This is a genomic window from Prosthecochloris sp. (assembly GCA_015482705.2).
Classification (GTDB): Bacteria; Bacteroidota; Chlorobiia; order Chlorobiales; family Chlorobiaceae; genus Prosthecochloris.
In genome coordinates, this window is sequence record JADMLA020000027.1 from 1 (window position 1) to 47,712 (window position 47,712).

A 47,712-nucleotide genomic window follows, 5' to 3' on the forward strand; every position below is an offset into this window, starting at 1 on the left:
TTGTCTCTTCTCCTGTAGAAACGTCAACGAATCTTAGCCGGAGAGTCATCATGAAACGCACTTTTATCACTTCCCTAATCGCCACTGCCTCTATCGCAGTCTCCTTGTTCACCGCTGCTCCTGTTTTCGCCGATTCCAGCTTTTCGCCTGCTTCTTCTCTTGCCGATGCCGAGGCTTCCGCGAAACAGTCGTTCAACTTCATCGCTTACAAGGGCTACGGACGCTTCGGTAAGAAGGTTTCTCCCGAGTTGCGCCTCGAGAAACTCAACAGGATCAACCGCGAATTGCTTCGCGTCGAATCCGCTTTCGGTATCGAGTTGCCGAGGGTCAATGTTGTCTACGTTACCGATACCAACAGGGGGTTCTACAATGACAGAAGGGATGAGATCGTTTTTTCTTCCAAAAAACTCGAGCACACGCTTCGCCACGAGTTCGGTCACGTTATCGACAACAGGCTCGATGTCACCGGCAGGGAATGGAGGGATCTGGTCAACAGAATGAAGGATCTGCACGGCTTCAGCCCCAGCAACTATGCCAACACCAACCTCATCGAGTACTGGGCCGAGGCTTTCGCTTACTTCACCGCTCCTGACTATGGCTTGAACTCGGATAGGTTCCCCGCTGAACTGGAATCGTTCATCTCCAAGGTTATCGATCAGCTGCAGAGCCCTCGTCTGGCTTCCAAATAAACTCGCTCTTCTTCTCTTCGGCTTTCGTTTCTTTTCGCAGGGGTCCTGGCATGTTCCGGGGCCTTTGCGCTTTACAACCGAACGCGAAGCTCACGATATTCCACTGAAATATTTCATGAACTGTACCCGCTCATAGGCTGCAGGGTTTTCTGCCCTCCCGAAGCTCATTTTACCGATAACCTCGTCAAGAGACGAAAAAGCGTGCCGTTCCATGTAGTCATGCAACTCTTCGAGTATCGTGCCGATCGCTGTATACCCTTTCCGGTACAGCACCGAGGCGATCTGGCCGGTTTTTGCCCCGGCAAGCAGCTGTTTTATCAAGGCTTCTCCGTTATGAATTCCTGTCGAAGCCGATATATCACAGGGTGTTCTGGAAGAAAGCATCGCCACCCAGCGCAGTGAAATCGCAAGTTCTTCGGGTGTGCTGAAAACATGTGAGCTTTTCACTTCGAAAGTCTCGATGTCGATATCGGGAGAAAAGAACCTGTTGAACATCACGAGTCCTTTCGTACCGGTAGCTGCCATTTTTCCTACCATGTTGGCAAGCCCCGAAAAATAATAGCTTATTTTAGCTGCAACCGGAATACTGACCTGCCTCGTTACTTTTTCGAGCACATCGAGGTACACCTGCTCGTTCTGTCCACTCTCCTTACGTGGATCCGAAGGAAGCAGAAAAATATTGAGCTCGAGCCCGTCAGCCCCTGCCCTCTGAATCTGGGAAGCGAACTCCGTCCATTCCGATGCGGAAATACAGTTGATGCTTGCGATGACGGGAACATCTACGGCAGCCTTGCACCCGTTTACGAGATCGAGATAGTTTTTGAGATCGTTTCCACGGGTATAACTGTGAATGTATTCTTCCGCCTGAGCATAGTAATACAGCTGCTCATTGGTTTGGATGGTATATCCCGATTCATGATGAATCTGCTCTTCGAAAAGCGATTTCAAAACAACCGCGCCGGCGCCGGATTCGGCAGCCTTACAGACACTTTCGATTGATTCCGTCATACCTGAGCTCCCTACAATCAAAGGGTTTTTCAGGTTCAATCCCATATATGTCGTCGATACATCAGCCATATATCCTCCAATGATCCTTTATGTTAACACCTGAACCGATCACGGTCAGTATGCCCGGCAATAACCCGGCTTTGACAGTGACAAAATGTATACCCCTCAGCCGAACTCAGCAGTATTCATGAAGATAGCGACTATTTTACTGTGAAATAAGCTTTCGGCATTTTTCCTGCCAGTCAACAAAAACAACGGTATCCTGACGTACAGAGAACCCCGCCAGCGGAGCCTCAAGGAATCAATCCGGCAACGTTGATAATCCTCTTTGCAATATCCGTGTTGTCATAAATCCCGCAAAACTCCCGGGCACCCTGGCCTATAGCGAACACCGGTACAGGCAGAGCAGTATGTTTGCCGGTTGTCCACCCTATACCGGCTTTATGGTTCAGCAGCTTCGTCAGCGATACGGTCAAAGGGTCTCCCTTATATGTCTGTCCACCGCTATGACCACTCATACTTGCAGTATAGGCCTGCTTCAACGCCATTTTCTCTTCGGTGGTCAATACCAGTGCCGGATCAAGCTGCTCGTTACCAAGCCCGAAATACACTTTTGCGCTGTCGAGAGCCATTGGAAAACTGACATTTTCCCTTTCTACCCATTGCGCAACCTTGCCGGCAAACACCTGTGCAGAAAGTTTTTGATTGAGCAGAAGACCGATATCGCTCTCATATGCCTTGTCAGCATATCCAAGAGCAAGCCCGCCGCATTCATGATCCGCGGTAACCACGATCAGCGTCTCGGAGGGATGCTCATGATAAAATTCGAGAGCCTCCGCTATCGCCAGGTCAAAATCAACTACTTCATGGGCCACGGTGGCGGCATCGTTGGCATGGCTCGCCCAATCGATCTTCCCCCCCTCGACCATCAGAAAAAAGCCCTTTTCATTGTCAAGAAGCCTGATCCCATTTCTTGTAAAGTCTGCAAGTGTGAGCCCGTCGGGGGCCCTGTCGATGGCATATTCGAGAGCACCCTTTCCATCAAATTTCTCGAATGCCCAATATTTTTGTCCGGGGATCGCCTTACCGAGAGCCTCCCACCCTTGAATAACGGTATAACCGCTGTCCTGCATGATTGTGATCAGCTTGCCGAGAGGCTTTCCGTTTTCCATGTCTGCACGGGCGTACCCTCCCCCGAAATAATCAAAACCGCTCGATGCCATCTGAACGGCAATGTCGGAATACATGCTCCTGTTGTCCGTATGTGCATAAAAACAGGCAGGTGTTGCATGATCTATGCTGACGCTTGAAACAATTCCAACCCGCATACCGTTATCTTTCGACATTTCAGCAATGGTTTTCAGACTCGTCGAATGGTTTCCGCTTTTCGCTATCGTGCCGATAGTGGTATTGTGCCCTGTCGCAAGTGCTGTTCCTGCAGCGGCCGAACCGGTGATGTAGCGATTTTCCGCATGTGTCGAGGCCATTCCCGAAACAGGCAACGTAGTCATCAAAAGCACCTGATCATCTTCAAGAACAGCTTCGGCTATCTTGACATGCGCCATGCCCATACCGTCACCGATGAAATAAAAAATATATTTGGGAATACCGTCGGCTTCTTTCACGCTCTCCGGCTGCACCCTGCCTGTCGTGCTACAGGAAACCGTAAAGAACATGGTGAGGAGAACCAGTATACCAGTCAACCGAATTCCTGACATTTTCGACAGGCAGCGAAATCGTTTCATCATGCTTGATAATTACAATAGGTTAGCATCGAGTCACAAGTTCCGCCTTATCGTCAATGATACCGCTGAAACCCGTGCATTGAATTCAATACAAACTCCTTACAGGAAACATAGTTAAGAAAAGAAAGCGGATGGCACCTCGTTATCGCAAAGGAAGATTGCTCAGAGGATGAAAATACAATGTAAATGTTATAACACATCTTTTAGAAGGAGAAATACATGCGGGATACTTATCCGGTGGCTTTGCTGATCCGGGATTGCATGAACTCGATGATAGCATCGATCGCTCTCTTTTTTTCACAATCGCAGAACATCTGGTGTTCCGAATGTTCGAGCCAGACAATATCTTTATCTGACGATGCTGTCGCCACCCCTTTGAACACAATCTCCGAACTGTTCCGGGTAACAGTCTGATCATTGCGGTTATGGAGAATAAGCATAGGGCATCGAATATCGTGCAGGCGGGATTCGGTAAAGGATATCAAGTCGAAAAATGACATGATCGCATCCGTCGGGGCCCAATGGTAATGTACTGAACGGCTTTTTTCATCATTATCGCTGAGCGCGACACGAAGATCCCAGCTTTTGATAAATGTCTGCAACACAGGGGCAAGGAAGTGCAAAGGCCGCCCTGGGCCCAGCATCGAGACCAAACGAAATGCCGGAGCTGCCAAGACAACCGAATCGAGCTGCCCTCCCTGGTATTTCGTTGCCAGATTGAGAGCAATGAGAGCCCCCATGCTATGCCCAATAACAAAAATTTTATCGACTTTTTCCGATAGCTCTCGAAAGGCGGTTTCAGCATCCTGCATCCAGTCCCGCCATGTCACTCCACGGAGCTTTTCGGGTGACATTTCACCGTGCCCTTTGAGAACCGGTACACTGACATGAAGATGTAACTGTTCAAGAGGCTCAACAAGCGAGTTAACACTGTCGAGGGTCGCGGTAAAACCATGAACGATAAGCACTCCAAACGCATCCTTTTTCATGAAAACTCCTCAACTCGTTGCGTGATCAGATACCTATACAATAACACCATTCCATATCTTATATTCAAACCTTTGCGGTCGGGAGTGACTCCGCCCGCATGGAAAATGTCATTCCTTTTCGCTATTTTTTGCTTATAGGGAACCTTTCTTGTAACCGTTTCTTGGATGAGCTTGTGGCAAAATTGCAACAACGTCTGCTCCTATGGGTAGCGCTTGTATCCACGCTGAATGCATGTTCAGTTGTAAAAACCACGGCAAAAGCCGCCTATTCTGTTGGAAAATTCGCGGTTGAGACCGTAGTGTCGCCTTTCACCCATGATGAAATAGAATCGATCGACGGCCTCTCCCCGGAAGAAGCGATCAGGCAGGGCCGAGTGAAAAATGCCCCCTATGTGGTTTATGGAAAGACTTATGTACCGATGAGTGTCGAAGAATCGAGAAACTACAAGGAAAAAGGAATAGCATCGTGGTACGGTGAAGAAACCCGAAAAAAAGACGGTGGAAAAATAACCGCCAACGGAGAAAAGTTCGATCCTGATAAATTGAGCGCTGCCCATAAATACCTGCCGCTGCCTATCAATGTCCGTGTTACCAATCTCGAAACGAAACGGTCGATCATCGTAAGAGTTAATGACCGTGGACCTTTTGCTCATGAGAGGATAATCGATCTAAGCGCAGGTGCGGCTAAAAAGCTCGGTTTTTATGAAAAAGGCACTGCCATGGTTTCGGTCGAAGTAGTTTCCTTGACTGCCGATACCGGAACCTGACAGTGCCATAACCAGTTGTCGCTGTGATCTTTCCATGACAACCAAAGCAACGTTCTATAAACAGGTTTATGACCTCGTTCGACAGATTCCGGCTGGGTATGTCTCCACTTACGGCATCATTGCAGAACAGATAAGCCTCCGTTCAGCGGCAAGAATGGTCGGCTGGGCACTCAACAAAGCCGATATTGCCACAGTTCCCGCCCACAGAGTTGTCAACCGTAACGGAGAACTTACCGGTAAAGGTCATTTTTTCACTCCGGATACCATGCGCCAGATGCTTGAAACCGAAGGTGTAACATTCAGGCCAGACGGATCGGTAGACCTTGACCGACACCTTTTCCGCTTCAGTCATTCCTAATAACGGCCGCATCTTTCATGAACCGCTCGAGACCGCTATCGGTCAGAGGATGTTTTGCAAGCTGACCGATAACGTTGAACGGTATGGTTGCGACATCAGCTCCGATCATGGCAGCCTCGACAACATGCTGTGGATGACGAACGCTTGCAACGAGCACTTCCGTGGGATACCTGTAGTTATCATAAATTCTAACTATCTGCTCGACAAGAGCCATACCCTCCGTGCTGATATCATCGAGACGTCCGACAAACGGACTGACATATGACGCCCCTGCCTTGGCCGCAAGAATTGCCTGAGTTGGCGAAAAAACAAGTGTGGCATTGATCCTGATGCCGTTTCCGGACAAATGACGCATAGCTTTGAGGCCCTCGATCGTCAGCGGACATTTGACTACCACATTGTCGTCAATCGAGGCAAGCTCCTCACCCTGAGCGATCATCTCATCGGCAGTAAGTGTTGTAACTTCTGCACTTACCGGGCCATCGACAATATCGCAGATCGTTGCGATATGGCTCTTGAAGTCCTCGTAGGTAAAATTCTCGGGATCCTTCACGATTTTAGCCACAAGGGATGGATTGGTGGTCACACCATCGAGAACCCCTAGATCGTTGGCCGCCTTGATTTCATCAAGATTGGCTGTGTCGATAAAAAATTTCATCTCTGGCTCCGTTATTTATTATTACTTCGTTTGTGTTTACATAGTTTTATTGCAAACCTTCACAAATCCAGGGTCTTACGACAAGTGTTCCTGCCCCCGACATGCGGTAATGATGCAACACAAAAAATGCCCTAAAAATTAACAATTTTTCACACCTTCCGCTTCTTCGGCAAGAAAGGCGTTGAAGTTTCTCGGCTTACGCGCCGCCCACCCTTTCTTGTGATACGCGTAGCCGGCAAGTAGCGGCAAGGCAATGGTCGCTTCTGAAAAAATCATCTGCTCGAAAACAGTATCGACCTTACCCCAGGAACTTGCCTCCTTCAGTGTCGAGCCCGACAACCCTCCGTCACGCTCATCTGCAACGGTAACCTGAATGGCATAGGTGTGCATCGACACCTCTTCATAACCCAACACTTCGGCAGCAACGACGATATCCTGCGTAAAGTTTTTCGGAACTCCACCACCAAGCATGAAGATGCCTGTTTTATCATTAGCTATCTTGATTCCGGTCAACTCACGAAAATCCTTTACGGAATCTATGGAAACCTGCGCCCCGGGGTTGTTCCACTGGTGATGAACAAGCCCGAAACCTGCCGAACAATCAGAAAACGCCGGGACAAAAACCGGTACACCTTTTTCAAAGGACTTATAGACAATCGAGTTCCGGTCAAGGTTCTTTTCTGCGATATAGCGGCCCATCTCCATGATAAACTCCCTTGAAGAGTATGCACCCGGTTTCATGGAATTGGCGATAACAGCCATGGTGTCATCACAGATTCGAAGCTCATCCTCATCGATATAGGTATCGTAAATACGATCGATATGCAGCTCCCTGAGAACAGTATCGTCCGCAAGGGGATCTCCTTTGTAGTGTTTAAATCCCAGTGCTTCGAAGAAATCCTGGTCAACGATATTTGCACCGGTCGAGACAATGACGTCTATCATGTTGTGCTCGATCATATCGATAATGACCTGTTTGAGACCCGCGCTGACAAGCGAACCTGCCAGCGTCAGAATCACCGCGCAATCCTCATCCCGCTGCATCCTGTCAAGAATCGACGCAGCCCTGGCAAGGTTCCTGGCCTGAAACGCGGTATCTCCCATTTGGTCGACAAGCGGGACAACATCAAACGACTTGATATCGATATGCCTGACCGGCTCTTTGAGCAGATCTTCTCTTTTTACATTTGTAAGCATACTTTTTCTTCTTTTTCTGTTTGTAACCCTTGTATACTGTTTTGCTTTCCTTTTCACGATAAACCGTCCCTGATTCCCGAATGAGAAAAGCCCTCCCATACAGGAAACGCCAATGACAACAGCGGATTCCAATGGAGGAAAAATAAATAAAAAGTTATTCAGGCAAAGCGATTGCGAACGATGGATCAGGATAAAAAAAAGAGAGCAAGCTTACTATATCACACATTCAAATTACCGGATGCTGCTTCCTTCCGGACCTGACATGGTTGGGCAACAGAATGTTGTATAGGACTTGCTCTCAAATTCTCGTTATGTGAAGGGCTGTAAATATAGCACGAAAAAATCATTTTGCACAAATAAAAATCAAATAAATCCCCTACGATCCCGACAAACCCCTTTTATCTTTCTGGCAACTGTTATAACTTCCAGTGCATTTGACAGAACTGACAGCCTGAGCTTACTGACTGGAGTCGTGCTTCGACGTACGCTCCGATTATGATAAAATTATGGGTCAAAAAAGAATCTTAAGCGGTATGCGCCCGACCGGAAAGCTGCATTTGGGTCATTACACCGGTGCACTTGAAAACTGGGTGGCAAGGCAAAACGAGCTCGATGCCGGCAGGAAAAGAGTGTTTGAAACCTATTTCCTGATAGCCGACTATCACAGCCTTACGACATCGCTTGAAACTGCTGATATTTTTGACTGCACCATCGACATGGTGATCGACTGGCTTGCTGCAGGCGTCGATCCTGAAAAAAGTCCGATTTTCAGGCAATCCAGAGTGAAACAGCATACCGAGCTATTCCTGATTTATGCAATGCTCATCACTGCCTCGAGGCTTGAACGAAACCCGACGCTGAAAGATCAGGTAAGAGACCTCAATATGGAAGCGATTTCCTATGGACACCTGGGCTACCCCGTTCTTCAGGCTGCAGATATTTTGCTCTACAAGGGAAATATCGTTCCGGTTGGGGAGGACCAGTTACCACACGTTGAAATAACCAGAGAGATTGCCCGGCGTTTCAACAAACAGTATCAACATCCTGAAATTGGAGATGTTTTTGAAGAACCGGAACCCAAAATCACAAAGTTCTCGCGTCTTGCCGGTCTCGATGGCAAAATGAAGATGTCAAAATCCCTTGGCAATACCATATTTCTGTCGGACTCACCTGAAGAAGTTCAGAAAAAGCTTCGTAAAGCTGTAACCGATACGCAGAAGATCAGAAAAAACGACCCCGGACGCCCGGAAGTATGCACCGTTTTCAGTTACCACTGCAAGTTTTCAGATTCGAAAAGGGTTGAGCAAATCGAAAGGGATTGCAGGTCAGGTGCTCTCGGCTGCGTTGATTGCAAAAAGCTTTGCGCTACTGCCATTTCCGAAGAATTAGCCCCGATTCTCGAAAAACGCTCAGAATATGTTGCCCGACCGGATATGGTGAAAGAAATACTTCTGACCGGTGAAAATCGTGCCCGCATGGTTGCAGAAGAAACCATGCGTCAAGTCAGGGAAGCGATGAAAATAGGTTAAAATAACAATAAACAAACGACAGGAATCAACAGCGTGCCACACAACGATACATTTGCTTTCATTTTCGATATGGATGGTGTTCTCGTCGACAACATGCACATGCATGCCCGCTCATGGGTGGAGCTTTTCCAAGATTACGGACTCGAAGGCCTCGATCCCGATCGTTATCTCCGTGAAACTGCCGGAATGAAAGGACTCGATGTTCTTCGTCATTTTCTCGACAAAGACATAACACCTGAAAAGGCCGAAAAACTCACGGAACTGAAAGATTTTCTCTACCGGTTCATGTACAGAGATGAAATCCGTCCGATTGAAGGACTCGAAGCGTTTCTCGACAAAGCTGAATCAATGATGATCAAACTTGGAGTCGGTACAGGTGCAGGAGCGAGGAACATCGAATATACACTTGGTATTCCCGGCCTGAAAAACCGGTTCAATGCTGTCGTTGGATCACATCAGGTACGGTATGGAAAACCCCATCCTGACATTTTTCTGCGCGTGGCGGAACTTCTCGAAACCGAACCGGCCAGGTGCATTGTTTTCGAGGATGCACTGCCAGGTCTCGAAGCAGCTAATGCTGCCGGTATGAAAAGCGTTGCACTCGCAACGACAAATCCAGCCGAGATCATGCGGGACCGTCCGGGCGTCATGGCTGTCATCGATGATTTTACAGCCCTTTCTCCTGATACAATCCTTGAAAAATCCTGTATCGTACAACCATAAGCAAGCTAAGGCAACAACACTCTCGACATGCGGGAATATTTTATAGAACACATACGAACAGCCCTGAAAACAGCAGGCATCACAACAGAAAAAGATATTCAGTTAGAAAAACCGGCGGACAACAAGTTCGGCGACTTTTCAACGAATATCGCCCTCGTGCTTTCTAAAGAGTGCCGAAAAAACCCTCGCCAGCTTTCACAAGAGATCGCCGAAAAGCTCTCGTTCGAACCGGGAACTGTGCGGAAAACAGAAATCGCCGGTCCGGGATTCATTAATTTCTACCTCGAGCCTGCATTCATCATGCAGTTGCTCGAACAAGCCATCACCGAAGGCGATGGATTCGGGCAGAGCCTTGTCGGGCAAGACAAAACCGCCATTGTCGAGTATGTCAGCGCAAATCCTACAGGACCGCTTACCATAGGCCGGGGAAGAGGCGGCGTTCTCGGTGATTGTATAGCAAACATCCTCGAAGCACAGGGGTATACCGTTACCCGGGAATACTATTTCAACGACGCAGGCAGGCAGATGACAATTCTTGCCGAATCGGTTCGTTTTCGTTACCTCGAGCTTTGCGGAGAGGTGATCGATTTCCCTGAAACCCATTATCAAGGCGGCTATATCAAAGTCATTGCCGAAAAGCTCTTTGAAAAACAAGGCAATGCTCTGCTCAAATCAGACGATCTCGCTCCGTTCAAGCAAACCGCTGAAACCTATATTTTCACCCATATCAAAAGTACACTTCACCGCCTGGACATAACCCATGACAGTTACTTCAACGAGCACAAGCTTTACCTTCCGGATGAGAGCGAACAATCACCGAACAGGCAGGTGATCGACCTGCTCCGAGAAAAAGGATACATCGACGAATATGACGGAGCGACCTGGTTTACAACCTCGAAACTCGGACAGGAAAAAGACAAGGTTCTCGTCAAGTCCAGCGGAGAACCCAGCTACCGTCTCCCGGACATCGCTTACCATATCACGAAATTCAAACGGGGCTTTTCCGAGATCGTCAATATTTTCGGAGCCGATCATATCGATGAATATCCCGACATCATAGAAGCCTTGAAAATCCTTGGCTACGATACAGACCGTATTCGTGTCGCCATCAATCAGTTCGTAACCACAACCGTCAATGGTGAGACGGTCAAGATGTCAACCAGAAAAGGGAACGCTGACCTGCTGGACGACCTTATCGATGATGTCGGTCCCGACGCAACAAGGCTTTTCTTTATCATGCGCAGCAAGGATTCTCACTTGAATTTCGATGTAGAGCTGGCAAAAAAACAATCGAAAGACAACCCGGTATTCTACCTCCAGTATGCACATGCCCGTATCTGCAGCCTGCTTCGCATGGCTGACCAGGAAGCCGGTTTCATCCTTCCGACCGAAGGGATGCACCTCATGAGGAAAATGACCTCCGACCACGAAATCCGGCTGGGCTTCATGTTGCTTGAATTCCCCGAAGTCATCGACGTCTGTGGGAGATTTCTCGAACCGCAGAAAATGGTCGAGTACCTGCATGGCGTAGCTGAGCTGTACCACCGCTTCTATCAGGAATGCCCTATTCTCAAAGCAGAACCGGATATCCGTACAGCAAGGATCTTCCTCTCCGTTGCAACCCGGCAGGTTCTTCGCAACGGATTCAGAATACTTGGAATATCAGCACCTGAATCAATGTGACGAAGAAAAAACAATTACAACCTTCCGGCAAGATAAAGGAAAGGCAGGGCGTTTACTCTTCAGTGGACCGGTACAAGCCTTCATCGACAATGTATCGCCAAATGGTCTCCGGGATTTGCTGAGAGCAATCTTGATCTGAGGCAATACGATCCCTTATATCAGTGGAGGATAATGGAAGATTGAAATCGATACGGTGAAATTTTTGTTCGTGAAGCTTTTCCAGGCTGGCTGCTTCAGCCCCCGCGCCATCCACCGTTTCTCTACCGAAGACAACGATGTTGCATCGCCGGATCAGCTCTTCCCACGACTTCCAGTGGCGGAAGCTCCGGTAGTTGTCCTCACCGATCAAAAGGGTGATGTTCGATGATGAGTAAATCTCTTCGAGATATGTTACGAGATCAATCGTATAGGAGGGATACGCACGGTTGACTTCCCAACTGCAAACTTCAGCTATGGCTCCTGTTCTGTTAACAGTTTCAGCCAGCAATTCGGCCATTTGCACCCGATCCCTGTCAGATGATCGAGGGCTCTCTTTCAAAGGATTGTTGGAAACCGAAATAACCAGCCGGTTTAACGCCAAGAGCTCCCTAGCATAGAGGCACAAGGCAAGATGGCCATTATGCGGGGGGTCGAATGTTCCACCAAAAACAGCAAGTTGCACGGCTCATGCACTCTATCCGTTCTCGAAATGCTCTACAATGTTGTTGCGATAATCCTCAACCTTTTCCATGTTTTCGGGAAACTGCTGATCATATGCATCGAGAGCAGCTTGCGCCTCAAACCACTTTTCTCTCTTTATAAGCACCCCGATCTTGCCGAACCACGCTTTTTCATAGTAGATCGTATCGGGGTAAAAGCGAATAACATTGTCATAATATGCTATCGACCCGCGATACTTTTTAAGTTTTTGATACTGTTCGGCAATGGAATACTCGCTCAATGCCAGTTTTTCCCTGAGCTCACCAATGCTTGATGCGCTTTCCGTCACTTTATCGAGTCGCGCATACTGAGCCTCGGCAATAGCCAGATTTCTTTTGTACAGAGCATTGTCGGGATTAAGCGCGACAAGTTCAGTGTACATTTCGATATCACTTTGCAGTTGCTGAGGATCTCTGATAGGATACAGCTCCAGATAAAGCTGAAACTCACGGATGGCTTTTCTCGTATGTTCCTGATCCCGAGAAAACGTCGGTGAAAGCTCTTTATGAGATTTTGCCAGCATGAACTGCGCACCCTCTGCATAAGGCGAACCCGGCGTCTGCTCGAGCAGCCTGTTGAAAATATCGACTGCGAGCAGAAACTGTTCAGAACTGTAGTAGGCATTTGCAAGGGCGAACAGAACGTCATCCTCGAGGGTGGTCGCCCTTGTATCGAACATCAGTGACTCCAGTTCAATGATAGCCTTGTCATAATCCTCTTCTGCTACAAGCTCCTGAGCATAGGCGTATCGTACAACAACATCCCCATCCTTCGGGGGTTTCACCGAAGAACATGCCGAAAACAGCACGCCTGTAACAAGACATAGACCGACTACCAGAGCCATTCGTTTGATCAGAAATCTCGAAACCAGCATAACACACTCCGTAAATAACATAAAAATGTATGAAGTAAGAGAATAAGACTATTCGGCTTAAAATCAAAAGCAAACACGGCAAAGAGGCTGTCACAAAAGCACTGCGTAACGTCTATCGTTCATCATACAAATGTTTCCTGCAGAAAGTCATGTAGCCCCCCGTGAAACAGTAGTTCGGATTTCACAGGGATAGCGATATCGATAATGGCATTCACTGGAAAATGGATCCCCGGGTCTAACCCGGGGATGACTACATGAAAACTAATTACAGAACAAATGAGACAGTCTCGATTTTTCCTTCTGTCGAGCCGTCAGACAGGCAAGCGTTTTTCCTGCTTGGCGGGCTTCACAGATGGATCGAGATAGCCGCCAGTAGAGCCGTAACCACCTGCAGTATTGAATCCCATTAAGGGATAGAGCGGACAGAATCCCACGATTCCTGTAATCAATGGAACGAGGCCGGTGAGCCACCACCAACCCTGAAACACCACTCCTGCGATAAGCATTACAGAACCAAGGATGATTCTCACGTTTCTGTCAAGAACGCCGATGTTTTTCTGCATGTTTTCAGGCTCCTCATATTTAAGCTGTTATTAAAAAACAAGTAGTGTTACAATGTATCCTTGAAATTACAACCTGCAGACTGTAATATCAACATCCTCACATGATTTTTAACACCTGCCCATCCGGCTATCCGAATAGGTCGAGGTTACGGAACAAGCTTCATAACAACCTTGAATAATCAGGAACCGAGCTGCGTTTAAAATGTAAAGAGTTTGATACCCTCTTCCCGTAGCCTTTGAGCAACTACCGGTGGCTTCGCAACAGAGACACCTTCGATGAGCTTATCCGGAGCAGCCCCTTTATTGGGAAGAAAAAGTGGACACACCTCGACGGTGACGCCTTTTTTAATGAGATTTTTCAGCAGCATTTGCGGTGACTTGTCAAGTGGCTTGACCAATGTCTGTTTACTGTTTTTCATGGCAAGCTCGCCACCTGGACCACACAAGAGCATACGAACGCTTTTGCCCTGTTCGACGGTCTGGGTTGAAAGCACCATCGCCATCATCTGAGTCTGAACATCTCCGGTGGTTACAACGACAAAGAGTCCTTTTGTATCGTCAGAAGCCATCGCCTGAAGCGGCATAATGCTTGCTGCAAGCAAGAGAAGTGCCGTAACGGTTTTTCCAAATACACGCATAGTAATCGTTTCTTTTGGGGTTCATAAATGAAATTATAATGGAGCATGCCTCCGACAAAGAGCCGAAAGCGACGTAATATAGGGATAGTTCTATCCCGAAAAAAACAAAAAAAGAGGCGTCGATACATTGATATCGGGAGAAAACGCACCCGACAGTGGAGCTTAGGGGAGTCGAACCCCTGACCTTCTCATTGCGAACGAGACGCTCTACCAACTGAGCTAAAGCCCCATGTAACAGTCTTTCAAAAAAAGCGGAAAGAATCGCAGATAACGCTCACCCTGCTCTTTGGGTATATCCGATGACAGAACCCGGATCGAAAAAAAGCCTGCATTGAAAAGCAGGCTTTTAAAAAATCATGATATCTCTCTTCTTCCGATCCGGTATCATGCATTTTCGGTAAGGGCACTGTTCAGCTGCTGTAGCTGGTGTTTTACGCTGTTGTCGAGAATCGTATCACCGATCTTAACGGTCACGCCACCCAAAAGTGCTTTGTCAAGAGATAATTTCGCCCTGACTTTCTTACCGGTGTACTTTGCAAGACCGTCGATCAGCATTTTCGATTGTTCGTCGTCCAACTCGACCGCACTGGCAACAGCAACGTTGACAATGCCACCCCGTTCATCCTGTAGTGCGGAGTACTCATCGATAACATCCTGCAGTATCGATGCCCGCTTTTTTCTACAGAGCAGGTTGATGAACAACAACGATTTTTCGCTCAGGCCGCTGAAAACCTCTTTTAGAATACGGGCTTTGGTGTCACCCTTGATAAGAGGGCTTTTCAACATCGTAACGAGGTCACGTGAACCCTCAAGAGTCACACGAATCACCTCGAGATCTTTGGCTACCACTTCAGCCAAACCGCTCTCTTCGGCCACCTCCAGTAACGCTTTGGCATACCGCCTGCTCGCAATTGTACTTGACATTTTCAGGACCTTTTCAGTTACGGTTTTGCGACAGATCCTGAATCATGCTGTCAACAATTTTCTTTTGCTTTTCAGCATCCAGGTTCGCCATAATAATTTTTTCGGCTCCTTTGACAGCAAGATCAGCGACTTCTGTTCTCAGTTCCATCAAAGCACGGCGCTTTTCCTGCTCGATCTCATCTTTTGCAGACGCAATCATTCTGGCAGCCTCCGTATGAGCCTTTTCTGTGATTTCCGCACGGAGCTTATCACCATACTCTTTTCCTTCCCTGACAATCTTTTCCGCTTCCGAATCAGCCTTTGCAAGAAGCGCCTTGTTTTTTCTCAGCACCTCTTCAGCCTCTTCTTTTGCCGTATACGCACGATCGATAGAATCCTGAATCCCTTTTTCTCTTTCTTCAAGAGCGTTGAGCATCGGGCCCCAGGTAAACTTTTTCAAAATAAAGAGCACGATAACGAACGTGACGGTCGTCCAGAAAATAAGCCCGGGATTAGGGTCGAGCAAGCCGCCGCTAAGCACTATAATTCCTGACGTAAGCATGGAATACTATTCTCCTTTACGATTGAATAAATCCGGAATGCGGCAAATCATTATAACAGCCGCATTCGGTTCTCATGACGTATGATGTATTACTTTTCCGCTTACTTCAAAACCAGCAACACTGCGATAACCTCACCGAACAGGGCAACACCCTCGATAAGTGCGGCAGCAATGATCATGGTTGTACGGATATCCGCAGTTGCCTCAGGATTGCGAGCGGTACCTTCAGCAGCTGAGCCTGCAATGTTACCGATACCAAGACCTGCCCCAAGAACAGCTAAACCTGCGGCGATACCGGCACCCAGATAACCCAACCCTTCATTACCCAAACCTTCCATGTTTTTACTCCCTCCAATGATTTGTTATGTATTGAGATCTATTGAAAAAACGGTTTAAAACCCTGACAAAAGTACAAAATATAACTGGTAATAAGAACTATCTCTTTCCGATCAATGCGCAGCCTCAGCATCATGACTTTCATGCGATGAAGCAAGCCCTATAAAGAGTGCGGAAAGCATCGTGAAAATAAATGCCTGAAGGAAAGAAACAAAGATTTCAAGCAAATAGATGAAAATCGCAAATGGTACCGACACGAGCACCGCGACGATATAGCTCTTAAGAATAAAGCTGATGAAAATCAAACTGAGGATGATGATGTGTCCGGCCGTCATATTCGCGAAAAGTCGGATGGTCAATGCAAACGGCTTGGTGAACAGACCGATGACCTCGATTGGAATCATGATTATCCAGAGAGCCCAGTGCGTACCTGCCGTCAGATGCGCAAGGTAACCTTTGATGCCGTGTGCTTTGAGTGCGGAAACCTGGGTGATAAAAAAGGTAAAGACAGCGAGCGTCAGCGTAACATTGACGTTACCTGTCGCCGTCGCACCGTACGGAACAAGACCGAGCAGATTCAGTACAAGAATGAAAACAAACACCGTCAACAGATACGGCATGTGCTTTTCGTACCCCTCGCCAATATTGGATTTTGCGACATCGAGCCGGATAAATTCGACAAGAGCCTCCATGGCATTGGCAAGACCACCCGGAGCCTTGCGGCTGTTGACCGATTTATATTGATTACCGACGTAACCGAAAACAAGCAGCAGAATAGCAGCGGCCAGCCACATAAAAACAACGTGACGAGTGATGGATATGTCAAAACCACCTATAACCAGTTTCGGAAGAGCGAATTTACCGAACGGGTCGAACTCCATGAGATTGCTGTCGAGAATGTGATGCATGATCACATCTCCAGCACTACCATGCTCCTCTTCACCATGACCGGCTTCGCCATGAGCTGCATCAGCATGAACCGCAGCCTCTTCATGCGCCACAGCCTCACTATGTTCTTCTGCTGAAGATGCATATGCCGATGCACCGAAGCCAAAAAGCAAAGACATAATCAGCATCACAACAACCCTGACAAGCTCACCGGACTGTAAAGCGTTAAACCGTTTCATGCGACTCTTTTTTTCTGTTTGTTCTTCTTTTGATATCCGAGAATTTCAACAATCACGTAAATACAGTAAAAAGCGAAAAACGACACAACGAAGTCATTGATCACAACGAGACTCTGCAGGATGATAAAGGCAACAAGAACCATCAGCACCAGCAACCTTACAACCAACCCTCCGAAAACAACCTTGGTATACTCGGCTTGAGACTTGTCAAATGCACGCTCAAACAGCAGGTAACCGATGAGAGAATTGGCAGCGATCAATATCCAGGCAACAAAAACAGAGCCGAGGTCGACGTTATACTCGGTGGCGCTCCAGAATATCACCCCCCATAAAATGACGGACAAGATAAGGATCTTTATCAGAAAATCAAACAGCGGTTTCATAAGATGCAAAAGAATTGAAGTTTACCATGTTACCGACCTTTCCGGTTCGCGTTTTTCACAACTTTAATCAGAAGCAGTATCATCCCCGTCAATCCTGCCCCGACGCCGATAAGCAGAAACAGGGGAGACGTACCCAGCTGCTCATCCACCCAATAGCCTCCGAGGACAAAAAAAGCAAAACTGGCGGCAATTTGAAAACCGATTCCGAGATAATCGGACAAGGCCCGGACAGATCTTCCGAAATAATCCGAAAATTTTTCTTTTTCGCCGGACCTCATATGCTTTTCAACCCTGAAAGCTGCGGTTCGGGCTCTCTTTCCAGCAGCTGCTCTTTGAACCCTTCATCCTGTTTCATGAAAACTCTACCGTTCAGTTTCGCCCCGTCCTCGACGTCGAGAGCTGTAACCCTCAGGTCACCGTCGATTGCAGCAGTGGCTTCAAGCCGAAGTTCTCCGGAAATTTCGGCATTTCCACTGAACTTTCCTGCAACCCTCATGTTCTCGGCGCTTATTTCACCCTCGACGACCCCTTCACTGCCAATGATCAGCGTTGATCTGCAGGTAACCTGGCCGGATACGTTCCCGTCAACCCTGATGTCGCCATCAGCCGCAAGTTCTCCTTGCACAGAAGTACCTTCCATCAGAAGAGTCAAGCCTCCGGTCGAGCCGGATCTGCGTTTTTTTCCTTTTTTACTGAACATATTGTACACCTGTTTACATTGAAAAATTCAGATAGGCTTCCGGGTCGACGGGAATACCGTTCTTCCAGACTTCAAAGTGCAGGTGAACACCCGAAGATTCCTGACCGGTATCACCTGCAAGTGCAATGACTTCCCCAAGCTTCACCTGCTCGCCTCCTTTTTTGAAAAGCTGACTGCAATGCTTGTAAAACGTCATGTATTCACCATGATCGACGATTATTGTATACCCGAATGTACCCGTCCAGTCAGAAAAAACCACCGAACCGTCGGCAACAGCCCCTACCGGCTCGTTTCGTGCAGTGGCGATATCCACCCCGTAGTGGCTCTTTTTCGGTTTGAATCGTTGTGAGATCGAACCTGTCACCAACCTACCGGTAAATTTTCCGGGAGTGATCGCACCACCGGAAAATGGAGGAGGGACGATGCCGGCTTCGAAAACCCTTCGCCCGGCTCTTTCGCCGACACCGCCTTCATTCTCTACCATTGCCTTTTCCTGAAACATGATCCCCTCCACTTTTTGAGTGAATGCCTGCATGTTTTCGATTTCAACGATGAGGCTGTCCACTCGCTTTGCCTGGAGAGCGACAAGCTCTTTCTGATGGACTGGCAGCGTCCATCCTGGAAGCATCGTATATAAGGGGGTTACGAAAAAAATCAGTCCAGCCAAGGAAATCAGCAACCCCAGCATAAGCAAGAAGACGATGACGAAGGTTGCCGGAACACCTTTTAACAGCGTTACGGGCTTCGACCTGCCTCCGACGGGAATGAGACTGAGCGTATAAACAGGTTTTTTCTTGCGGTGGGCTCCCATGGAAAAAGATCAGGTTACATTGAAATTACGACGATACACCTGCCACGTTGAATCGATCAGGGTATCGAGATCGCTGTAACGAGGTTGCCATTCGAGCAGTGCTCTTGCCTTCTTCGACGATGCAACAAGCTCTGCCGGGTCACCCGGACGTCTTTCCGACATGGCTGCCGGGATATCATGTCCGGTAATCTCACGTGCTCTCTCGATCATCTCCAGCACCGTGACCCCGGTTTCACTGCCCAGGTTCACCGCCAGACTCTCTTTTTTTTCAGCAAGATACTCGAATGCCGTCACATGCGCTGCTGCAAGATCACTCACATGGACGTAGTCACGGATACATGTTCCGTCCCTGGTAGGGTAATCTTCTCCGAATACCTTCATCCCCTCACGCACTCCGGCTGCCGTTTCCATTACGATCGGCAGCAGGTTTTCCGGTTTCATTTCCAGGCCTTGTATTCGCCCCCGTACATCATAACCGGCTGCGTTGAAATAACGGATCGAGGCATACTTCAATCCTTTCAGGCGATCGTACCACTCCATCAATCGCTCGATCTCGAGTTTGGTGAATCCGTAGAAGTTTTCAGGGTCTTTCGGATGTTCTTCATCGATCGGCAAATATCTGGGCGAACCGAATATCGCAGCTGAAGACGAAAAAATCATATTCGGTATCCCGGCCGAAAGTGCTGCATTCAAAATGTTTATCGTACCTGCTATATTCATCCGGGCATAGGCTTCCGGTTCGATCATGGACTCTCCTGCCGCTTTCAATGCGGCAAGATGTACACAGCCGTCATAACCTTCCGCCATAATTTCACGTAGTCGTAACGGTTGCATGATATCACCATGCTGAAAGACTGCTTCTTCGAAGAGGTTCCGGCGTGTTCCTGAAGAAAGGTTATCCAGAACCGTTACGTCGTACCCTCTATCGAGGAACTCCCTGGCTACATGGCTCCCGATATAACCTGCGCCGCCGATCACTAGTATTTTCACGCTTCAATTATGGTTTACGTTCAACATCCTATGTTCTCTTTGCCAAAGATAACACTTTCGCCTAAATTGAACGATTGTTGTACCATACCCTATAAAACCGCAGGGTACCCACGAGATCTTGCCATGAGCGCCTGATGAACAAGCTGTTTATACAACCTGAAATCTTTTCGCAAATCCCCGGACTCCACGCCCTGCAAACAACTCGTCACGGCGGTGTGAGCCAGGCACCTTTCGCAACGTTGAATCTCGGGCACAATACCCCCGATAATCCGGCAAACGTTGCCAAGAACCGATCGATACTCTGCGAACACCTGAACGTCGACACCTCGTCACTGGTCACCGCTGATCAGGTACACGGAACAAGGATTCTTCATGCCTTTGAGGGAGGACATCGTACAGGATACGATGCATTTATAACCGACCGGGAAAATATTTTTCTTTGCGTACTCACAGCAGACTGCTTTCCCGTACTCATTTTCGACTATGAGCATCGAGCGGCAGGCGCCGCACATGCGGGATGGAAAGGAACTGCAGAAAACATCATCGGAAGGACAATCGAAGCTATGATGAAACACTTCGATACATCACCATCCGCCTGTCTCGCCTGGATCGGCACAGGTATATCCGCAAGTGAGTACGAGGTTGGAAAGGATGTAGCCGACCATTTCGCCGGCAAGCACCTCGCTCTCTCACCCAACGGTCGCTTCATGCTCGATCTTGCTGCAGCCAACGTCGATCAGTTGCTCGATGCAGGAATTCCCGGTAATTCGATCGAAGTTTCACCGTTCTGTACTGCAAAAAACAACAACGACTTCTTTTCATACCGCAAGGAAAATGGAAAAACCGGACGAATGATAACCTTGATCGGCATCAACTCTCCTGCTTCGGCTTCCTGACCACTACCAGAGCTGTACCGAGCTTTTTCTCCAGCTCTTTAACCTGCAGCAATTCCTTTTCTGTGAGATCGTCGGCGACGACATCGTAACTCGAGTACGACAACAGTGTCTTGCCGATACTTTTTTCCAAAGCTTTGACCTCCTGTAACTGTTCATCCGACAGTTTCGAAAGACTCGACAGCATAGCAACCCTCCTTTACGGCATCGTCATTTCCTTGACGCCCGGCCTCGTTACCAGTCACTGGACGTTACCCATCAGCATACCACAGTCAAAGACCGAACGCCGATACAGACAATAGCGATGTCTTTCACGTTTAACTGCTTCCATACTCAAAGTATACGGAACAACCTGCTTTCCTTATAGTTGTTTCATAACGCTTTTTGGGGTAAATTGAGGTTTATATAAAAAAACATCGGAATCCACTCCAATCATTCCTAAGTTGATCGAATGTCCGAACTTGCCGAACACCGGGACAGAGGGAATATCGTTTACCAGCTTAGGCCTTTAACTTTTAGCCTTACCTGAACATGAATGACACTGAATTGCTGAAATGTAATCAACGAGCCAACGAGATTCTTTTCAAGGGGCTCGTGGAATTCGGCTGTTTCAAGGCTGCACTTGAACTCGACATTTTCACTCATCTCGCCGGCGAAGCAAAAGACGTTGAAACCCTTTCCGAAGATATCGGTGCCGTACCGCAGCGGCTTGGAATGTTGCTTGAAGCACTTCGTCAGGTCGGAATCACCGCGCAGGAAAACGGCAAGTGGAATTTGACCGATTTCGCAAATAGCATGTTCGTTCCCAACGAGGAGCACCCGAATCTCTATATGGTTCCCGTTGCAAAAGCCATGGCTTATACCGCCGAAAATTTCTATATGAACATGGCTGAAGCTGTACGAGGCAAACTCGATTACAAAGGAGAAACCTCTTACCCTCCGAAAACCAAAGAAGAAAATCTTTATTTCGAAGAGATACACCGTCGCAACGCTCATTTCGCAATTAAGTTGCTACTTGAAGAAGCCGACCTCTCATCCAACGAAAAACTTATCGATGTAGGAGGCGGCATAGGAGATATTTCGGCGGCACTTGGCAAAAAGTACACACAGCTCGACACCACCATTCTGAATCTGCCCGGAGCAATTGAGCTTGTCGATGAAAACGCTGCTGAAAAAGGTCTTGGAGACAGATTGAGGGGGGCCGCCGTTGACATTTACAGGGATGAATACCCTTCGGCCGATGCAGTTATGTTCTGCAGAATTCTCTATTCGGCAAATGACCAGCTTACCGAAATGATGTGTGCAAAGGCGTTCAGCGCACTCGAAGCTGGAGGTAAAGTACTCGTACTCGATATGATAGTCGATGAAAAGGAACACCCGAACTACGACTATCTCAGTCATTATATCATGGGAATCGGTATGCCGTTTTCGGTTCTCGGCTTCAAGGAGCAGTCAAATTACAAGCCTATTCTCGAAAAAATCGGATTCACGGATGTTCGTATGGTCCGCCGTTACGAGCACCTCTATGTCGAGGCGGTTAAACCGGCCTAAAAACTCCTCGAAAAATTTCATTGAAAAGCAGTTTCTCTATCAGCGGAAACTGCTTTTTTCGTTTCTATGGGCAAACCTTCCTGTAACCACCGTAAAGATCATGAGCTGTCCGGCAGATATCTTCACGAAAATCCGGATGAGCGATACTTGCAAGCGCCTCGGCACGCTGCCGCATGTTTTTTCCGTGAAGGTTTACAATCCCGTATTCCGTAACGACATATTGCACATGAGCCCTTGTGGTCACAACTCCCGCTCCAGCCTTGAGCACAGGAACAATCCGGGACTCACCACGTTTGGTAACTGAAGGAAGCGCTATGATGGGTTTTCCATCGGGAGAAAGCGCCGCACCGCGAATGAAGTCCATCTGTCCCCCGACACCGGAAAAATGCCGATGCCCTATGGAATCGGCACAAACCTGCCCGGTCATATCGATTTCAATGGCACTGTTGATTGCAGTGACCCTGGGATTCTTCCGGATCTCTTTGGTATCGTTTATATAGTCCGAGCCGAACATCTCAACAAGCGGATTGTCATCGACAAAATCATAGAGCCTGCGCGATCCCAAGAGAAAACTGGCGACAATGATTCCATTATGGGTAGATTTGTACCTTCCTGTGATAACACCTTTTTCAACAAGATCGACAACTCCATCGGAAAACATTTCCGTATGAATCCCCAGATCTCTATGATGTATCAGCGCAGCAAGGGTGGCATCGGGAATAGCGCCGATACCCATCTGAAGAGTTGCACCGTTTTCGACTATGGAGGCAATATTCTGTCCGATTTTTTGTTCGATATCGGTCAATTCATGACTCGGACCTTCAGGAAGTGGATCGTCAACATCAACCATGGAGTCGATATGACTCACATGCAGCAATCCTTCACCGTGTGTCCGGGGCATATTCGGGTTCACCTGTGCAACAACCGTCTTTGCTGTATGAACCGCTGCCCGCGCCGCATCCACCGATACTCCGAGGGAACAGTATCCATGGCGGTCCGGAGGAGAAACATGAACAAATGCAACATCGAGAGGCAGGACATTTCTGTAAAACAGTGCCGGCACATCACTTAAAAAAATAGGTATGGCGTCTGCCAGCCCCTTCTGAACGGCAGATCGCACATTCCTGCCGACAAACAAGGCATTGAGCCTAAAGCTATCACTATACTCCGGACGGACATACGCAGCATCGCCTTCTGTATGAAGGCTTACAATTTCAACGTTACGCAGCTCACCCGCCCGGCCAACGAGAGCATCGATAAGCCTCTGCGGTGTAGCCGCAGCTGTTTGCAGAAAAACCCTGTTTCCCGACTCGACGACAGTAACCGCCTCTGCCGCCGATATTGTCCGGTATTTCATAAATTATTCAACTCCTTTTTTTATTTCCTATGATTTCAAATAGACCACATACAGACGTCACATTCCAAACTCCTTTCATTCAATACTTGCGCTCTTTCGGAACAAATTCTGGACGGGAAGACGCAAGAGAAAGGTCGACAGCCTTCTGCATATGTGTAATCGCCCCTCCCTCTTCAAGAAAACAAATCGAATGCATCAACCATGCCGCATCATCCCGTGACGGATAATCGTCCCTGCTATGCGCACCTCTTGTCTCCCTTCGTTCAAGGGCCGATACCGCAACAGCTTTCGAGTAGTTTATCATATGTTGCAGCTCGATAGCCTCGAGAAGTTCCGTATTGAACTTTTCACTCCGATCGAAAACTTTTATCGCTTCAGCCCTTTTCTGAAGTGCCGTGATGGTCTCCACCGCCTCCGAAAGTCCTTGTTCATGACGAAACACCGACACGTTTTCCATCATGACTTTCTGCAGTTCTGTTCTGATCGGGGTAATCGCCTCACCGGCCTCCCGTCCTTTAAGAGCGGTAATTTTCTCACTCATCCGGGCAGCAGCCCCTGTATCGAGAGGAATCGGAGTGAGACAGACCCTGTCGAGATACCGGTTGATATCTTTACCTGCACGTCTACCGAAAACAATCAGATCCAGCAAAGAATTGGAGCCGAGACGGTTTGCGCCATGCACCGACACACAGGCAACCTCTCCTGCAGCCCAAAACCCCGGAACTTCACGTCCTTCCGCATCTCCACTCACCCTGCCGTTTACATCGGTGGGTATTCCTCCCATGGCATAATGACAGGTCGGCTGTACCGGAATCGGCATTGCCGCAGGATCCACGCCAAGGTAAATCTTTGCGAACGACTCGATTTCAGGCAGCTTTTCAACGATTTTCTCTTTTGACAACCCCGTTAAATCAAGTAGAACATGGTCTTTCATCGGCCCTGCACCGCGGCCATGCCGGATCTCCTCGTAGATGCTTCTGCTTACAATATCACGCGGCGCAAGATCCTTGATGCTCGGCGCATAGCGCTCCATAAACCTTTCATCCTGTCCGTTTCTCAGGATTCCTCCCTCACCTCTTGCAGCTTCGGTAATCAGTATGCCAAGCCGATAAAGACCGGTCGGATGGAACTGCACAAACTCCATGTCCTCCAGAGGCATCCCATTGTTCAGCACTATGCCCAGTCCGTCCCCGGTATTGGCAAAAGCGTTTGACGTGGTCCTCCATGCTTTTCCATAGCCACCGGTAGCGAACATGACAGCCCGGGCATGAAAAAGCATGAGCTGTCCGGTTTTGAGTTCGATGGCGACAATTCCGTTCACGGCTCCTTCGGCCATACACAGATCCAGTACCTGATATTCATCATAAAAGCTGACACCTTTTCTCATGGACTGTTCATACAGTGTATGCAGACAAACATGACCAGTCCTATCGGCAGCATAGCATGTTCTGCGAACCGGAGTCTTTCCGAAGTTGCTGGTATGCCCGCCGAAAGGGCGTTGTGCTATGCGGCCGTTGTCGAAGCGAGAAAAAGGTACACCGAGATGTTCAAGCTCGATAATCGCTCGGGGAGCGTCGTTACACATTACCTCCACGGCATACTGATCTGCCAGATAATCCGACCCCTTGATGGTATCGTATGCGTGCCATTGTGGAGAATCTTTCTCGGCATTGCCAAGTGCAGCAGATATCCCCCCCTGGGCCGCTCCGGAGTGAGACCGAAGAGGATGAAGCTTCGATAGGACGGCAACATCGTGTTTTCCGGCAACTTCAACCGCTGCCCTGAGCCCTGCGAGACCGGAACCGACAATGATCACATCATGGTAAACAACCTGCATAATCCAATTATCCTAATTCATTCCAACAGACATAACCGCCATAGTGCCCTGCCAGGCAAGCAACACGCTTACCGTCCAACCAGCTGCCACGGCTATCTTCCTTAAACGTTCGTTATGCATATAGTCTCCAAGAGATCTGCTGACCCCAAGCATACCATGCGACAACGCCAAAAACAACAGCATGACATCGATCATTTTCCATAACGGCGTTTGCAATCTCTCGAGAACTTTACTGTAGGTAATGACATGCTCTCCCGGCAACGCCTCCTTCAGCGCCCCCTCTGCAATCGCATCGGCGAACTCCTGTCCGGTTGACCCGAGCTCCCTGAGTATGCTGTTATATTCTTCGGCTGTAGCGAGAAAACCGTTCGGCATATGCTGCAACCAGAAATGCAGACCGAGAAACAACAAAAGGCCGACACCCGTTATACGCTGCATCAACCATCCGAAAGCCTTGAAACGGACCGGCGAGCGGACCTCCTGATTCTCATTCTGGCTGCTCATGGAAGCATTGGGGCTATGAAGTATGGAAAAATAATCGACAGTCCACCGACAAGTGTCACGACAAACGTCAACACCAAGACGCCATAGAACAACTGTCGCTGTCGCTCGGAACGGTAAAATGCATCCTGAATCATTATTCTCACCCCGTTGAATGCATGAAATGCAACCGATCCGAGCAAGATAGCCTCGGCTATCTTGAACAGGGGATTTCGATATGTTGTCACATAGATTTCAAATGCCGCGGGATCGGCAAGCGAGCGCAACCCCATAATATGTAAAACGAGATACGCTACAAGCGCGAGCCCTGTAAACCTGTGCAGCAACCAGGCCGACATACCTGCAAGCTTGCGGTAAGAAGATGCCGTAAACAGAAACGTTCTGAACGAAGGCCTGTTTCTTGATTGTCCCGATCGTTCAATGTTTTCTTGCATCCATCAACGATAAACTTGATAATAAAGATACCGGCAGCCGGTGTCCGGTCTGAAGATAATCTGTCATTGAAAAAGAATTGCCATCGGCCGGCCTTTTTGCGTTACGATTCTGAAAAAATTTCCAACTGGCCCAGGCCATTGCACCGAGGGCATGATGATCAGTTTGAATTACTGCTTGCGCCGCCGCAAATAAGCGGGCATGCTGGACTCTCCCTTGCGAATCATATCATCAGAGTTCTCCTCGGTTTTTGATCCCCCCTCTTTGGAAGGAGACCCGACTTCCATCGGATCGTGAATAGCAATTTTCCTGCGAATGTAAGCGGGGATTCGAAGATCATCAGGTGTTAGATCATGCGTACCTTGCGCAACCTGACGGGACATCGGCGGGGAGAACTTGCCTCTGGATGACAGCGCATCGACCATATACACATTATCGGAAATCTTGTCATCCTGCGGATCCTCCCGATCACGACTGAAACCTGTAACGATAACCGTCACCCTTATTTCTCCCGAAGCTTCGGGATTTTCCACATATCCGTTTATTATTTTAGCCGACCTTCCCACCTGCTCTTCGAGATAGCTCATGGCATCGGACATGTCCCGCATGGTAACATCACCGGTCATATTGACCAGCACCCCTTTTGCCCCTTTGAGAGCGACACCTTCCAAAAGTGGGCTTGCAATAGCATCGGCAGAAGCCTTGAGTGCCCGCCTTTCACCAGAGGCCGACGCCGATCCCATCACGGCATCTCCTGCACCGAACATAATGCTCCTCACATCGGCGAAATCGACATTGACATGACCATGACTGGTAATGATATCCGCAATTCCTTTCGCTGCCCGGTAAAGCACGTCATTAGCCATATTGAAGGCCTCGGTAGCACTGATTCCCTCTTCGGCTATACTGAGAATCTTTTCGTTCTCGATAACGATGAGCGTATCGATATATTTTCGCAGTTCGGCAATACCACCATCGGCTATTTCGGCCTTGATCCTCCCTTCAAAACTGAACGGGCGGGTGACAACCCCGATGGTAAGAATCCCCATGTTTCTTGCTATGGAAGCAATAACCGGAGCGGCTCCTGTCCCGGTCCCTTTACCCATTCCTGCTGCGATAAAAACAAGGTCCGCACCCCGAAGCTGATCGGCGATCAACTCACGGTCATCTTCCGCAGCCTGGCGCCCTTTCGCAGGATCTGCGCCTGCGCCGAGACCGTTGGTAGCCTTTTTGCCGATCTGAATTCTGGTAGGAGCTTTGGAATTCAACAAAGCCTGACGGTCGGTATTGAAGGCGATAAAATCCACACCGGCAATCCTGCGGTCGATCATGTTGTTGACCGCATTTCCACCGCACCCGCCTACCCCGACGATTTTGATGGAAACGCCTCTTTCCTCCTCATGCTCAAACAAGCCGGGATCCAGTTCAAACGCCATGTATCACACTCCTCCTTTTTAAGGACCCTCTCAAAGCTTTTCCCACCAGTCTTTCAAGCGATCGACTATTTTCTTTCCCGTTTCTCCCTCAGGATGGCTCTCTTCGGCATCGACAGATTCCGTCTGGCCGTCACGCAAGTCAATCACATCGCTATCCTGGAAATCACTGTTTTCAAAAGAATATGCAACAAGCCCCATAACCGTAGCATAAATTGGGTTGTTGATTGCACCCTTGATACCACCCGACACCCCTTCGGGAAAACCGGTCCTCACATCGAGTCCCAGAATATTCGATGCAAGCGTATCGGTGCCGGGAATCAAACTCCCACCACCGGTAATGACCGCGCCGGCATTCAAATACTCAAAATATCCCGAACGTTTGACAGCCTCTCTGATCAGTTCGAAAATCTCTATCATGCGAGCCTCGATAATCAAGGTCAATGAACTTTTCATGAAAGACTTGCAGGGGCGCCCCTCTATACCTTCTATCAATATCTCCTCATCCTCGATCCGCTCCTTCGAATAAGCGAAACCATGCTTGATCTTGAGTTCTTCGGCAACCTCGTAAAGAGCCTTGACTCCGTATGCCACATCATGCGTCACATCATTGGCTGCGACTTTGATCACTTCCGAAAAACGTATCGCTCCATCGATATAGATAGCGACCTCTGTTGTCCCCCCACCGATATCGATAATGACAACGCCACTCTTTTTCTCGCTCTTCTTCATAACAGCAAGACCCGACGCAATAGGCTCGAATGTCATGGCGTTGACTTCAAGACCCGCTTTCTCAACACATTGCTTGATATTGCGGATCTTGGTTTTCATCCCTACAACGATATAAGCGCTGCCACGCATCGTAGTTCCGGCCATCCCGATCGGATCAAGTACGCCTTCCTGATCATCGACGATGAACTCCTGGGGAATCACATGGATGATCTCATGATCGATGTCCAGATAACGGATATTGGTCTTCGCTTTTTCAAGGAAACGCTTTACATCCGAAGCGTTGACGACACCGGACTGATTGACACTTATTTCGGAATTACTGTTGATGCAATGAACGTGAGCTCCCGAGATACCCACATTGACCCCTTTTATACGAATCGAGGATTCACGCTCGGCATCGGCAACCGCCGATTTGATGGCATCGACAGTTTTGTTGATGTTGACCACCGTGGCCCGCTGAAGCCCTTCAGAATCGGTACGACCTTTACCGAGAATGTTGAGTTTCCCCATTTCATCCATTTCGGCAACGACAACGCATACCTTTGTTGTCCCTATGTCAAGCCCAACGACTATATTGCTTTTCTGCATTATTTCATCCTGTACACGATGATATCAGGGCGATATCCTCTGCGAACTCCTACGGCCACTCTCTACAGCAAAAACTCTTTTATCAAATCGCAAATCGACCTTTTCATAACCGTCGAGTCCCATTTTTTCAACCACCTTTTGCCAGAATATCTCGAATTTTTTCAACTTTTCCTTGTAGTCTCCATCATTCCCGACGATAAAACGGGTAGGGGAGTCGGCAACCGAAAAATAGGCTCCGCTTCCGCCTTCCAGACATACATCCCGTATCAATAACCGGGCATATTCAGACACTGTCAAAGCTTCGATCATCTCTTTGAGAACGGCAAAATGCTTTTCATCGGCTTTTTCCAAGTGCGTTCCTTCGTCATGTCTTGTTTTCATTCCGGTGACCTGAAAAAGCCTCGATGAGGAAGGGGGAAGGTCACGATAAGGCAAGATATAACCTTCCGTGTCAATAACCTGAACTTTCTCACCATTCACCACCTTCACCATGGGCACACGTTCTTCAATCGTGACCCGAACGATTCCGTTCATCTCTTTCTCGATACCGACCCTCCGGATATAGGGCAACTCGGTATAACGCTTCGTTAGCACTGCATCATCAACATCGTCAAGATCTCTGCCGAGAAGTCCTTCAGCCTTTTCCCGAAGCTCCCCGGCATCCAGCAAGCGGTTGCCACAGATAACGACATCCCTTACCCAGACGCTCCTTTTCCAGTGTTGAGCATAGATCCCCAGCCCGAGAAGCATTGTCGAAAGAACAAGCAACACCGGTGCGATAAAGCGCCACCGCGGGCCGGCAGTGCCAGAATCAGTCCCGTCCTCCAACCCGGCTGGTTCGTCAGGCTTTTCCGGAGGAGTACCGAGGTCATCGTCATAGACAAATCCTTCCATCAGCACAAGGTTTTTTCATATCCGAGAAGCTTTATTTCCAGTTCAAGAGATACCCCGAACATCTTTTGGACATGTTCTTTCGCAACACAAATCAACTCCATAACATCTGCCGAAACCGCATCACCGGTATTGATGATAACGTTGGCATGCTCTTCTGAAATCATCGCACCACCTTTCCGGCTTCCTTTGAGCCCACAGGCATCGATCATCTGACCGGCACTGAGACCGGAAGGATTCTCTTCTGGCCGCGGATTACGAAAAACACTTCCTGCATTGGGCCATGACAACGGTTGTGAAGCAACCCTTTTCTCGAACGCCTCCCTGCGGAGCCGGGCTCTTTTATCATGTTGTACAGCGGAAAGTCTCTCGAGCTTCATACCCGCTCCAAGAATGGCACTCTCCCTGAGAGAACTATAACGATAGCCAAACCGGATGTCCTCTGCGGAGATCACACATGGTTTTCCGTTTTCGAATGTTTCGACCCAGGATACGACACCTGACATTTCCTGGCCGTACGCCCCTGCATTCATTGCAACAGCCCCTCCAACTGTTCCGGGAATCCCCTGCAGCATCTCGAGACCACCAAGAGAAAGAGAAAATGTCTTTTCGGCAATCACCGGAAGCGGGACCCCGGCGCCGGAGGTTAGAATATTTTTCTTGATCGTGTAATTTCCCAATGCTCTCGACGTCACGATAACAGCACCCCTGATACCGTCATCATGAACCACAAGGTTTGTTCCCCTTCCGATAAGGGTATAGGGAAGATTTCTCTCTTCAAAAAGCGACAACGCCCGACAAAGATCGTCTCTATCAAGAGGGTCGACATAAAAATCAGCCGATCCTCCGACTCTCAGTGCTGTATGCTCTTTCATTGGCTCACCAAGCAGCACACGACCCTTGATAGCATCCAGCAGTTCTTCAGTACTGATCATCTCTATATCTGTTGATCTGTTTAGAAAATGGATTACGCTCAAACGTTTCCTTCCAACTCATTGGTTCCTGCGCTGACATTTCCCGGCAAGCTCCAGCGCGACTTTGGTTATACTCCCGGCACCCATACAAAGCAAAAGTTTTCCTGCCACACAGTAACCTTCCAGGATGGAGCAGAGTTCCTCCATTCCTGGTATAAACCTCACCTTTTTTGCCCCGGCAACAGTCGCCGCCTTTGCTACAAGAGCTCCATCGATACCGGGAAAATCATCAGGATTTTCTCGTGCGGCAAACACATCGGTAACAACAACGCTATCTGCATTTGAAAGCGCCCAGCCATACTCGTTCGAAAAATCCCTTGTCCTGGAGAAAAGATGAGGCTGAAACACAGCGACAATCTCAAAATCCCGCCATCCCGCTTTCGCAGCCTTGACCGCAGCCTTGACCTCGGAGGGATGATGTGCGTAATCGTCAATGATGACAGGCCCCCCATCCTTCCCGTACCTGATCTGGAACCGTCTTCTCATCCCGTTGAACGCGGCGAGCCCCGAAACAAGGCGTTCGACCGGCAGCCCCATCTCCACACCAGTGGCAATTGCCGCCAGCGCGTTATGCACATTGTGCCGCCCTGGAACGGCGATGTTGAAACGGGCCATTTCCTTTTTTTGATGGTCTACCGTAAAAAAGGTTCTGTTTCGGTCGATTTCTATATCCCGTGCCATAAAATCCGCAGACTCCTCTATACCGTAAGTAATCGAACGTCTGTCGAGCTGAGGAATGATGTTGCGTACTTCAGGCCAGTCAACACAACACAGCACCCTCCCGTAGAACGGCACCTTGTTGGCAAAAGCGATAAAAGCCTCCCTGAGATCCTCTATCCCGCCATAGGTATCGGTATGCTCGACCTCGAGACTGTTGATCACGGCGAGGGATGGAGTCAACCTGAGAAATGCACGATCGTACTCGTCTGCCTCTATGACCATGTACCGACCGTCACCAACCCTGGTGCTTCCTTTCAGGTAATCCGAAATCCCGCCAATCATGACCGTCGGAGCTTCTCCAGCCTCGATGAGCATCGTTGCGATCATCGCTGTTGTCGTGGTTTTACCATGAGTTCCTGCAACACAGATACCACTTTTATACCGCATCAGTTCACCGAGCATTTCATCTCTCTTGATCACCGGCACACCCTTTCGCAGTGCCGCGGCAATCTCCACATTGTCACGTGCCGATATGGCGGATGAGTACACAACGACATCGCTCTCTCCTATATTCTCTTCACTATGCCCTTTCGCAACGGTTGCCCCTTCTTCCTTGAGTTTTTCCGTGACTTCATTGACGGCAATATCCGAACCGGTAACGGTTAAGCCTGATTTCAATAACAATTCGGCAATCGCACTCATCCCGGCCCCGCCTATCCCGACTATATGGACACATTTTGTATTTCCCAGTTCCACGTCTATCTCGTTTAGCTTTTTCCCAATTGAATGATTCTCCCTGCCAGTTCGCTCGCCGCTTGAGGTTTTCCATGCTGTCTGCAAGCAGTCGCCATTTTTCCCCGACTCACGCTGTCCTTCAGCAACCCATAAACCTGTTCTTTCGCCTCCTTGCCGCTAATCTCATCGTCGGGGATCAACACCGCCGCTCCATCTTTAGACAATGCTTCTGCATTGAAGAACTGATGATTCCCGGTCGCATAGGGATAGGGAACCAGAATCGCCGGCTTGCCGAGATTGGTCAGTTCCGCTACGGTCGAAGCCCCTGCCCTGCAAAGGACGAGATCAGCCGCGGAGTACGCACTTCCCATATCGTCGATATAAGGCCCGATCCACAGATTACTCGAAGGAACGCACTCATTGCCGATCGCTTCGATGTCCAGTGAACCGGTTTGCCAGATGACATTCGTCATACCCTCGAGTTCACCCAGCCATCGTTTAACCGCATTGTTGATAGATCGCGCCCCCCTGCTTCCACCAAAGACAAGGAGAGTCGGGAGCCCTGGATCGAGACCAAACCCTTTTCTAGCTTCTCTGCAGTTGGTGAGAGAAAAACTGCGGGCGGGATTGCCTGAAACGTAAATCCCCTTCTTTCTTTTCAGGAATCGGCTGCTGTCGGGAAAAGAAAGATGCACTTCGGTAGCAAACAAAGAAAGCAACCGTGTCGTCATACCGGGATACGCATTCTGCTCCTGTATAAGATTTTTTTTCCCGAGCATCTGTGCAGCAAGGAGCAAGGGTGCGCTGACGAACCCGCCTGTACCGACAACAACATCGGGACGCTCTTTCCTGATCAGGGAGGTCGCCTTGCTGACCGCACCGGTAAAATCACTCAACACGCCTGCATTACCGAGCATATCGGCCAGTGACCGCCCACGACTGAAACCGCGAACCTTGAAGGTATCCAGACCGTAACCCAGTCGGGGGACCTCTCTCGCCTCGATGCCTTTTTCCGTACCGGCAAACGTAACGTTCGCATCAGGCATTTGTTTCAGAAGCTCTTCGGCCATAGCCACTGCCGGATAAAGATGACCGCCCGTTCCTCCGCCCGCAAAGATAACCCTCATCCCGCACCTCCTCTTCTATCGGAATCGGGAGAGAGTCTCTCTCCTCCTTTTCTTTTCCTCGATATGTTGACAAGAATACCTACCCCGAGCGAATTGAACAGAAGTGCTGTCCCTCCGTAACTGATAAAGGGCAGAGGTACCCCCGTTGTAGGAAGCACATGACTTGCAACCGCTATATTGATAAATGCATACAGCACGATGGTAATGGTGATGCCAAGCGCGACAAAACGACCGAAACCATCTGCAGCGTTCTTGGCAATGATCAGTCCGCAGACAAAAAAGGCGGCAAAAAGAGTGAGAACTGCCACGGCTCCGATAAATCCGAATTCCTCTCCGATAATCACAAACACAAAATCATTGTAGGAAAGCGGTAAAAAAAGCTCGCGCTGTTTACTCTCACCGATACCCAGTCCCAACATCCCGCCGTTGCCGAGACCTATGAGAGCCTGACGTACCTGATAGGAAAGCTGTTGCTCGTCCCCTCCATTGAAAAACGACAAAAGCCTTGCGACTCTGTATGGTTGCGCTATCGCAAACAACCCTGCCAGAGGAATGAGCGGAACGGCTGTAACGAGCAGATGCTTGAACCGGACCCCTCCGAGAAACATCATAGTAAAACCGATGGTTGCAACAAGTGATGCCGTGCTGAAGTTAGGCGCAAAAGCAATGAGTGCAACGACCGTGAGTAAAAGTGTGAGCAATGGATAATAGCTTTCATTGAGATCCTTGATGAAATCCCGCTTGTCGGTGATCAGTCTCGCAAAATGAAAAATCAGGGCATACTTGGCGAAATCGGATACCTGAAAGCTTATAGGACCAAGAGGAATCCAGCGAGCCGCCCCTTTGATGACTCCTATGAATTTGAAAAACAAAAGGCCGGCAAGAAGAACAATGCTCAGAAAGAAAAGAACCTTGCTCAGCTTTTTGAAAATTCGATAATCGATCGAAGAAAACACAATCACCGTTGCCAGTCCCAAAAACGTGAAAAACACCTGCCTCCACAGAAAGTACTCGGGATTCGAAAACTTCCTCTGCGCCCATCCGGCCCCGCTGCTGTAAACGACAACCACCCCGATACACATCAAAAAAACAACGATAAGAAGCAGAAGTTTACCTGCAACACTATTGGCCTCGACGGTCTGACCCGGCGAAGCAATCCTCCCGCCTGTGCTTATCTCGACTCTCTCTTCACGCTGTCTCATTCGGCTCTCCCCCGAACACACATCTTGAACATTTTGCCCCTTGTCTCGAAATTATCAAACATGTCGAAACTCGAGCATCCCGGCGAGAAAAGAACAGTTTCACCCTGAGCCGCATTCAGCCTGGCAAGCGACACCGCCTCTTCCAGGGAGGAGGCCTGGACAATCCTGACGAGAGAGGAAAACGCTGCAATAAATTTATCTCTCGATTCACCGAAAGCCACCAATATCGAAACTTTTTGGCGAACCGTATCCTCCAGTTCGCTGAAATCACCCCCTTTTTCACGCCCGCCAGCTATCAAAACAACTTTACCCGGTACGGTTTCAAGTGCCCGCCGCAGCGCGTTGAGATTCGTTGCTTTCGAATCGTTTACCCAGTCAACTCCATTGAAAGTTCCTACAAACTCCTGGCGATGCTCCACGCCACCGAACGTTTCGAGGGCTTCCCGTACCGGAGCAATACCGATACCTGCAACCCTTGCAGCGCATACCGCAGCAAGAGCGTTTTCGAGGTTATGACTCCCTCTGAAGCTTCTTTTGAACAGATCATCCTTGCAGATTACCGACTCCTTTTTGCCTCCGATCACGGTTGTCAGCCACCTTCCGTCCATTGTCGCATAATTGTCATTTACCCCGGAGATGCGCTCTATGCTCTTGCTGAAAGGTATCAATCCCGGAACATACTCCCGATGGTCCGCAAAATGAGCACGCAGGGTTTCATTATCGGCATTATAGACCAGCCAGTCATCCTGGCGCTGATTTGCATAAATCCTGTACTTTGCTTCGGCATATCGCTGCATACTCCCTTCATAGCGGTCAAGATGGTCAGGCATGATGTTGGTTACAACGGCAACGTCAGGCCTGAAAGCCGTGCAGCGTTCCAACTGGTAGCTGCTGAGCTCGACAACCGCGACATCTCCGGGCCTCATCTTACCGACAAGAGATGAAAAAGGAACACCGATATTACCCGCGCTGAACACCCTGTACCCCCGCTCAGCGGCTTCGACACCGCACATGGCTGCTATCAGTGTCGCTGTCGTTGTCTTGCCGTCGGTTCCGGTCACCCCTAGTATACGTGCCTTGCAAAACCATGATGCAAGCTCGATTTCACTGAACATCCCTATACCGTTCTTTCCCATCTCCTCGATAACCGCTACATGAGGCGGAATACCTGGACTCACCACGGAGAAGTCCGCTTCGAGAACCTTATGGCTATGACCTTTTTCCTCGAAAGCGATACCGCTTTGCTGAAGACATGCTTTCTCATGGTCTCCAAGAGGCTCGCTGTCGCTCACAAAAACATGAGCTCCATGCCTCTGCAGCAGCAACGCCGCGGCAATACCGCTGCGTTTCGCCCCGAGCACACTGACATGTGACCCTTTTATACTCTCTGCATCCACACTCATCTCAATTTTAACGTCATCAGACTGGCCAGGAAAAACAGCAGCGTGATGATCCAGAACCGTATGACAATCTTTTCTTCCGCCCATCCCTTCATCTGGTAATGATGATGCAGGGGAGCCATGAGAAATATCCGTTGTCCTTCACCGTATCGCCACTTGGTAAATTTAAACCATGCAACCTGTAGAGAAACGGAAAGCGTTTCAATGAGAAACGTTCCAGCCAATACCGGCAGCAGTAGCTCCTTTTTTATCAACAGGGCAATAACGGCTATCGCGCTGCCAAGTGCCAGTGATCCTGTATCACCCATGAAAATCTCTGCAGGATGGGAATTGAACCACAAAAATCCCACGCAGGCCATGACAATCGCCATACTGACTATCGTAACTTCTCCCCCCCCGGGAATGTAGGCAATATCAAGGTAGTCTGCGTAGACCGTGTTACCACCAAGATAGGCAAACCCACCCAGCCCGAACACAACGATACCCGATATACCGGCTGCAAGACCGTCAAGGCCGTCGGTGAGATTCACCGCATTGGACACTGCGGTAATGATAAACACCACAAGAGGGATGTACCACCAACCGTAATCGATCATCAGATCCTTGAAAAAAGGAATCGTCGTTTCGGTCAGGAGCACTGAAAATGCCGGATCATAACGAGTATAAAACCCGATGAACAGACCGAGAGAAACCTGACCGATCAATTTGTACTTGGCGGATAGACCACCTTTGATCTTGAGCACAACTTTCCGGTAATCATCGACAAACCCGATAGTGCCCATCCAGAGAACGGAAAGAAAAATAAGCCAGACATAGGGGTCGTCCAGCTTTGCCCAGAGCATACCGGAAACAAGCACTGAAAAAATAATCAGTGTCCCTCCCATTGTCGGCAGCTCTTTCTTTTTCTTGCGATGTTCAGCCGGCGCTTCTTCCTTGACCGGTTCGATATATTTGGACTTGAGATACCTAATCAGCCTGGGTCCGGCAAGAATGGTAATCAAAAGAGAAGTGATCGCGGCAGCACTTGCCCTGAACGTAATATATTCTATAACACCGAAACCCGGTGGGTCGAAAACTTCATTGATATATTGAAGCAAATAGTAAAGCATAAAAAAATACGATTTATTGATCAGCCATGAGGCCATCGGCGAACCGTTCCAGCCTCATTCCCCTCGAAGCTTTCAGCAGGAGAACGTCCCCCGGATCGAGCGAAGCACTCAACACTTCCTGAAGCTCCTCTTCCTCAGTAAAATGTCCGGAGCATTTTGCACCGGCTTCTGTACAGCAAAGCGCAGCCTGCTCACCGAAAGTATAGAGCGAATCGATCTGCCGAAGCCCCGCCACGTAACGCCCGATGGCCCGATGTTCCATGACGCTGACATCCCCCAGCTCGAGCATGTCTCCGATAACCGCAACCCTTTTTCCTGAAGTCGGCAACGCGCACAACAGATCGAGTGCCTGACGCATGGAATCAGGATTGGCGTTATAGGTATCGTTGACGACAATGATCCCACCGGCATCCTGAAACTCGAGCCGCTTCCAGCCTTTTCCGGGACGGAGGCCTTCGAGACCTGCCGCAATTTCTTTCGGATTCAATCCGAAATGCTGCCCAACTGCAGCTGCTGCTACGGCATTCGAAACGTTGTGACGGCCTGCGAACTGCAGAGTGACGGGAACAGTTCCGGCAAGGCAACACAATGTGAACAATGACCTGCCGGCGGCATCCATCCTGATATCCTCGGCCCATACTCCATTACCGTCCAGCCTCTTACCGTAAGAAACGGTATCGGGCATTCCAGCAGCAGCCTCATCGAGCCGCTTGTCTTCGCGGTTCACGAAGACAACACCATGGCGCTTCTGCAGATACCTGTACAAAGCCGTTTCCGCATATGCCACCCCGTTCAGGTCCCGTAAAAATTCAAGATGCTCATGACCGATGTTGGTCAACAACCCATGTGTAGGCCTGGCAATAGCAGTGAGCAGCTCCATTTCACCAGGGTGGTTTATACCCATTTCAACGACAGCTATTTCGTGCTCTCTGCGAAGTCCGAAAAGCGTGAGCGGCACACCAAGATGATTGTTGAGATTACCCTCACTCATATGAACCATGTAGCGGCTCCGGAGCACCGACGCCGTCATCTCTTTGGTCGTGGTTTTTCCATTACTCCCGCCGATTCCAATTACCGGAATATCGAACTTCGAACGATAGAGCCTAGCGAGCTGTTGCATCGCATGCACGGTATCGATGACCACAAGGTAGCCGAACCCTCGCTCTTTCTCTGCGGCATCCAGCGCATCATACCACTCCCTGTTGACAACAGCACAAGCCGCCCCCCTTTCAAAAGCTTGACGAACGTAGTGATGCCCGTCCGTTTTCTCTCCTTTGAGAGCGAAAAACAGTTCGCCGCCTGTCACTTTCCGTGAGTCGATCACAACCGATGGATCCGCAAACATGACAGGATAATCCCTGTCGTACCCGGCGACTTCCCCGACGGCTTCAAAATCCTTTTTCTCCAGACAAACTGTCATATTCCAGGTTCAGTCCCTTTTTCTGATTGACGCTGTGCATTTCTCGCAGCAAGGGCTGCAGTTATGGTTTCCCGATCGGAAAAATACCTGCGATTTCCCGCAATTTCCTGATAGTTCTCGTGTCCTTTCCCTGCAACAAGCAGAATATCCCCTTTTTTCATGAGATTGACACCGCAACGGATTGCCTCCGAACGGCTTGTAAACCGGTGGAAACTTTCAGAAACAATCCCTTTAACGATATCATCCATAATTTCGCCTGGATCTTCATCCCGAGGATTATCCGAAGTAATGATAACCCTGTCCGCACCTTTCGCAGCAACCGAACCCATTTTCGGACGTTTATCGCTATCCCGGTTCCCCCCGCATCCAAACACCACGATGAGCGCTCCGCCTCGAGGCTTGAGCTCACCCAATGCCTCGATCACCTTTCCAAGAGCATCAGGCGTATGCGCATAATCGACAACAGCCGAAAATTCTCCGGTTGTATCACTGATAATTTCCATTCTTCCCTCTACGGGGGACGCGGCTGCAAGGCGACCTATGGCCTGCTCCGGCTGCAATCCCATCGCAATACCGGCTGCAAAAACTTCGAGCAGATTCATGACATTATAAATCCCCGGTAACCTGAAACCACACTCATACCGGCCCACTCCTGTCTCGATTTCCACCTCTGTATGCTGCATTTCCGCTTTGATCACACGAGCACGCACCTCCTCGCCTTCCTGACAGACGAACTTCTTATGGCCGACCGTGCAGCAATACAACTCGGTATTTCCACGTTTTTTCACCATGAATGCAGCCCACGGATCATCTGCATTGACAACGACAAAGCCTTCCGGATCGACTCCATCCATCAACTGCTGTTTCGCCTTGGCATACCGCTCCATCGTATGATGAAAATCAAGATGGTCCTGTGTCAGGTTCGTGAAAACCGCTCCAGCAAACCGAATGCCATGGGTTCTCTGCAGAACCAGCGCATGAGAGGAAACTTCCATAACCACCGCCTTACATCCCCGTTCGGCCATCATGAAAAAAAGCCGGTGGAGTACTTCCGCTTCGGGAGTTGTTTTCCCAAGCAGAACCGTTTCCTCTCCTACTAGCGCCAGACCTGTGCCAATATACCCCGTCGGAATCCCGCAGTCGTTCATCATTGCCGCCATAAGACGAGCGGTTGTGGTTTTGCCGTTGGTTCCCGTGACACCGATAATCTTCAGCCTGTCTGCTATATCATGGTAAAACCGCTTTGCGATCTGCGCCATGGAACGCCTGGAATCCCGCACGACAATGTAACAGACCGCATCACGTAGAATACCTGGAAGCTCTTGGCAAACTACGACAACAGCCCCACGATCCACTGCGTTCTCTATAAAACGATGGCCATCCGTTTCGAATCCTCGTACCGCAATGAACAGGCCTCCTTTCACGACGTCTCGTGAATCCGATGCAATCTGTCGAATCTCCCTATCAGGGTCGCAGCCGCCTGAAACAGTCAACACCTCCAGCCGCTCCAGTAACATATACAGCTTTATCCGCTCCATTCCCTCGCTACATTCCAGTCTGATTGTACGCTTGCTCTTCTCCCCACACCCCAAGGGTAACCCGAATCGCAGACCCTGGAGCGACCATGGTTCCCGGAGCAACCTGTTGCCCGGTAACCATATCCTTCAAAGGTCCGTCATATTCCATAACAAGTTCCGTCCATTCCAACAGCTTCCTTGCATCTCGTCCCTGTAATCCAACGAGCTTCGGTACGGTAACCGCTTCCAGGGAATCAAGAGCCGCCTCAGCCGGTGACACAATTGCAAGTTTTTTCTTGAGGGATTCCGATACGGCGATCGTTCTTTTCCCTATACGCGAAAAAACCGGTGCGGCAACCATACTCGCATAATATTCCGGTTTCGGCTCATCGACCACAACAATTGCCGCGATCTTGGGTTTGTCGGCAGGAAACGTTCCGACAAACGATGCAACATACCCGCCTTGACGATACGATCCGTTTTTCAGTTTTTGGGCTGTTCCGGTTTTACCGGCAACCGACACGCCTGGAATAGCTGCAGCCATACCGGTTCCTTCCACAACAATCGGCTCGAGATACTCATCGATCAGATAGCGGGCGGTTTCCTCTTTGACGACCCTGGCCCTTTTTTCCGGACCGGTTTCCCGGACAACATTTCCCTGAGCATCGAGTATCCTGCTCACAACATAGGGACGCATCGCCATCCCTCCATTCGCAATCGCCGCATATGATTGCAGAACCTGAAGAGGTGTTGCCGTAAAGCCATAACCGTAACCCATCCAGGGCAGGGTGGTTTTATCCCAGTCCTTGGGTTCCTTGAGAAGACCTTTCACTTCCCCAAGGAGATCGAGTCCGGTCTTTTGACCAAAGCCGAAACGCTTGACATAATCGTAAAAGGTCTTTTCTCCGAGTTCCATCGCTGTCTTTGCCGCAATGACATTACTCGAGTGCACCATTGCTTCGCGAAAAGTCATGCGCTCGAACTTTTCATGGTCCCGTATGACACGCCGTTGCACCACAAAGGATCCATTGTGTGCATCGAGCGTATCTTCAGCAGTCCGATGGAGTATTTCAGTAGCCGCAGCCGCCATGACGATTTTAACCGTCGATCCCGGCTCGAAAGCATCTGCAATAACCCTGTTTCTCGCTTTTTCAGGACGATAGTTACGCCGGTTGTTCATATTGAACACAGGGTAATTGGCCATGGCAAGTATTTCTCCCGTTTCGACATCCATCACAACCCCCATCGCAGCTTTCGCCTTGTGTTTGATAGCCGCGTCACGCAGCTCATCTTCGACAATAGCCTGTATGTCCGCATCGATTGTCAATTGAATACTCAGACCTTCGAGCGCATCGATCTGTTCTTCTCCGGCAGCGAGAAACCGTTCTCCGATAGCTGATCGTTGAAAAACCTTTATGCCATCCTGCCCTTTCAGATCATCATGGAACCTTTTTTCGAGGCCGCTGATCCCCCGGTTATCCCTGTCGGTCAGTCCGATAACCTGCGAAGCGATGTTGAGGTAGTAACGATGCTGCTCCTTTTCGTAACCAACACCGGTGATTTTCGCCGCCATGAGCTTTTCGGCTTTTGCAATCGGTACCGAACGCTCCATCCAGACAAAACGGCTCTTTTTACGAAGCTTTTTGGCATAGTAGCTTTTACTCTTACCGAAATGACGAGCAAAGATCGATGCAACCTCTGAAACGTTGTTCACCGTGTCTGTCTTTCCGTTTATCCTTACCGGCGTGTTCCGGACAAGGTAGGGATCTGCCTTGAATGAAACTTTTTGAACACTTTCGGCAAGCAACCTTCCCGACCGGTCGATAATCCGTCCTCTTTTCGCCTGCTCTACGACCTCCCGTTCATGCTGTCTGGTCGCCATGGTTTTGTATTTCTGTACATCGACCACCTGAATGCTCAACAGCCTGATAACAATGAACCCCGCAAGTACAGCAAACAGGAGGGCTACCACGCCGAGACGCCACCCAAACTCTCTACCCGACCCACCGCCGGGCAGTCCATCATCATCTTGTCTGCTCATAGCACCATTCCGCCTCCCATCATTTCGCCCCAATGTACACTGCAGGAATCATTCGGGCTCTCAGCCCCATCATTCCCGCTTTTTCGGAAATGTTGTGAATGGCTGTGAGCTCTTGTAATTCAAGCTCGAGGGCCGCATTGATACTCTTACTGACCCCGATACGTTCACGCAGGTGCTCATTCTCCCTCGATAATGAATTGATGGTCAGAAGATTATTGATATAGACCACCAAAAGCACGGTTCCAGCAATTATGAATGCAAAGGTACGCAAGCGAAGAATAGAACCAAAATTGAAACGCTTCCGAGCCTGGCGCTTTGCATCATGGGTGGTTTTTGCTCGATACCATGAAGGCTGTTTATGAGCGTTCTTTCGGAAAAAACCATTTTTCCCGCGTATATCTATGAAAGCCGAAGACAACGGTCGCAGCTTCAGTAAAGCCGCTTTCATCAAGGAAAAAACATGCTCGATAGAAATATCTTGTTCCGCACCGTATTTCACCTTATCCTCCTGACTGTTCCTTTTTTTCTACAACCCTCAGCTTCGCGCTCCTCGCTCGGGGATTCTCCCTTACCTCATCATCTGCCGCGATTTCCGGCTTCCCCGTGACAACCCGGAACTCCGCTCTTCGTAAAGGTTCCTTCATCCCTACGCCTTTCGGCCCCCAGTCGTCAGTCGCAATTTTCCTGAAAAACCGTTTAACCATCCTGTCTTCAAGCGAATGGTAACTGATCACTCCCATTCTCCCCTTCGGCCCAAGCATCCCGACGCCGTCTCTCAACACATCCTCGAGCGCACCAAGCTCATCATTCACAGCGATCCTCAATGCCTGAAAAACTCTTGCAAGAGACTTTACCTGCTGATCGGAACCCCTGACAATACTCCTGACTACTGCCGCAAGCTCCTCTGTATCCGTAATGTCACCCCTCTCGATCCGCCTGGCACATATGGCCCGGGCGATTCTACGGCTCTTGTGCTCTTCACCGAACCTGAAGAAAATATCGGCAAGTTCTCTCTCTTCGAAACCGTTGACAATATCCGCTGCCGAAAGGCCATCTTGCGGCCTCATGCGCATGTCAAGCGGACCCCGGCGAAGATAGCTGAATCCCCGTTGCGGAGTATCTATCTGAAAAGAAGAGACACCGAGATCAAGTAACATTCCGGCAACCGGCATTCGATCGAGCTCACGGGTCCTTATACCATTGACGATGGAAACCACATCTCGAAAGTTACCCTGTACAAGCGCAGCTTTTTCGCGAAAAGACGCCAGCTTTTTCGCGGCTTCCTCGATTGCGAAACTATCCTGATCAATTCCTATAAGGAAAGAGTGATTTTCAAACCCTCTGTCCCGTAAGGCCTGTAAAATCGCCAGTGAATGCCCTCCGCCACCAAGAGTTCCGTCGACATATATACCTTCGCGCCTGACCAGCTGCGCAACAACTTCACGCACCATCACCGGACGGTGATATGCTTCTTTGCTCATAAAAACTAAAAATATCTGCCTGCCAGCACCTGAAATCTCGAACCGTTCTCCTTGAGCACTGCCGACAGTTTTTCAGGAGACCAGAGTATCATTTTTACATTTGCCCCTATAATAATAACCTCTTTCGTTATACCTGCATACTGCATGAAGTCTTTCGGAAGGGCAATCCTGCCCTGTCTATCCATTTCTACACTGTCGAGACTTTCATACATGAGGGTTTTCAGCATTCTTTCGTCCGGATTGAAATCGGATAGAGCAGAAAGGCTCTTTTCTTTTTCCGCCCAGATTTCGGGTTCGTAAAGCTCCAGCGAACCATCCATGGCCTTCATAACGTAGAGAACTGCAGCCGGTAAAACTGTTTTACTCGATCGTTCCTGAACTTGTTCGAGGCGTTTCCTGAATCTCGCCGGAATCATAAGACGGCCTTTTTCGTCCATGGAATGCTGCTCTTTTCCGATAAAACCCGCCATATCAGACACTTTTTCACCCAATATTTCCCACTTTCCACCACTTTAAATGTAAAAAAAAGCAATGTGGAAAAAAATAATGCACCGCATATTGTGAAAACTCGGTACGACCATACCCATTCTGGTAAAATGAGCTCTATCGAAACATCTTTTTCTTATGTATAATAGCTATAGGGGATCACCTGCCGATTGGCCCTTCGAAACAAAAATGATAACAATGAAAACCAACCATATGGGGTATATCATGCACTCCTTGAACGATTCCCATGACAACTGTTTTTCGAGAGTATATCGTTGACGGCTATAATCTGCTGCACAAACTGTTTCCCGAAAAACAACGAAACACGTTGCAGGAAAAACGCAAAAAGACCGAAACCATGCTGCTCGGATTCCAGCGATCGGCGAGAACGAAGGTTACGGTGGTCTACGACGGGCAACACACTCGTGGTGTTTTCAGAGATACCGGTGCTCTGAACAGAATTTTCACATCGCCCGGTTATTCAGCCGATGACTGGATTGTCGATTACCTAAAATCTTTGGGAAGCAAGGCTCAATTGTTTACTATTGTTTCTTCCGATCGTTTTATCTGCCGCCATGCAACGGCAAACGGAGCGTCATACATGCTCTCGGAAAATTTCATCGACACGTATCTGTGCGGCACCAAAAGTCATGAAAGAAATGATGATACCGTTGTAAACCGGAAAAAATACAGTAACAATCAACTCACCCAGAAAGAAGTGGATCACTGGCTGGAGCTTTTCAGTAAAACGAAAGAATAAAAGGAATCCCGGAAGATCCGCCTTATTTTAATATTTTACCTGTTAACAGTATCATACTCTAGATAAGAAAGCACTATGTCTAACAGTACCGTCAAAAAGGATAATCACTGGCTGGAGCTTGAAGAGTGGCGAAAAAAAATTGACGCCATCGACAATCAACTCTCGAACCTGCTCTGCGAACGACTCAATTGCGCTCAGAATATCAGCTCTCTCAAGCAGCAAATCGGCGAAGAAGTGCTCCAACCTGCACGAGAAAAAAAGGTCCTTACCAATGTGCTCAATCAAGCCGATTCGGAACTGAAAGCCGGAGCACTGAAAAAAATCTACAAATGCATCATTGAAGAGACGAGGCTGTTTCAGCATGAATGGAAAAACGAACAACAACCGCTTTCTTCCAGATAACCTCTCGGGGCAGTTTCATGCGTGACACATTCACAAGCCGTTTTTTCATTTTCATTTCAAGCATCGTTATTCCCACCCTGTTGTTTCTTGCTGCATTTTTTTTTCTGCCTGGCTGGAATACACCCGATACAGAAGTTCGGCAAGAAAAAAAAATAGTGGTGCATAGAGGCGCGAGTCTTCGCTCGATCATCGCATCAATTGCCGATAAAGAAGTCATTCGGCACGAAAGACCGCTACTCATCACAGCGTGGCTGTTTCCCGAACTCCGCCAGATAAAACCCGGACGCTACACCATCCCCCCCGGACTCTCGAATTATGGGCTCCTCTCGTATCTGCATAACCATCCACAGGACGAAGAGCGGGTACTCATACCTGAAGGGCTGCGCACGGAAAAAATCGCAGCAATAATCGCCTCGCGGCTCGATATCGATTCACTTTCTTTCATGAACAGTTCAAGAGACAAGGAACTGCTTGAAGAACTCGGAATCGAGGGAAGTTCGTTCGAAGGGTACTCTTTCCCCGGAACCTATAATTTCCCGTGGGCAAGTACTTCGCAAGAGGTTATCCGTTTCCTTGTAGGACGCTTCAGAGCATTTTACACCGACAGTCTTCAAGCCATTGCAGCCAAAAGAGGTCTCGATGAACTGGAACTGCTCACCCTGGCATCCATCGTCGAAGCAGAAACGCCATTGAATGAAGAAAAGCCGCTCATTGCAGGAGTTTACCTGAACAGGCTCGAAAAAAACATGAAGCTACAGGCAGATCCAACGGTACAATATGCGCTTGATAGAAAACCCGGTAGACTGCTTTACAAGGATCTCGCTGTCGATTCCCCTTATAACACGTATAAATACAAAGGGCTACCCCCGGCACCGATCTGTAGCCCTGGTGCCCTGTCAATCATGGCTGTAGTTGAACCTGCAAAAACCGAATACCTTTACTTTGTTGCAACCGGAAAGGGAGGTCACTATTTTGCAAAAACTGCTGCCGAACATGCAAAAAACGTGAGAAAGTACCGTACGAGCCGCAGGTGAACCAGCCACCCACTGTAAAACAGCGACATACATTATGTATATTTCATAAAAACCTTTTAACCCTTCAAATCGAAACCCGGAACAATGGAAAAAAAGACCTTGTCTGCTATTTCATGTAAAGGCCGCAGAGTACTCATGCGCGTTGATTTCAATGTACCGCTCGACGATAATGCAAACATAACGAACGACAAACGCATCGTAGAAGCACTTCCATCGATTAAAACAATTATGGAGTCCGGCGGAAGGCTTATACTCATGTCGCATCTAGGCCGCCCTAAAGGCAAGGTCGTACCGGAACTTTCACTGGCCCCCGTAGCCAAAAGACTTTCCGAACTGCTCGACATCCCGGTCGTCATGGCCGATGACTGTATCGGTACCGAAACCATGCAGCAGGCACTGGCCCTTCAGGATGGCGAAATCATGCTTCTTGAAAACCTGAGGTTCCACCCGGAAGAAGAAAAAAACGAACCAGAATTTGCCCGTGAACTGGCATCTATGGGGGAAATTTATGTCAATGATGCGTTTGGAACGGCACACCGTGCCCATGCCTCGACCGAAGGAATCTGTCACTACGTCCAACCTTCGGTTGCAGGCTACCTTATCGAAAAAGAACTGAAATACCTCGGACAGGCGCTCAACGCTCCTGAACGACCGTTTGTCGCAATTCTTGGGGGAGCGAAGATTTCAGGAAAAATCGACGTGCTTGAAAACCTCTTCGATAAAGTCGATACGGTGCTTATCGGTGGCGCGATGATCTTCACCTTTTTCAAAGCCCAGGGATACAACATCGGAAAATCATTGGTGGAAGAAGACAAGGTGGATCTTGCAAGGCACCTGCTACAAACAGCGCGGGATAACAACATCAGGATGCTGCTTCCCGAAGATGTTGTTGCGGCAACGGAGTTTTCCGCCGAAGCCGAAACCCTCACCGTTCCGATTGACGGCATTCCCGACAACATGATGGGGCTGGACATCGGACCGCAAACCATCGATACGTATTCACGTGAGATTCTTCAGGCGAAAACCGTTGTCTGGAACGGGCCGATGGGCGTGTTCGAGATCGAGAAATTCGCAAAAGGAACCATAGCAATCGCACAGGCACTTGCCGACGCAACCGCAAAAGGCACCATCTCCATCGTCGGAGGTGGCGATTCCGCTGCCGCGGTCATGAAAGCGGGGCTTGCATCCGGTATTACCCATATATCAACCGGCGGGGG

General features: G+C 49.0%; 50 protein-coding genes, 1 tRNA gene and 1 other RNA gene. 12 read left to right on the top strand and 40 right to left on the bottom strand.

The genetic code is table 11. From position 1 onward, the window contains the following. Positions 1–689, top strand: a 689-nt coding sequence (locus QZ209_RS06410; RefSeq protein WP_294345967.1) for a hypothetical protein, incomplete at its 5' end; no start/stop codon positions are given. Between the two features lie 90 nt (positions 690–779). On the opposite strand, the gene QZ209_RS06415 is transcribed toward QZ209_RS06410, so the two are convergent. The 3 genes from QZ209_RS06415 to QZ209_RS06425 all read right to left on the bottom strand — a co-directional run bounded on the left by QZ209_RS06415 (position 780) and on the right by QZ209_RS06425 (position 4,431). Then, on the bottom strand, positions 780–1,766 hold the full coding sequence (locus tag QZ209_RS06415) for a dihydroorotate dehydrogenase-like protein (RefSeq protein ID WP_294345970.1): 987 nt from the start codon (positions 1,764–1,766) through the stop codon (positions 780–782). Positions 1,767–1,990: 224 nt separating this feature from the next. Then, positions 1,991–3,445, bottom strand: a complete 1,455-nt coding sequence (locus QZ209_RS06420) for an alkaline phosphatase (protein WP_294345973.1) — start codon at positions 3,443–3,445, stop codon at positions 1,991–1,993. 227 nt (positions 3,446–3,672) lie between these two features. Next, positions 3,673–4,431 (bottom strand): alpha/beta fold hydrolase, encoded by a 759-nt coding sequence (locus tag QZ209_RS06425; RefSeq protein WP_294345976.1) that lies wholly within the window; start codon positions 4,429–4,431, stop codon positions 3,673–3,675. Positions 4,432–4,604: 173 nt separating this feature from the next. Here QZ209_RS06425 and QZ209_RS06430 point away from each other — a divergent pair, with 173 nt between their 5' ends. Further along, positions 4,605–5,198, top strand: coding sequence for a septal ring lytic transglycosylase RlpA family protein (locus QZ209_RS06430; protein WP_294345978.1), 594 nt, complete (start codon positions 4,605–4,607; stop codon positions 5,196–5,198). A gap of 34 nt (positions 5,199–5,232) precedes the next feature. After that, positions 5,233–5,556, top strand: coding sequence for an MGMT family protein (locus tag QZ209_RS06435; RefSeq protein ID WP_294345981.1), 324 nt, complete (start codon positions 5,233–5,235; stop codon positions 5,554–5,556). On the opposite strand, the gene fsa is transcribed toward QZ209_RS06435, so the two are convergent. From fsa to ffs, 3 genes are all read right to left on the bottom strand, one after another. Next, a complete protein-coding gene (gene fsa / locus QZ209_RS06440) occupies positions 5,543–6,214 on the bottom strand; it encodes a fructose-6-phosphate aldolase (RefSeq protein WP_294345984.1) in 672 nt (223 codons plus the stop codon). The genes QZ209_RS06435 and fsa overlap by 14 nt on opposite strands. A gap of 138 nt (positions 6,215–6,352) precedes the next feature. Continuing rightward, on the bottom strand, positions 6,353–7,411 hold the full coding sequence (locus tag QZ209_RS06445) for a deoxyhypusine synthase (RefSeq protein ID WP_294345987.1): 1,059 nt from the start codon (positions 7,409–7,411) through the stop codon (positions 6,353–6,355). Between the two features lie 199 nt (positions 7,412–7,610). After that, an RNA gene (gene ffs, locus QZ209_RS06450) (signal recognition particle sRNA small type) lies at positions 7,611–7,709 on the bottom strand. A gap of 208 nt (positions 7,710–7,917) precedes the next feature. On the opposite strand from ffs, the gene trpS reads away from it, so the two are divergent. From trpS to argS, 3 genes are read left to right on the top strand one after another with little or no spacing between them, the layout of a single operon-like run. Beyond that, positions 7,918–8,940: a tryptophan--tRNA ligase gene (gene trpS, locus QZ209_RS06455; RefSeq protein WP_294345990.1), complete on the top strand. Its 1,023-nt coding sequence runs from the start codon at positions 7,918–7,920 to the stop codon at positions 8,938–8,940. A gap of 33 nt (positions 8,941–8,973) precedes the next feature. Beyond that, positions 8,974–9,663 carry a beta-phosphoglucomutase family hydrolase gene (locus QZ209_RS06460; RefSeq protein ID WP_294345993.1) on the top strand — a complete coding sequence of 230 codons (690 nt, stop codon included), beginning with the start codon at positions 8,974–8,976 and terminating at the stop codon, positions 9,661–9,663. 27 nt (positions 9,664–9,690) lie between these two features. Next, the gene (gene argS, locus QZ209_RS06465) at positions 9,691–11,346 is read left to right on the top strand and encodes an arginine--tRNA ligase (RefSeq protein WP_294345996.1); all 1,656 of its coding nucleotides are present in this window, start codon (positions 9,691–9,693) and stop codon (positions 11,344–11,346) included. A gap of 52 nt (positions 11,347–11,398) precedes the next feature. Here the strand turns inward: argS and nadD are convergent, their stop codons facing one another. The 14 genes from nadD to galE form a co-directional block, all read right to left on the bottom strand. Beyond that, positions 11,399–12,007: a nicotinate (nicotinamide) nucleotide adenylyltransferase gene (nadD, locus tag QZ209_RS06470; RefSeq protein WP_294345998.1), complete on the bottom strand. Its 609-nt coding sequence runs from the start codon at positions 12,005–12,007 to the stop codon at positions 11,399–11,401. A 12-nt stretch (positions 12,008–12,019) separates the two neighbouring features. Then, positions 12,020–12,919, bottom strand: a complete 900-nt coding sequence (gene bamD, locus QZ209_RS06475; protein ID WP_294346001.1) for an outer membrane protein assembly factor BamD — start codon at positions 12,917–12,919, stop codon at positions 12,020–12,022. Between the two features lie 311 nt (positions 12,920–13,230). Continuing rightward, a complete protein-coding gene (locus QZ209_RS06480; RefSeq protein ID WP_294346004.1) occupies positions 13,231–13,482 on the bottom strand; it encodes a DUF2892 domain-containing protein in 252 nt (83 codons plus the stop codon). 197 nt (positions 13,483–13,679) lie between these two features. Then, positions 13,680–14,120 carry a DsrE family protein gene (locus QZ209_RS06485; protein ID WP_294346008.1) on the bottom strand — a complete coding sequence of 147 codons (441 nt, stop codon included), beginning with the start codon at positions 14,118–14,120 and terminating at the stop codon, positions 13,680–13,682. Between the two features lie 156 nt (positions 14,121–14,276). After that, positions 14,277–14,349: transfer RNA gene (locus QZ209_RS06490), tRNA-Ala, on the bottom strand. A 155-nt stretch (positions 14,350–14,504) separates the two neighbouring features. Next, positions 14,505–15,044 carry an ATP synthase F1 subunit delta gene (atpH, locus tag QZ209_RS06495; protein WP_294346010.1) on the bottom strand — a complete coding sequence of 180 codons (540 nt, stop codon included), beginning with the start codon at positions 15,042–15,044 and terminating at the stop codon, positions 14,505–14,507. 13 nt (positions 15,045–15,057) lie between these two features. Then, a complete protein-coding gene (locus QZ209_RS06500; protein WP_294346013.1) occupies positions 15,058–15,585 on the bottom strand; it encodes a F0F1 ATP synthase subunit B in 528 nt (175 codons plus the stop codon). Between the two features lie 101 nt (positions 15,586–15,686). Beyond that, entirely contained in the window at positions 15,687–15,923 is a 237-nt protein-coding gene (gene atpE, locus QZ209_RS06505; protein WP_110024025.1) for an ATP synthase F0 subunit C, read from the bottom strand. A 111-nt stretch (positions 15,924–16,034) separates the two neighbouring features. Continuing rightward, positions 16,035–17,048: a F0F1 ATP synthase subunit A gene (locus QZ209_RS06510; protein WP_294346018.1), complete on the bottom strand. Its 1,014-nt coding sequence runs from the start codon at positions 17,046–17,048 to the stop codon at positions 16,035–16,037. Continuing rightward, a complete protein-coding gene (locus QZ209_RS06515) occupies positions 17,045–17,431 on the bottom strand; it encodes a hypothetical protein (RefSeq protein WP_294346019.1) in 387 nt (128 codons plus the stop codon). Before QZ209_RS06515 ends, QZ209_RS06510 begins: the two co-directional genes overlap by 4 nt. A 29-nt stretch (positions 17,432–17,460) precedes the next feature. Beyond that, positions 17,461–17,709 carry an AtpZ/AtpI family protein gene (locus QZ209_RS06520; protein WP_294346020.1) on the bottom strand — a complete coding sequence of 83 codons (249 nt, stop codon included), beginning with the start codon at positions 17,707–17,709 and terminating at the stop codon, positions 17,461–17,463. Next, positions 17,706–18,131: a polymer-forming cytoskeletal protein gene (locus QZ209_RS06525; protein WP_294346023.1), complete on the bottom strand. Its 426-nt coding sequence runs from the start codon at positions 18,129–18,131 to the stop codon at positions 17,706–17,708. The genes QZ209_RS06520 and QZ209_RS06525 overlap by 4 nt, the downstream gene beginning before the upstream one ends. A gap of 13 nt (positions 18,132–18,144) precedes the next feature. Then, positions 18,145–18,942, bottom strand: a complete 798-nt coding sequence (locus QZ209_RS06530; protein ID WP_294346025.1) for a M23 family metallopeptidase — start codon at positions 18,940–18,942, stop codon at positions 18,145–18,147. Positions 18,943–18,951: 9 nt separating this feature from the next. Next, positions 18,952–19,932, bottom strand: a complete 981-nt coding sequence (gene galE / locus QZ209_RS06535) for a UDP-glucose 4-epimerase GalE (RefSeq protein ID WP_294346026.1) — start codon at positions 19,930–19,932, stop codon at positions 18,952–18,954. A 134-nt stretch (positions 19,933–20,066) separates the two neighbouring features. On the opposite strand from galE, the gene pgeF reads away from it, so the two are divergent. Next, on the top strand, positions 20,067–20,828 hold the full coding sequence (gene pgeF / locus QZ209_RS06540) for a peptidoglycan editing factor PgeF (protein WP_294346028.1): 762 nt from the start codon (positions 20,067–20,069) through the stop codon (positions 20,826–20,828). Here pgeF and QZ209_RS06545 read toward each other — a convergent pair. After that, positions 20,803–21,012: a hypothetical protein gene (locus QZ209_RS06545; protein ID WP_294346031.1), complete on the bottom strand. Its 210-nt coding sequence runs from the start codon at positions 21,010–21,012 to the stop codon at positions 20,803–20,805. The two genes, pgeF and QZ209_RS06545, sit on opposite strands and share 26 nt — an antisense overlap. A gap of 344 nt (positions 21,013–21,356) precedes the next feature. Between QZ209_RS06545 and bchU the strand changes: the two genes are divergently transcribed. Next, a complete protein-coding gene (gene bchU / locus QZ209_RS06550) occupies positions 21,357–22,376 on the top strand; it encodes a bacteriochlorophyllide d C-20 methyltransferase BchU (protein WP_294346033.1) in 1,020 nt (339 codons plus the stop codon). A gap of 64 nt (positions 22,377–22,440) precedes the next feature. On the opposite strand, the gene QZ209_RS06555 is transcribed toward bchU, so the two are convergent. The 19 genes from QZ209_RS06555 to mraZ all read right to left on the bottom strand — a co-directional run bounded on the left by QZ209_RS06555 (position 22,441) and on the right by mraZ (position 44,283). Then, positions 22,441–23,733, bottom strand: a complete 1,293-nt coding sequence (locus QZ209_RS06555) for an acetyl-CoA hydrolase/transferase C-terminal domain-containing protein (protein WP_294346036.1) — start codon at positions 23,731–23,733, stop codon at positions 22,441–22,443. A gap of 79 nt (positions 23,734–23,812) precedes the next feature. After that, the gene (gene sdhA, locus QZ209_RS06560) at positions 23,813–25,570 is read right to left on the bottom strand and encodes a succinate dehydrogenase flavoprotein subunit (protein ID WP_294346039.1); all 1,758 of its coding nucleotides are present in this window, start codon (positions 25,568–25,570) and stop codon (positions 23,813–23,815) included. Between the two features lie 12 nt (positions 25,571–25,582). After that, a complete protein-coding gene (locus QZ209_RS06565) occupies positions 25,583–26,074 on the bottom strand; it encodes a succinate dehydrogenase (RefSeq protein ID WP_294346042.1) in 492 nt (163 codons plus the stop codon). After that, entirely contained in the window at positions 26,071–26,505 is a 435-nt protein-coding gene (gene sdhC / locus QZ209_RS06570; protein WP_294346047.1) for a succinate dehydrogenase, cytochrome b556 subunit, read from the bottom strand. The genes QZ209_RS06565 and sdhC overlap by 4 nt, the downstream gene beginning before the upstream one ends. Positions 26,506–26,673: 168 nt before the next feature. Next, complete coding sequence (gene ftsZ / locus QZ209_RS06575) at positions 26,674–27,939, bottom strand: cell division protein FtsZ (protein WP_294346049.1); 1,266 nt, start codon at positions 27,937–27,939, stop codon at positions 26,674–26,676. Positions 27,940–27,969: 30 nt separating this feature from the next. Further along, a complete protein-coding gene (ftsA, locus tag QZ209_RS06580; protein ID WP_294346051.1) occupies positions 27,970–29,256 on the bottom strand; it encodes a cell division protein FtsA in 1,287 nt (428 codons plus the stop codon). 24 nt (positions 29,257–29,280) lie between these two features. Then, complete coding sequence (locus tag QZ209_RS06585) at positions 29,281–30,150, bottom strand: FtsQ-type POTRA domain-containing protein (RefSeq protein WP_294346053.1); 870 nt, start codon at positions 30,148–30,150, stop codon at positions 29,281–29,283. Beyond that, positions 30,150–31,082, bottom strand: a complete 933-nt coding sequence (murB, locus tag QZ209_RS06590; protein WP_294346054.1) for a UDP-N-acetylmuramate dehydrogenase — start codon at positions 31,080–31,082, stop codon at positions 30,150–30,152. Before murB ends, QZ209_RS06585 begins: the two co-directional genes overlap by 1 nt. Before the next feature lie 57 nt (positions 31,083–31,139). Further along, complete coding sequence (gene murC, locus QZ209_RS06595; protein ID WP_294346056.1) at positions 31,140–32,537, bottom strand: UDP-N-acetylmuramate--L-alanine ligase; 1,398 nt, start codon at positions 32,535–32,537, stop codon at positions 31,140–31,142. Between the two features lie 11 nt (positions 32,538–32,548). Beyond that, a complete protein-coding gene (murG, locus tag QZ209_RS06600; RefSeq protein ID WP_294346058.1) occupies positions 32,549–33,643 on the bottom strand; it encodes an undecaprenyldiphospho-muramoylpentapeptide beta-N-acetylglucosaminyltransferase in 1,095 nt (364 codons plus the stop codon). After that, positions 33,640–34,845 (bottom strand): putative peptidoglycan glycosyltransferase FtsW, encoded by a 1,206-nt coding sequence (locus QZ209_RS06605; protein WP_294346062.1) that lies wholly within the window; start codon positions 34,843–34,845, stop codon positions 33,640–33,642. Before QZ209_RS06605 ends, murG begins: the two co-directional genes overlap by 4 nt. Continuing rightward, complete coding sequence (gene murD / locus QZ209_RS06610) at positions 34,842–36,242, bottom strand: UDP-N-acetylmuramoyl-L-alanine--D-glutamate ligase (protein WP_294346095.1); 1,401 nt, start codon at positions 36,240–36,242, stop codon at positions 34,842–34,844. The genes QZ209_RS06605 and murD overlap by 4 nt, the downstream gene beginning before the upstream one ends. Positions 36,243–36,244: 2 nt before the next feature. After that, positions 36,245–37,354, bottom strand: a complete 1,110-nt coding sequence (mraY, locus tag QZ209_RS06615; protein WP_294346064.1) for a phospho-N-acetylmuramoyl-pentapeptide-transferase — start codon at positions 37,352–37,354, stop codon at positions 36,245–36,247. 13 nt (positions 37,355–37,367) lie between these two features. After that, positions 37,368–38,774: a UDP-N-acetylmuramoyl-tripeptide--D-alanyl-D-alanine ligase gene (murF, locus tag QZ209_RS06620; RefSeq protein WP_294346067.1), complete on the bottom strand. Its 1,407-nt coding sequence runs from the start codon at positions 38,772–38,774 to the stop codon at positions 37,368–37,370. After that, entirely contained in the window at positions 38,771–40,312 is a 1,542-nt protein-coding gene (locus QZ209_RS06625; protein ID WP_294346070.1) for a UDP-N-acetylmuramoyl-L-alanyl-D-glutamate--2,6-diaminopimelate ligase, read from the bottom strand. Before QZ209_RS06625 ends, murF begins: the two co-directional genes overlap by 4 nt. Positions 40,313–40,319: 7 nt before the next feature. Further along, on the bottom strand, positions 40,320–42,332 hold the full coding sequence (locus QZ209_RS06630) for a penicillin-binding protein (RefSeq protein ID WP_294346074.1): 2,013 nt from the start codon (positions 42,330–42,332) through the stop codon (positions 40,320–40,322). A 19-nt stretch (positions 42,333–42,351) separates the two neighbouring features. After that, positions 42,352–42,831: a hypothetical protein gene (locus tag QZ209_RS06635; RefSeq protein WP_294346077.1), complete on the bottom strand. Its 480-nt coding sequence runs from the start codon at positions 42,829–42,831 to the stop codon at positions 42,352–42,354. Between the two features lies 1 nt (position 42,832). After that, positions 42,833–43,813, bottom strand: coding sequence for a 16S rRNA (cytosine(1402)-N(4))-methyltransferase RsmH (gene rsmH, locus QZ209_RS06640; protein ID WP_294346080.1), 981 nt, complete (start codon positions 43,811–43,813; stop codon positions 42,833–42,835). Between the two features lie 5 nt (positions 43,814–43,818). Beyond that, complete coding sequence (gene mraZ, locus QZ209_RS06645) at positions 43,819–44,283, bottom strand: division/cell wall cluster transcriptional repressor MraZ (RefSeq protein ID WP_294346083.1); 465 nt, start codon at positions 44,281–44,283, stop codon at positions 43,819–43,821. Positions 44,284–44,546: 263 nt separating this feature from the next. Between mraZ and QZ209_RS06650 the strand changes: the two genes are divergently transcribed. The 4 genes from QZ209_RS06650 to QZ209_RS06665 form a co-directional block, all read left to right on the top strand. Next, positions 44,547–45,059 (top strand): NYN domain-containing protein, encoded by a 513-nt coding sequence (locus tag QZ209_RS06650; protein ID WP_294346086.1) that lies wholly within the window; start codon positions 44,547–44,549, stop codon positions 45,057–45,059. A gap of 75 nt (positions 45,060–45,134) precedes the next feature. Next, a complete protein-coding gene (locus QZ209_RS06655) occupies positions 45,135–45,461 on the top strand; it encodes a chorismate mutase (RefSeq protein ID WP_294346088.1) in 327 nt (108 codons plus the stop codon). A gap of 17 nt (positions 45,462–45,478) precedes the next feature. Continuing rightward, on the top strand, positions 45,479–46,495 hold the full coding sequence (mltG, locus tag QZ209_RS06660) for an endolytic transglycosylase MltG (protein ID WP_294346090.1): 1,017 nt from the start codon (positions 45,479–45,481) through the stop codon (positions 46,493–46,495). 84 nt (positions 46,496–46,579) lie between these two features. Further along, on the top strand, positions 46,580–47,712 hold a 1,133-nt coding region (locus QZ209_RS06665), incomplete at its 3' end, for a phosphoglycerate kinase (protein ID WP_294346092.1).

What these genes read in the sequence shown, in the direction of transcription:
- QZ209_RS06415 (WP_294345970.1), bottom strand. Translation starts at nt 1,766, where the DNA reads ATGGCTGATGTATCGACGACATATATGGGATTGAACCTGAAAAACCCT.
- QZ209_RS06420 (WP_294345973.1), bottom strand. Translation starts at nt 3,445, where the DNA reads ATGATGAAACGATTTCGCTGCCTGTCGAAAATGTCAGGAATTCGGTTG.
- QZ209_RS06425 (WP_294345976.1), bottom strand. Translation starts at nt 4,431, where the DNA reads ATGAAAAAGGATGCGTTTGGAGTGCTTATCGTTCATGGTTTTACCGCG.
- QZ209_RS06435 (WP_294345981.1), top strand. Translation starts at nt 5,233, where the DNA reads ATGACAACCAAAGCAACGTTCTATAAACAGGTTTATGACCTCGTTCGA.
- fsa (WP_294345984.1), bottom strand. Translation starts at nt 6,214, where the DNA reads ATGAAATTTTTTATCGACACAGCCAATCTTGATGAAATCAAGGCGGCC.
- QZ209_RS06445 (WP_294345987.1), bottom strand. Translation starts at nt 7,411, where the DNA reads ATGCTTACAAATGTAAAAAGAGAAGATCTGCTCAAAGAGCCGGTCAGG.
- trpS (WP_294345990.1), top strand. Translation starts at nt 7,918, where the DNA reads ATGGGTCAAAAAAGAATCTTAAGCGGTATGCGCCCGACCGGAAAGCTG.
- argS (WP_294345996.1), top strand. Translation starts at nt 9,691, where the DNA reads ATGCGGGAATATTTTATAGAACACATACGAACAGCCCTGAAAACAGCA.
- bamD (WP_294346001.1), bottom strand. Translation starts at nt 12,919, where the DNA reads ATGCTGGTTTCGAGATTTCTGATCAAACGAATGGCTCTGGTAGTCGGT.
- QZ209_RS06480 (WP_294346004.1), bottom strand. Translation starts at nt 13,482, where the DNA reads ATGCAGAAAAACATCGGCGTTCTTGACAGAAACGTGAGAATCATCCTT.
- QZ209_RS06485 (WP_294346008.1), bottom strand. Translation starts at nt 14,120, where the DNA reads ATGCGTGTATTTGGAAAAACCGTTACGGCACTTCTCTTGCTTGCAGCA.
- atpH (WP_294346010.1), bottom strand. Translation starts at nt 15,044, where the DNA reads ATGTCAAGTACAATTGCGAGCAGGCGGTATGCCAAAGCGTTACTGGAG.
- QZ209_RS06500 (WP_294346013.1), bottom strand. Translation starts at nt 15,585, where the DNA reads ATGCTTACGTCAGGAATTATAGTGCTTAGCGGCGGCTTGCTCGACCCT.
- atpE (WP_110024025.1), bottom strand. Translation starts at nt 15,923, where the DNA reads ATGGAAGGTTTGGGTAATGAAGGGTTGGGTTATCTGGGTGCCGGTATC.
- QZ209_RS06510 (WP_294346018.1), bottom strand. Translation starts at nt 17,048, where the DNA reads ATGAAACGGTTTAACGCTTTACAGTCCGGTGAGCTTGTCAGGGTTGTT.
- QZ209_RS06515 (WP_294346019.1), bottom strand. Translation starts at nt 17,431, where the DNA reads ATGAAACCGCTGTTTGATTTTCTGATAAAGATCCTTATCTTGTCCGTC.
- QZ209_RS06520 (WP_294346020.1), bottom strand. Translation starts at nt 17,709, where the DNA reads ATGAGGTCCGGCGAAAAAGAAAAATTTTCGGATTATTTCGGAAGATCT.
- QZ209_RS06525 (WP_294346023.1), bottom strand. Translation starts at nt 18,131, where the DNA reads ATGTTCAGTAAAAAAGGAAAAAAACGCAGATCCGGCTCGACCGGAGGC.
- QZ209_RS06530 (WP_294346025.1), bottom strand. Translation starts at nt 18,942, where the DNA reads ATGGGAGCCCACCGCAAGAAAAAACCTGTTTATACGCTCAGTCTCATT.
- pgeF (WP_294346028.1), top strand. Translation starts at nt 20,067, where the DNA reads ATGAACAAGCTGTTTATACAACCTGAAATCTTTTCGCAAATCCCCGGA.
- QZ209_RS06545 (WP_294346031.1), bottom strand. Translation starts at nt 21,012, where the DNA reads ATGCTGTCGAGTCTTTCGAAACTGTCGGATGAACAGTTACAGGAGGTC.
- bchU (WP_294346033.1), top strand. Translation starts at nt 21,357, where the DNA reads ATGAATGACACTGAATTGCTGAAATGTAATCAACGAGCCAACGAGATT.
- QZ209_RS06555 (WP_294346036.1), bottom strand. Translation starts at nt 23,733, where the DNA reads ATGAAATACCGGACAATATCGGCGGCAGAGGCGGTTACTGTCGTCGAG.
- sdhA (WP_294346039.1), bottom strand. Translation starts at nt 25,570, where the DNA reads ATGCAGGTTGTTTACCATGATGTGATCATTGTCGGTTCCGGTCTCGCA.
- QZ209_RS06565 (WP_294346042.1), bottom strand. Translation starts at nt 26,074, where the DNA reads ATGAGCAGCCAGAATGAGAATCAGGAGGTCCGCTCGCCGGTCCGTTTC.
- sdhC (WP_294346047.1), bottom strand. Translation starts at nt 26,505, where the DNA reads ATGCAAGAAAACATTGAACGATCGGGACAATCAAGAAACAGGCCTTCG.
- ftsZ (WP_294346049.1), bottom strand. Translation starts at nt 27,939, where the DNA reads ATGGCGTTTGAACTGGATCCCGGCTTGTTTGAGCATGAGGAGGAAAGA.
- ftsA (WP_294346051.1), bottom strand. Translation starts at nt 29,256, where the DNA reads ATGCAGAAAAGCAATATAGTCGTTGGGCTTGACATAGGGACAACAAAG.
- QZ209_RS06585 (WP_294346053.1), bottom strand. Translation starts at nt 30,150, where the DNA reads ATGGAAGGATTTGTCTATGACGATGACCTCGGTACTCCTCCGGAAAAG.
- murB (WP_294346054.1), bottom strand. Translation starts at nt 31,082, where the DNA reads ATGATCAGTACTGAAGAACTGCTGGATGCTATCAAGGGTCGTGTGCTG.
- murG (WP_294346058.1), bottom strand. Translation starts at nt 33,643, where the DNA reads ATGAGGGTTATCTTTGCGGGCGGAGGAACGGGCGGTCATCTTTATCCG.
- QZ209_RS06605 (WP_294346062.1), bottom strand. Translation starts at nt 34,845, where the DNA reads ATGAGACAGCGTGAAGAGAGAGTCGAGATAAGCACAGGCGGGAGGATT.
- mraY (WP_294346064.1), bottom strand. Translation starts at nt 37,354, where the DNA reads ATGCTTTACTATTTGCTTCAATATATCAATGAAGTTTTCGACCCACCG.
- murF (WP_294346067.1), bottom strand. Translation starts at nt 38,774, where the DNA reads ATGACAGTTTGTCTGGAGAAAAAGGATTTTGAAGCCGTCGGGGAAGTC.
- QZ209_RS06625 (WP_294346070.1), bottom strand. Translation starts at nt 40,312, where the DNA reads ATGGAGCGGATAAAGCTGTATATGTTACTGGAGCGGCTGGAGGTGTTG.
- QZ209_RS06630 (WP_294346074.1), bottom strand. Translation starts at nt 42,332, where the DNA reads ATGAGCAGACAAGATGATGATGGACTGCCCGGCGGTGGGTCGGGTAGA.
- rsmH (WP_294346080.1), bottom strand. Translation starts at nt 43,813, where the DNA reads ATGAGCAAAGAAGCATATCACCGTCCGGTGATGGTGCGTGAAGTTGTT.
- mraZ (WP_294346083.1), bottom strand. Translation starts at nt 44,283, where the DNA reads ATGGCGGGTTTTATCGGAAAAGAGCAGCATTCCATGGACGAAAAAGGC.
- QZ209_RS06650 (WP_294346086.1), top strand. Translation starts at nt 44,547, where the DNA reads ATGACAACTGTTTTTCGAGAGTATATCGTTGACGGCTATAATCTGCTG.
- QZ209_RS06655 (WP_294346088.1), top strand. Translation starts at nt 45,135, where the DNA reads ATGTCTAACAGTACCGTCAAAAAGGATAATCACTGGCTGGAGCTTGAA.
- mltG (WP_294346090.1), top strand. Translation starts at nt 45,479, where the DNA reads ATGCGTGACACATTCACAAGCCGTTTTTTCATTTTCATTTCAAGCATC.